Origin of the sequence: Cellulosimicrobium sp. Marseille-Q4280 (assembly GCF_943181405.1) — a bacterium.
Lineage (GTDB): Bacteria > Actinomycetota > Actinomycetes > Actinomycetales > Cellulomonadaceae > Cellulosimicrobium.
On the sequence record NZ_CALPBY010000001.1, the window covers coordinates 516145 to 573042 of the forward strand.

A 56898-nucleotide genomic window follows, 5' to 3' on the forward strand; every position below is an offset into this window, starting at 1 on the left:
CCGTCTCACTCGTGCGCGCGAGAGGGCTCGGGGAGGAACTCCGCGACGAGCGGCCCGAGCTGGTGGTGCTCGACGAGGAACCCGTCGTGGCCGAAGTCGCTGTGCAAGGTCCGGAGCGGCTCCGCACCGGGGATCCCCGCGGCGATCCGTGCGCAGTCGGCAGGGAGGAAGAGGCGGTCCGAGTCGACGGCGACGACGAGGGCCCGCGCGGTGATCGAGCCGAGCGCGGCCTCGACACCGCCGCGGTCCCGCCCCAGGTCGTGCGTGAGCATCGCCTGGGTGAGCACGAGGTAGGAGTTGGCGTCGAAGCGGCGGGCGAGCTTGTCGCCGTGGTGGTCGAGGTAGGACTGCACGGCGTAGCGCCCGTCGGTGAACGGGTCCTCGCCGCCCTGCGGGATCCGGCCGAACCGGGTGTCGATCTCCAGGGCCGAGCGGTACGTGGCGTGCGCGATCTGCCGCGCGATCCCGAGGCCGACGTGCGGGCCGTCGCCGTCGGCCGCGTCGTAGTAGTCGCCGTCGCGGAACCGCGGGTCGGCTCGGATCGCGCCGATCTGCGGGTGCGCCCACGCGATCTGGTCGCCGGTGGTCTGGGCGCCCGTCGCGATCGCCGCGAGCGACTCGACGCCGATGCCGGCCTCCGGGCCGAGGATCGCCCACTCGAGCACGCGGTGACCACCCATGGAGGCTCCGACGACGAGCGCCCACGACGTCACGCCGAGCGTGCGCGCGAGCTCGATCTCGACGGCGACCTGGTCGCGTGTCGTCACGCGCGGGAAGCGTCCGCCCCACGGCGCGCCGTCCGGTGCGGTCGACGCCGGTCCCGTGGTCCCCTGGCACCCGCCGAGCACGTTCGGGGCGACGACGAACCACCGGTCCGTGTCGATGGGCGCGCCCGGACCGATCAGGTCCTCCCACCAGCCCGCGGTGCGGTGGCCTGCGCCGGCCGGGCCGCTGACGTGCGAGTCGCCCGTGAGGGCGTGCAGGACGAGGACCGCGTTCGAGCCGTCCGGGGCGAGCGTCCCCCACGTCTCGTACGCGACGCGCACGTCGGGAAGACGCGCCCCGGACTCGAGGTCGAAGGTGCCGACGTCCGCGAAGCGGCGACGACCGACGTCGTCGCCGTCCCGCCAGGCGCTGCTCGCCGGGACCGCCGTCGTGGCACGAGGGCGCGACGAGGGGACCGCGCTGCGCGGGGGCGCGGGGCGGGTCGGGCGGGTCGGGGGGAGCTCGTCGGTCACGGGATTCACCGTCGGCCACTGTACGGCCGGGGCGCCGGTGGCGCCCCGGCTGTCCGGATACGTCATCGTGGGCTCGTCCTCCCCGTCACGCGTCCCGCGCGGACTTGGCGGCGGTGAAGCCGAGCTCGAGGTCCGCGAGGATGTCGTCGACGTGCTCGATCCCGACGGCGAGGCGCACGAGGCCGGGGGTCACGCCGGACAGCGCCTGCTCCTCGGGCGTGAGCTGGCTGTGCGTCGTCGACGCCGGGTGGATGACGAGCGAGCGGACGTCGCCGATGTTCGCGACGTTCGAGTGGAGCTGCAGGGCGGAGACGAAGGCCTGGCCGGCCTCCGCGCCGCCGTCGAGCTCGAACGCGAGCACCGCGCCGGCGCCGCGCGGCAGGTACTTCTGGGCGTTCGCGTGCCAGGGGCTCGACGGCAGTCCGGCGTAGTGCACCGTGCGGACGTCGTCGCGGGCCTCGAGCCACTCGGCGACCCTCTGGGCGTTCTGGACGTGGCGCTCGACGCGGAGCGAGAGCGTCTCGATCCCCTGCGCGATGAGGAAGGCGTTGAACGGCGAGATGGCCGACCCGAGGTCACGCAGGAGCTGCACGCGCGCCTTGAGGACGTAGGCCAGGTTGGCGCCGAGGATGCCGTTCACGCCCAGGTCGCGCGCGTAGACGAGCCCGTTGTAGGAGGGGTCCGGCGTGTTGAACCCGGGGAACCTCTCGGGGTCCTGCGCGAAGTCGAAGGTCCCGCCGTCGACGACGACGCCGCCGATCGCCGCGCCGTGGCCGCCGAGGTACTTCGTCGCGGAGTGCACGACGACGTCGGCCCCGTGCGCGAGCGGGCGCAGCAGGTAGGGCGTGGCGACGGTGTTGTCGACGACCAGCGGGACGCCGACCTCGTGGGCGACCGCGGCCACCGCCTCGATGTCGAGGACGTCGGCCTGCGGGTTGGGGATCGTCTCGCCGAAGAAGAGCTTGGTGTTCGGCCGGACGGCGTCGCGCCACGCCTGCGGGTCGTGCGGGTCGGTGACGAACGTCGTCTCGACGCCGAGCTTGGCGAGCGAGTAGCGGAGCAGGTTGTACGTGCCGCCGTACAGGCTCGGGGAGGCGACGACGTGGTCGCCCGCCTCGGCGACGTTGAGGATCGCGAACGTCGTCGCGGCCTGGCCGGACGCGAGCAGCAGGGCCCCGACGCCGCCCTCGAGCGACGCGATCCGGTTCTCGACGACCTCCTGCGTCGGGTTGCCGATGCGGGTGTAGATGGGGCCGAGGTCCCGGAGCGCGAACCGGTCGGCGGCGACGGACGCGTCGGGGAAGACGAAGGACGTGGTCTGGTAGATGGGCAGTGCGCGCGCCCCGGTGGTGGGGTCGGCGGACTGGCCGGCGTGGACCTGGCGGGTCTCGAAGGACCAGGCGGGTGTCTGCTCGGTGCTCATGGTCTCGCTCCTGCGGGTGTCGGTGGCAGTGCCGGTCGGGTGCCGGTCGGGTGCCGGTCGGGTGCCGGTCGGGTGCCGGTCGGGTGCCGGTCGGGTGCCGGTCGGGTGCCGGTCTCGGCGGGCGCGGGTGCGCCGGGGACGGCCGCAGGTGTGGGTGCTCGACACGGCCGCGGCGGGAGGGGCAGCGCACGGGGACGTGGTGCCCGGTCGTCGCGGGTACCGCCGTCGTCGGCGGCACCGGCCACAGGGCAGGCGAACGTGCGCTGAGGTCAGCAACACATTCGACGGGTCATGGACCGACAGTAGGCACGCGAGACGTGAGCCGGAAGGGCTGTCTCGTGATGCGAGACCACATGCTGAGAACGTCGGTCGGTCTCGGATCGCGCGTCTGCGGACCGCCGGGCAGACTGCAACGGGCGGCGCGTCGTCTGTCAACGCGACGCGCCGCGCAGGGCGGAGCGGGTTCCAGGGCTCGCGCCGCAGGAGGACGTCGCACGACGGGAGGGAGGGGCATGAGCGGATCGACGCGCGGTCGTGCGGTCGCGACGAGCGCCGCCGCGCCCCTCGCCCTCGCCCTCGGCCTGGGTGTCGGGTTCGCGCCCGCTGCGACGTCGGACCCCGCTTCCCCCTCGACGTCGGACCCCACGCCCGCCTCTGACGAGGACGTGCGCTCCGCGCGCGAGGACGTCGATCGCGCGAGCGGCGACGTCGCGGCGATTGAGGCCGATCTCACCGCGCTGCGGGACCGCCGGTCGAGCGCCCAGGCCGGTGTGCAGAGCGCCGCGGAGGACTACGCGGCCGCGCAGGCCGTGCTCACGGAGGCGGACGCGGAGCTGCGCACCGCGCGCGAGGACCTGGTCGTCGCCGAGGCGGCCGAGGACGAGGCGCGCGCCGCGCTCGGCGCGCTGTTCCGCGCGTCGCGCCAGGGCTCGAGCGACCTCGACGCGCTGCGCGCGGTGGTCGAGGCCGACGGCGTGGCGGAGGTCGTCGAGCGGGAGCAGGCCGGGCGGGTCGTCGGGCGCACGGCCAGCCGCGCGGTCGACGAGCACGCGACGGCCCGCGCCGTGGCCGACACCGCCCGTGCGCGCGCGGACGCCGCCCTGGTGCACCAGGAGGAGGTCTCCGGGCGGGCCCGCGCGGCGCTCGCGACGGCCGAGCGGGCGGCGGCCGAGCTCGACGCCGCGGTCGCCGACGCGGCAGCGCGCCGCGAGGGCCTCGTCGCCGAGCTGGCGCGGGCCCGCGAGACGAGCGTCGAGGTCGAGCGGCAGCGGCAGGACGCGCTCGACGCCGAGCAGGCCCGGGCCGACGAGGAGCGGGCGCGCGAGCGCGTGGGCGCGGGTGAGCCCGCGCCGTCGGGCACGGCCGGCGCGGCGGCGAGCCCGCCGGCCCCTGCCGCCCAGCCGCCCGCCCCGACCGCACCCCGGCACCGCCACCCGCCCCGGCACCGCCACCCGCCGCGGCACCGGCACCCGCGCCGGCCCCCGCACCGCAACCGACCCCTGCACCCCGGCCCGAGCCGCCACCTCCGGCGGCCCCGCCCGGCACGTCGGTCGGGAGCGCGGCGCAGGGCCAGGCCGCCGTGGCGTGGGCGCGGACGAAGATCGGTTCGCCGTACGTGTTCGGCGGGACGGGTCCGGGCTACGACTGCTCGGGCCTGACGTCCCGGGCGTGGTCCGCGGCGGGCGTGGAGATCACGCGCACGTCACGGTCGCAGTACCAGCGCGTCGCGAAGATCCCGTACGCGCAGCTGCGCCCGGGCGACCTGATCTTCTACGCGAACGACACGTCGGACCCGTCGACGATCCGGCACGTCGCGGTCTACGCGGGCGGCGGCAGGATGGTCGAGGCGCCGCAGCCCGGGGTGGACGTGCGCGAGGTGCCGATGCGCTGGACCGACGCGATGCCGTACGCCGGCCGGCCCTGATCGACGCCCGTCCGCGGCGCGTCAGGCCCGGCTCCCGTCAGCGCCGGCCCCGGTCAGGCCGGGCTGCCGTGGGGACTGCCCGGAGGCGACGGGGACGACGTGCCCCGCGAGCCGCTCGAGCTGGTCCCACACCGCCGCGAGCGCGTCGGGCGCGGGTGAAGCGGTCAGCGCTGGGGGGCGTACCGGCACCGGGAGGCCCCGTGGTCCGTCCGCAGGGGCGTAGACCTGCCCGCCGCGGGCGTGCGGGTCTGTGAGCGCGCGGACCGCCGACCACGCAGCGGTGTCCTTGCCCTGCGCCCAGGGCGTGAACGGGTTGCGCTGCACGGGGATCGTCTCGTCGCGGATGCCCGCCCGCTGCGGCGTTCGGGCGTCCACGCCGACGCCTGGCCGCGCGACGATGGACTCCACCGGCACCCCGGCCGCGTCCAGCCGCCGTGCCAGCTCGAGCGCGAAGACCTCGGTGACCGCCTTCGCCCGGGTATAGGCGACGACGCCGACCCGGGAGGTCCGCAGCACGTCCGTCACGGGCCGCCGGAGCCGGTCGACGAACCCCGACGACGTGTGGACGATCCTCGCCGCCCCGTGCAGCGCCCCGGTGCGGGCCATCGCCGGGAGCGCGTGCGCGACGAGGGCGACGTTCGCCACGACGTGCGTCCCGACCAGGGTCGGCAGCCCGTCGGCCGTGCGGTCCGTGGCGCGGAGAGCCATCGACCCCCCGTTGAGCAGCAGCCCGTCGAGCCGGTCGTACGCGGCCAGTGCGGCTCCCGCGGCGCGGACCGAGGCCGACGACGCCAGGTCGACCACGAGCCGGTCCGGCGACGCGCCGGGGACGTGCTCGCGGATGCTCGACGCCGCGACCGTCAGCCGGTCGGGCGAACGCCCGGCGAGCACGACGTGGGCACCGGCCGCGGCGAGCTGCTCTGCGGCGAAGTAGCCGATGCCCGACGTGGCTCCTGTCACGACCACCGTCCGCCCGCTCTGGTCGGGAAGGTTCTCCGGGTCCCATGCCATGGCACGCTCCTCTCATGCGGATGAAGTATCCGGATCACCGTAGCGCATTTGGATGAGCTATCCGCTTCCGGGATATGCTCGTGCCATGAGCTCCCGCCGCGCCGACGCCGTCCGCAGCCGTGAGCGCATCCTCCGTGCCGCCGCCCGGGCGGACCCGAAGAACCTGCGGCTCAACGAGATCGCCCGCGAGGCGGGCGTCGGCGTCGGCACGGTCTACCGCCACTTCGCCACGGCTCACGCTCTCGTGGAGGACCTCACCCTCGACGCCCTGACGGCCCTGGGGGACCTCGCCCGGGCGGCGTCGGCGGACCCCGACCCGTGGCACGGCTTCGAGGCAGCGCTCCGCGGTGTGGTGGACCTGCACGTCGAGGCCGGAGGGCTGCAGGCCGTGCTGCTCGCCCCGGAGGACGCGAGCCCGGAGGTCGCCACGCTCAAGGCCGAGGTCCTCGGTGCGCTCGGCGACGTGCTCGCGCGCGCCCAGCGGGCGGGTGCGGTCCGGGACGACGTGACCGTGGCGCAGGTCGAACGGCTCGTGTGCGGCGTCGAGCACGCCCTCCGCCTCGGCTCGCCGGACGACGACCGGGATGTCGTGGTCGGTGTCCTGGTCGACGGGCTGCGGGCGCGGGGGACGGACTCCCGGTGACGCACGACGGCGCCCCTCACCACGCGGGTGAGAGGCGCCGTCGGGCGGCGGTGCGGATCAGTGACCGGGCGTGTGGTACCCGGTGTCGATCGCACGCTGCAGCGAACGCTCGATCTCGGCCTCGGCCTCCGTGCGGCCCACCCAGTGGGCGCCCTCGACCGACTTGCCGGGCTCGAGGTCCTTGTAGACCTCGAAGAAGTGCTGGATCTCGAGGCGGTGGAAGTCGGACACGTCGTCGATGTCCTGGCGCCACGCCGCGCGCTGGTCGCCCGTCGGGACGCACAGGACCTTGTCGTCGCCGCCGGCCTCGTCGCGCATGCGGAACATGCCGAGCGCGCGGCAGCGGATCAGGCAGCCGGGGAACGTGGGCTCCTCGAGCAGCACGAGGGCGTCCAGCGGGTCGCCGTCCTCACCGAGGGTGCCCTCGATGAAGCCGTAGTCGTCGGGGTAGCGCGTCGACGTGAAGAGCATCCGGTCGAGACGGATCCGGCCGGTCGCGTGGTCGACCTCGTACTTGTTGCGCTGGCCCTTGGGGATCTCGATCGTGACGTCGAACTCCACTGCTGTCCTCCAGTCGTACCGGCACCGCGGTTCTCGGGCGGTGGCTGGTCGGGTTGATCGACGGACGACGCCGTCGTGCGGCTCCTAGTGTGACACGGGCACCCCCGTCGGACGGGCCCAGCGGTGCGGGTGAACGCTGCCCGGTGAGTGATAATGCGCACGTGCTCGCGCCCGGTCCCGTCCTCGCCGACGCCCGGCACGTCCGCACCGAGGGCCACGAACGGGGGAGTCGCATGGGTTGGGGAACGCGCGCGGGGGTGACCCTCGGCGTCGTCCTGACGCTCACGGGGGGCTACCTCGTGGCGGACGCCGCGGACGTCGTCCCGGGCCTGCTCACGACGGACCCGCTCCCGCCCGAGGCGGCACCGTTCCCCGACGCGCCCGGCGCGGTGGCCGCGCCTCCGCTCGTCGCCGGGCTGCCCGTGCTCGACGACGCGGCGCCGGTCCCGGCCACGGGGACCGTCCAGGAGCTCACCGACGCGCTCGTGGCGGACCAGCGCCTCGGCCCCCGCGTGGGCGCGCTCGTGCTCGACGCGACGACGGGCGAGGTGCTCGGAGAGTCGGGCGCCGGGACGGGCCACGTGCCGGCGTCGACGATCAAGGTGCTCACGGCGGCGGCCGCGCTCACGTCCCCCGGCCCGCACACGACGCTCACCACGCGCGCGGTCCTGGAGGGGCAGGACACGGTCGTGCTCGTCGGCGGCGGCGACATGATGCTCGCCGCCGGGGCCGGCGACCCCACGGCGGTCAACGGCCGCGCCGGGCTCGCGGACCTCGCCGCGCAGGTCTCCGAGGAGCTGCGCCTCACGGGCCGCACGACCGTGACGCTCCACCTCGACGACACCTACTTCACCGGCCCCGCGGTCAACCCTGCCGTGTTCCCCGGCAACGTCCCGGCAGGGTACATCGCGCCGGTCGCGGCGCTCGCCGTCGACATCGCGCGGCTCGAGGACGAGGAGTACGCGCGCCGGTCCGAGGACCCGGCTCTCGCCGCGGCCCAGGCGTTCGCGACGGCGCTCGGCGAGCAGGGCATCACGGTGTCGGGGGACCCGGTCCGTGCGCCCGCGCCCGACGACGGTCGCGTCGTCGGCGAGGTCGAGTCCGCACCTCTCGGCGACGTCGTCGACTACCTCCTGCAGCACTCCGACAACACGATCACCGAGGTCGTGGGGCGCGTCGTCGCGATGGACGCGGGTCTGCCCGGCTCGGCGGAGGGGGCGACGCAGGCCGTGCGCGCCGCGGTGGAACGGCTCGGCGTCGACCTCTCAGGCGCCGTGATCGCCGACTGCTCGGGGCTCGGGGACGGGTCGTCGCTGACCCCGCGCCAGCTCGCCGACGTCGTGCGCCTGCTCGCCGACGCGGGGCACCCGCAGCTGCGCACCGCGGCCGTCGGGCTGCCCGTCGCGGGGCTCTCGGGCACGCTCGACGACCGCTTCCTCGACAACGCGGGCCGCGGCGTCGTGCGCGCGAAGACGGGCAGCCTGCCCGACGTCACGTCGCTCGCGGGGACTGTCGTCACCGCCGACGACCGCCAGCTCGTCTTCGCGCTCATGACCGACGCCGTGCCCGACGGCGGCACGTACGGCGCGCGCATCATCCTCGACGACTTCGTCGGCTCGCTCGCGGAGTGCGGCTGCACCGGCTGACCCGCCCTGCCGGCTCAGCGGGCGCCTGGCGCTCCGTCGTCGGCCAACCAGTCCTCGACCTCGAGGCCGGGCACCCGGGAGAGCTCGCCGACGGTGCTCGTCACCATGACGAGCCCGAGCGACCGCGCGTGGCCGGCGAGGAGCGTGTCGTAGGGTCCGCCCTCGGCCTGCCGGAGCCGTGGGCGGGGCGCGTCAGGGATACCGTGGAGCGGTGACGCTCGTCGAGAAGCCGGACAGCCCGCCCGTCGGGCCGTCCATCGTGGACTGGTCCGCCGCCGCGCAGGTCGCCGGGCGCCTCGCGCGCCCCGGCCCGCAGGCGACGCGCGACGAGCTCGCGGACCTCGTCGACGGGCTGCGTGACGCCGCGGCGCGCGCCGTGCCGCACGTGCTCGACGTGACGCGCATGACCCCTGCGGGGGTCGCGCGACCGGCCGAGCTCGGTTCGGTGTTCGTCGTGGACCGGGCGCGCTGGGCGCAGGCCAACACCGAGATCATGGCGTCGCTCACCGCGGGGGTCGCGGACGCGCTGCTCTCCGACGGCTCCGACCGCCCGCCGCGCGTGCCGCAGGCGACGGCACTCGTCGGTGCCGCGCAGGTCGGGTCCGTGCTCGCCGTCCTCGCGAGCCGTGTGCTCGGGCAGTTCGACCCGTACAGCGCCGCGTCCGGCGGACCGGGCCGCCTCGTGCTCGTCGCGCCCAATGTGCTGCAGGTCGAGCGCGCGCTCGACCTCGTCCCGGCCGACTTCCGGCTCTGGGTGTGCCTGCACGAGCAGACGCACGCGCTGCAGTTCGCCACGGCGCCCTGGCTCGCGACGCACCTCCGCGACCGGGCCGGTCGCCTGCTCACCGACCTGTCCGCGTCGTCGCGCCGGCTCGCCGAGGCGCGGCTGCGGGAGAAGCTGCGGACCGTGGGCCGCGCGGTGCTCGACGCCGTGCGCGGTGAGGGCGGCACGCTCGTCGACGGCTTCCTCACGGACGACGAGCGTCGGCAGCTCGAGGACGTGTCGGCGGTCATGGCGCTGCTCGAGGGGCACGCCGACGTCGCGATGGACGCAGTCGGGCCGCGCACCGTCCGCACGGTGCGCAGCATCCGCCGGAAGTTCGAGGCGCGGCGCGACGGCTCGGGCGCGTCGGGTGCCGACGTCGTGCTGCGCCGCGTGCTCGGCATGGACGCCAAGATCGCGCAGTACCGCGACGGCGCCGCGTTCGTGCGCGCGGTCGAGAAGCTCGTGGGCCGCGACGGCTTCAACGCCGTGTGGGCAGCGCCCGAGAACCTGCCGACCGCTCGCGAGATCGCCGACGCGCGCGCCTGGGTGCGCCGCGTCCACGGCTGAGACCGTGGGCGGTCCGGCGCCCGTCGTCGCGGACGCGCGCCGCGCGGTGCGGACGGCGCTCGCGGACCTGGGTGACGGCGACCTCGTGCTCGTCGCGTGCTCGGGCGGCGCGGACTCGACGGCGCTCGCGGCGGCGGCGGCGTTCGTCGCGCCGCGCCTCGGCCTGCGGGCGGGTGCGGTCGTCGTCGACCACGGGCTCCAGGTGGGCAGCGCCGAGGTCGCGGCGGCCGCGGCGGCGCGCTGCCGCGACCTCGGGCTCGACCCGGTCGAGGTGCGCCGCGTCGTCGTGCCCGCGTCCGGCGCCGGTCCGGAGGCCGACGCCCGCGCCGCTCGGTACTCGGCGCTCGACGCCGCGGCCACCGCGCTCGGCGCCGCGGCGGTCCTGCTCGGCCACACGCTCGACGACCAGGCCGAGACCGTCCTGCTCGGGCTCGCGCGCGGCGCCGGCGCGCGGTCGCTCGCGGGCATGGCCCCACGTCGCGGGGTCCTGCGCCGCCCGTTCCTCGGGCTGCGCCGCACCGACACCGAGGCGGTGTGCCGGACGCTCGGCCTCGACTGGTGGGACGACCCGACCAACCACGTGTCAGGGCCACAGGTCACCGGGGCGGCCTCTCGTCCTGACACGGGGACGACGGCGCGCGCCGCGTCAGGGCCACAGGTCACCGGGGTGTCTCCTCGCCCTGACACGAGCGCGCCGCTGCGCTCGCGCGTGCGGGCCGCCGTCGTCCCGGCGCTCGTCGAGGTGCTCGGACCGGGCGCGGTCCCCGGGCTCGCGCGCACCGCCGACCTGCTGCGCGACGACGCCGACCTCCTCGACGCGCTCGCCGCCGGTCTCCTCGACCGTGCGCTGGTCGTGCCCGACGCCGGCCCCGCGGTCGCGCCCGTGGAGCTGGACCTTGCGGTGCTCGCCGCGGCGCACCCCGCGCTGCGCCGACGGGCCCTGCGGTCCGCCGCGCTGCGCGCGGGCTGTCCGGCGAGCGACCTGTTCGCGGTGCACGTCGACGCGCTCGACGCGCTCGTCGTCGGCTGGCGCGGGCAGGGTCCCGTGCACCTGCCGGGCGACCTCCGGGGCAGCCGGTCGTGTGGCAGGCTTGCTCTGGGTCCTCCGGGGCCACCCCTCCGCACGGACCCGGCACCCACCACCGCCCCCACCCCTGCACCCCAGACCTAGGAGCGTCACCCGTGGAAGCATCGGACGTCGCAGGCGACCTCGAGAACGTGCTGCTCACCGAGGAGCAGCTCGCCCAGAGGCTCGACGAGATCGCCGCGCAGATCGACCGGGACTACGCGGGCAAGGACCTGCTTCTCGTCGGCGTGCTGAAGGGAGCGGTCATGGTGATGGCCGACCTCGCGCGCCGCCTGAGCCACCCCGTCGAGATGGACTGGATGGCGGTGTCGTCGTACGGCTCCGGGACCAAGTCCTCCGGCGTGGTGCGCATCCTCAAGGACCTCGACGCCGACCTGACGGGCCGCAACGTGCTCATCGTCGAGGACATCATCGACTCGGGGCTCACGCTGTCCTGGCTCCTGTCCAACCTGCGCTCGCGCGGCCCGGAGTCGGTCGAGATCGCGGCGATGCTGCGCAAGCCCGACGCCGCGAAGACCGACGTCGACGTGCGCTACATCGGGTTCGACATCCCCAACGAGTTCGTCGTCGGGTACGGCCTGGACTACGCCGAGAAGTACCGCAACCTGCCGTTCGTCGGCACGCTCGCCCCGCACGTCTACTCGAGCTGAGCCGCGCCCGCGCCCGACGCCGCGCGGTCGCCCTCGTGGACGGCCGTGCGGTGCGCCCGTCCACGCCCTGGGCGAACAGGGCCGCGAAGCACAGCGGACGCCAAGGTCCAGCGTGTAGTTTCGAGCCCGAACACTTGCGCGAGCGGAGGGATCCGGGGCGCGCGCCCCGTCGCCGATGAACATCAAGAAGATTCTCAGTGGGCCGATCGTCTGGATCGTGCTCGGCCTCGTCATCCTCTGGATCGCGTTCACGACGCTGTCGCGACCGACGGTGCAGCGCATCGACACGTCCGCGGGCCTCGAGCTCCTGACCGGCGACACCGTCGACCAGGCGCTCATCGTGGACGGCGACCAGCGGGTGCGCCTGACGTTGTCCGAGAACTACGTGACCGACGAGGGCACGGACGACGAGCACGACTACGGCACGAACGTCGAGTTCTTCTACGTCGCGCCGCAGGGCGAGGCCGTCGTGGACGCCGTCGTGGCCGCCGAGCCCGCGGACGGGTACAACTCCGAGGTCGCCCAGCCGTCGTTCTGGTCGTCGCTGCTCGGGCTGCTCATCCCGTTCCTCATCATCGGCGTGCTGTTCTGGTTCCTGCTCTCGCGCATGCAGGGCGGCGGGTCGCGCGTCATGGGCTTCGGCAAGTCGCGCGCCAAGCTCGTCTCGAAGGACACCCCGCAGGTCACGTTCTCGGACGTCGCGGGCGCCGACGAGGCCGTCGAGGAGCTCCACGAGATCAAGGAGTTCCTCGCCGAGCCCGACAAGTTCCAGGCCGTCGGCGCGAAGATCCCCAAGGGCGTCCTGCTCTACGGGCCTCCCGGGACGGGCAAGACGCTGCTCGCGCGCGCCGTCGCGGGCGAGGCCGGCGTGCCGTTCTACACGATCTCCGGCTCGGACTTCGTCGAGATGTTCGTCGGCGTCGGCGCGAGCCGCGTGCGCGACCTGTTCACCCAGGCCAAGGAGAACTCGCCGGCGATCATCTTCGTCGACGAGATCGACGCCGTCGGCCGGCACCGCGGTGCGGGCATGGGCGGCGGCCACGACGAGCGCGAGCAGACGCTCAACCAGCTCCTCGTCGAGATGGACGGGTTCGACGTCAAGACGAACGTCATCCTCATCGCGGCGACGAACCGCCCCGACATCCTCGACCCTGCGCTCCTGCGCCCGGGCCGCTTCGACCGGCAGATCGCCGTCGAGGCGCCCGACCTCAAGGGCCGCGAGGCGATCCTGCGCGTGCACGCCCAGGGCAAGCCGATCGTCCCCGAGATCGACCTCGCCGCCGTCGCGCGCCGCACCCCCGGTTTCACGGGCGCCGACCTCGCGAACGTGCTCAACGAGGCCGCGCTGCTCACCGCGCGCAGCGGCGCCCAGCTCATCGACGACCGCGCGCTCGACGAGGCGATCGACCGCGTCGTCGCCGGCCCGCAGAAGCGCACGCGCGTGATGAACGTCAAGGAGCAGAAGATCACCGCGTACCACGAGGGCGGCCACGCCCTCGTCGCCGCGGCGATGCGCTACACGGACCCCGTCACGAAGGTGACGATCCTGCCGCGCGGTCGCGCCCTCGGGTACACGATGGTCATGCCGACCGAGGACAAGTACTCGACGACGCGCAACGAGCTGCTCGACCAGCTCGCGTACGCGATGGGCGGTCGTGTCGCCGAGGAGCTCGTGTTCCACGACCCGACGACGGGCGCCTCGAACGACATCGAGAAGGCCACCGCGATCGCGAAGAAGATGGTCACCGAGTACGGCATGAGCGAGCGCGTCGGGGCGATCAAGCTCGGCACGGGCTCGGGCGAGCCGTTCATGGGCCGCGACATGGGGCACACGCGCGACTACTCGGAGTCGGTCGCGGGCACGGTCGACCACGAGGTGCGCAAGCTCGTCGAGGCCGCGCACGACGAGGCGTGGGAGGTGCTCACGCAGTACCGCGACGTGCTCGACGCGCTCGTGCTCGAGCTCCTCGAGAAGGAGACGCTCAACCAGGCAGAGCTCGCCCGTGTCTTCGAGCCGGTGACCAAGCGCGACCCCCGCGACGTGTGGCTGTCGAGCGAGCAGCGCTCCGTCTCGCAGCGCGGACCCGTCCTCACCGACGCCGAGCGGGCCGCGCAGAACGGCCACCCGGTGATCCCGCAGGACGAGGCCGCGGCGGCGAACGACGAGCTCCCGCCCGAGCGCATCGGCGAGGTCCCGGCGGACTCGCCGCTCGACCGTGCCCTCGGTCGTGCCGAACCTGGTGACGGCGTGTCCGACGTCGCCGGGCCGGGACAGGCCTGATGACGGCGGACGGCGCCCCGAGCGGCATCACGCGCTCGCGGTCGGCCGAGGACCTGCCCGCTCCCGCGGACGTGCCCCCGTACGACGCCGAACGGGCCGAGGCCGCCGTGCGCGAGCTGCTGCTCGCCGTCGGCGAGGACCCGGAGCGCGAAGGGCTGCGCGAGACGCCGGCCCGGGTCGCCCGGGCCTACCGCGAGATCTTCGCGGGGCTGCGCCAGGAGCCGGGGGACGTCCTCACCACGACGTTCGACCTCGGCCACGAGGAGATGGTGCTCGTCAAGGACATCGAGGTGTACTCGACGTGCGAGCACCACCTCGTGCCGTTCCACGGCGTCGCGCACGTCGGGTACATCCCGAACGTCGACGGACGGATCACCGGCCTGTCGAAGCTCGCGCGGCTCGTCGAGGTGTACGCGCGGCGGCCCCAGGTCCAGGAGCGCCTCACGTCGCAGGTCGCCGACGCGCTCGTCGAGCACCTGCAGCCGCGCGGCGCCATCGTCGTCGTGGAGTGCGAGCACCTGTGCATGTCCATGCGCGGGGTCCGCAAGCCGGGGTCGCGCACCGTCACGTCCGCGGTGCGGGGGCAGATGCGGGACGCCGCGACCCGCGCCGAGGCGATGAGCCTCATCCTGGGCCGCTGACCCGTATGACTCCCGACCGCGCGCCGCGCACGTCGCGCTCGCGCCCGGTCGCCGGCCTCGAGGAGCTCGCCGGGCTGGACCGGACGCTCGTCATGGGCGTCGTCAACGTCACGCCCGACTCGTTCTCCGACGGCGGCGAGTGGTACGAGCCCGACGCCGCCGTCGCGCACGGTCGCGAGCTCCTCGACGAGGGAGCCGACATCCTCGACGTCGGGGGCGAGTCGACCCGCCCGGGGGCGAGCCGCGTCCCCGTGGAGGAGGAGCTGGCGCGCGTTCTGCCGGTCGTGGCCGCGCTCGCGGCGGACGGTGCGGTCGTGTCGGTCGACACCACGCGCGCCGTGGTCGCCGAGCAGGCCGTCGCGGCGGGAGCCCGGATCGTCAACGACGTCTCGGGCGGTCTCGCCGACCCGGACATGGCGGGCGTCGTCGCGCGCACCGGGGCCGCCTACGTGTGCATGCACTGGCGCGGCCACGCCGACGTCATGGACGACCTCGAGGACTACGACGACGTCGTCACGGACGTGCGCTCGGAGCTCGCCGCGCGGCTCGAGGTGCTGCACGCGGCGGGGGTGCGACGAGAGCAGGTGGTCCTCGACCCGGGCCTCGGGTTCTCGAAGTCGGGGGCGTCGAACTGGCCGCTCCTCGCCCGACTGGGCGAGCTCGAGGACCTCGGCCTGCCGGTGCTCGTCGGGGCGTCGCGCAAGCGGTTCCTCGGTCATCTCCTCGCAGGCCCGGACGGGCAGGCGGTCCCACCCCTCTCGCGCGACGACGCGACCGCCGCGGTCACGACGCTCGCCGCCGCGGCCGGGGCGTGGTGCGTCCGTGTCCACGCCGTCCGCGCGTCGGCCGACGCGGTCCGCGTCGTCGCGGCCTGGGACCGGGCGCGCGCCGCCGGTCCCGGTGCTGCGGTGGACGGGGACTCGACGGAGCGGCCCGCGACCTAGCAGGATGGGCGACGGCGGCACGACACCGCCGCGAGACAGCGATCGACAGCAACGGCACGAACGATCGGCACGACCGATCGCACGAGACAGCGGAGCACGACCGTCCCCGGACGCCTCGTGCTCCCACGTCAGGACGGGAGCACGACGTGACCACAGCGTTCGCAGGAGCGGTCCTCGACGCGGACGGCCGGCCGTTCGACCGGATCCGCCTCACCGGGCTCAGCGCGACCGGCCACCACGGCGTGCTCGAGCACGAGAAGGCCGAGGGGCAGCTCTTCCGCGCCGACGTCGTGCTGCACCTCGACACGCGCGAGGCCGCGCGCGGGGACGACCTCGCGGACACGGTGAGCTACGCCGGGGTCGCGGAGGACGTCGTCGCCGTCCTCGAGGGGTCGCCGGCCGACCTCGTCGAGACCGTGGCCGAGCGCATCGCCGCGACGATCCTCACGCATCCCGACGTCGTGGCGGTCGACGTGGCCGTGCACAAGCCGCAGGCGCCGATCACCGTGCCGTTCGAGGACGTCGAGGTCGTCATCCGCCGTGACCGCGTCGTCGTCCCGGTCGTGGCGCCCCTCGCCCGCCGGCAGGACGCGCGCGAGCAGCAGCCCGTCGCCCCGATCCCCGTCGGCTCCGTGGCGCCGGCCCTGATTCACGGCGTGGAGACCGTGCGCGACCCGGAGCCCGAGCCCGTGCTCGCCGAGGCCCCGGCCGTCATGCCGCCGAGCATCCCGCCCACGGGCGCGGTCGAGCGACCGACCGAGCCGGAGTCCTTCACCCCCGTGCCCGACGTCGAGTCCCCGACCGGGTCCTCGGTCACCGGTTCGCCCGAGGCCGGGTCCTCGGACGACGGACCGGCTGCGGCGGCGCCCACCACCGCTCCGACGGCCGCGGCGGTCGACGCGCTCGGCCACCCTGCCGGGGCCGTGCCGGCACCGAGCGCGAGCCCCGAGGCCGTCGAGGACCTGCCCCGGCCGGTGACCGACGACCCTCAGGTCGGCTCCGGTCCCCAGGACGAGGTCGGCGACGCCGCGCACCGGCCCACCGACGACGACGCCGAGCACCCGGCGACCGACGCTGCGTACGAGCCGGCCGCCGACGCCACGCGCGAGGCGCCCCCCGGCCCGGCGCAGGAGGCCGCCCTGCTCCACGAGGCGGCGTCGGCGCAGGAGCCGGTCCCGGCTCAGGACCGGGCCGGTCAGGACGTCCCGCCGGTCCCGCTGCCGGTCGGCGACACCGCGCCGGTGGAGACCCCGTCCGGGAACTCGGTGTCCGTCGTGGACGAGGTCGCCGACGGTGCGGCCGCCGGGTCCCCGACCGCCGGAGCGCCGGTCGACGAGGAGGTGCGCGAGCGTGACCGGATGGACGACGTCCCTGCGGACTTCGTCGAGGTCGTCCTCGCGCTCGGTGCGAACCTCGGCGACGCGCAGCAGACCCTGCGCGACGCGATCACCGACCTCGACCGCATCTCGGGCCTCGAGCTGACGGAGGTGTCGCCGCTCGCGCGCACCGCGGCCGTGGGCCCGGAGCAGCCCGACTTCCTCAACGCCGTGGTGCTCGCGCGCACGCGGCTGTCCGCCCGGGACCTCCTGCAGGCGTGCCAGGCGGTCGAGCGGTCGCACGGGCGCGTCCGGCACGAGCGCTGGGGGCCGCGCACCCTCGACGTCGACCTCATCGTCTACGGGTCCCTGACGGCGGTCGCCGACGACCTCGAGCTCCCGCACCCGCGTGCGCACGAGCGCGCGTTCGTGCTGGAGCCGTGGTCGCAGATCGACCCCGGCGCGGTGCTGCCGGGCCTGGGCGGTGGCCCCGTGGCCGCGCTCGCCGCGACGGCACCGGACCGTGCAGGGATCCGCTGGCTCGCGCTCGACTGGCTCACGGAGGGCGCGCCGAACCCGACGGGCGCCGTGCCGATCGCGAGCCCGGCTCCCGCGACGCCCGACGGCGGGGCGCCGGCTCCGGTCGCACCTCCGGCTCAGGCTGCACCTCCGGTCCCGGTCGTGCCGCCCGCGCCGACGCCAGCGCCCGCGGTCGTCGCACCCGCACCCGCACCCGCGCAGACGGCCCCGGCCGAACCGCCCGTGCCGCCCGCGCCTGCCGCACCGCCGGCCCCGGGCGCACCGCCGGCCCCGGGTGCGCAGGCCGGCCTGTCGGCTCCGGTCGCCCCCGCTGCAGGACCGGAGACCGTGCGCGACACCGAGCAACCGTCGCCGTTCCCCTTCGACCCGCCGTCGCCTCCCCGGCAGACGTCGCACCCGGCGTCGCACGCGACGTCCTCCCCGCAGGGTCAGCCCGTCACGCAGACCTCGCCGTTCCCGCCGATCACGGCACCGGCACCGGCACCGGCACAGGCACCGGCCGAGCCGCTCGTCGCGGTGCCGGTGTTCAGCCCGGTGCACCCCGACGAGCCGGAGCACCGCCACACGGGGGAGCCGTCGTGGCCCGGGGAGCCGTCGTGGTCGGCCGGGGCGGCCGAGCCGGAGCGCGGTGAGGGGATCATCCGCGGGGTGCCGTTCGCCCCGGTGAGCTCGCCGTTCGGGGCCCGCGGCGACGCGCCGACCGGCGCACCGGTCGCCGCCCCGGGGCCGCTCGCGGACCCCGCGCTGCACCAGGTGGTCCGTCCTGTCACGCCCCTGCCGCCCGTCCCGGCAGAGCCCGCGCAGCCGGTCCCGCCGGGGACCGAGCACTGGTCACCGTTCCCGCCGGTGTCCACCCCGCCGTCCGACCCCCAGCGCTGATGCGCCGCTCGTCCGTCCGGACGCTGCTGCTCGTCGCGGTCGTGACCGCGGTGGTGGGCTGGCTCGTCGTGCGGTTCGTCGAGGGCCGCGGCACCTACCTCCCGGCGGTCCCGTGGGTGGTCGACGTCGCGATCGTCGCGCTCGCGGCGGGAGTCTTCTGGGCGGGCTGGGCGGTGCGCGCGTACCAGAAGGGCCGCCGCCCGGGCCTCGACCCGATCCGCGCGGCGCGGACCTTCGTGCTGGCGAAGGCGGCGGCGCTCACGGGCGCGCTGCTCGCGGGCTGGTACGGCGCGCAGGTGCTCGCCGCGCTGCCCGACCTCGCGATCGAGGCCCGACGTGACCGCGCGGTCGCGGCCGGGATCGCGGTCGCGTGCGCCCTCGTCCTGGCCGCGGCGGGGCTGCTCGCGGAGCGGTTCTGCCAGCTCCCGCCCCCGGGGGACGACGACGAGCCGGGCGCCGAGCGCCGCAGGACGGCCGAGGCCGACGGCGAGGCCGGCGCCTCGGCCTGACCTCGACCCGGTGGCGTCCGCCGGATGGGAGAATCGAGACATGACCGACTCCGACCGAGCCCTGACGCGCGACGCCGCGGGTCCGTTCGACCCGCCCGGGATCGTGTGGTCGGGCGTGTCCCCACGGCTGATCACGGCGCGCCTCCTCTCGACGGCGATCACGCTCGCCGTCCTCGCGGTCCCGGTGGTCGTCCTCGCGATCCTGTTCCCGCACTGGTGGCAGTGGCTCGTCCTCGGCGTGCTCGCGCTGATCGGTCTCTGGACGGTGCTGCTGGTGCCGCGCCAGGTCCGTGCGATCGGGTACGCCGAGCGCGACGACGACCTGCTCATCCGCAAGGGCATCATGTTCCGCTCGCTCGTCGTCGTGCCGTACGGACGCATGCAGTACGTCGACGTGCAGGCCGGTCCGCTGGCCCGCAGGCTGCGCATCGCGCAGATCCAGCTCCACACGGCGTCCGCGTCGACGGACGCGATGATCGACGGTCTCGAGCCCGCCGAGGCGGACCGCCTGCGCGACCGCCTCGCGTCGCGCGGCGAGGCTCGTCTGGCGGGCCTGTGAGCGGCGAGGTCCCCGGCCCGGGTGCGCCGGCCACGCCGGACGCGTCGCAGCACGAAGCCTCGACGACGGCGCTCGACTGGCAGCGCGTGCACCCCGTCACGCCGCTCGTGCGCGGCTGGACGGTCATCGCGGTGCTGCTCGTCGTCGTGGGCCAGCAGACGCTCAACGGCCTGCCCGAGGGGCAGAACCTGCTCGAGGGCGACCGCTGGTGGCAGGTCCTGCTCGGCGTGCTGGCCATCGGCCTCGTGGGGCTCGGCTACTCGGCGCTCGCGTGGCGCATGACGAGCTACGCGGTCGACGACGAGTCCGTGCACCTGCGCACCGGGGTCCTCTTCCGCCAGCAGCGGCGCGCGCGCCTCGACCGCCTGCAGGCGGTCGACGTCGTCCAGCCGCTCCTCGCCCGGTTCTTCGGGCTCGCCGAGCTCAAGCTCGAGGTGGCGGGCGGCGGCGACTCGGGCGTCAAGCTCGGCTTCCTCAAGCAGGACGACGCGGACCGGCTGCGCGTCGAGCTGCTCGCCCGCGCCGCGGGCCTGCGCGTCGGGGCGGCGCCGTCGAGCCCGGCCGCCCCGCACGTGCCGGTCGGCCCCGCGGGCCAGCAGGGTCCCGGCACCACCGACGCGTCGGCGCAGGACGGGACGGCCACTCTCCCCGCGCCCCTGCAGGAGGCGCCCGAGCAGCCCGTCACCGCGCTCCAGCCGGGCCGTCTCGTCGCGTCGCTCCTGCGCTCGGGCGCGACCCTCGGCCTCGTCCTGGGCATCCTCGGCATCGTGGGCGTCGTCATCGGCACGCGGGAGATCGGCATCCTGTTCAGCGCGCTGCCGGCCGTCCTGGGCTTCGGCGGCTACCTGTTCCAGCGCTTCACGGGCGAGTTCGGCTTCCGTTCTGCGATCTCGCCCGACGGCATCCGCCTGCGCCACGGCCTCCTCGAGACACGCTCGCAGACCATCCCGCCCGGCCGCGTCCAGGCGGTGCGGCTGCTCCAGGGTCCGTTCTGGCGAGGTCCGGACTGGTGGCGTGTCGACGTGAACGTCGCCGGGTACGGGCCGAGCGCCGACGGGTCCCAGACGAAGAGCGTCCTGCTGCCGGTCGGGTCGCGCGACGAGGCGCTCGCCGCGCTGTGGCTGGTCCTGCCGGACCTCGGCACGGCCGACCCGCGCGCGCTCCTCGACGAAGGCCTGTCGGGCCGTGACGCGGGCGAGCACTTCGTGGCGATGCCGCGCAGGGCACGGCTCCTGGACCTCGTCTCGTGGCGGCGCAGCGGGTTCGCGGTGACCGACCGCGCGCTCGTGCTGCGCAGCGGGCGCGTGTTCCGCAGCCTCGTCGTCGTGCCGCACGAGCGCACGCAGTCCCTCGGGCTCGAGCAGGGTCCCCTGCAGCGCCGGTTCGACGTCGCGACGTTCGCCGTGCACTCGACCCCCGGCCCGGTCGTCCCGAAGGTCTACCACCTCGACTCCGCCGACGCCGCCCGCCTCCTCGACACGCAGGCGGCCCGTGCGCACGAGGCCCGCGCCCACCAGGGCCCCGAGCTCTGGATGCGGCGCGACGAGGTCCCGCTCGAGGCTCCGGCCGACCCCGTGCCCGGCTCCGTGCCCGACGGGCAGGACGTCGGGAGCGACGCGTGAGCGCGCCCGACGCCCGCCGCCCCGGACGGCTCGGCGTCGGCGTCGTGGGCGCGGGCCGCGTCGGCGCGGTCCTCGGCAGCGCGCTGCGCGCGACGGGGCACGCGGTCGTGGGCGCGAGCGGCATCTCCGAGGCGTCGCGCGACCGCATCGACGCGCTCCTGCCGGGCGTGCCCGTGCTCGAGGTGCCGCAGGTCGTGGAGCGCGCCGAGCTCGTGCTCCTCGCGGTGCCCGACGACGCGCTGCCCGGTCTCGTCCGCGGCCTCGCCGACGTGGGGGCGTGGCAGCCGGGGCAGATCGTCGTGCACACGTCGGGGCGCTACGGCGCCGCGGTCCTCGACCCGGCGCGGGCGGCGGGCGCGATCCCGCTCGCGATCCACCCCGCGATGACGTTCACCGGGACCTCGCTCGACCTGTCGCGCCTCGAGGGTTCGACGTTCGCCGTGACCGGTCTGACGCCGGTCCTGCCGATCGGGCAGGCGCTCGTCGTCGAGATCGGCGGCGAGCCGGTCGTGGTCGCCGAGGAGTCCCGCGGCCTCTACCACGCGGCGCTCGCGCACGGCGCGAACCACCTGGTCGTGCTCGTCGCGCAGGCGGCGCAGGCCCTCGAGGCGGCGGGGGTCGAGCAGCCGGGACGCGTGCTCGCGCCGCTCCTGTCGGCCGCGCTCGACGGCGCGACCCGGGCCGCGGACCGCGGCGCGGAGTCGGGCACCGGGGGAGCGGCGGGCGCGATCTCGGCGCTCACCGGGCCCGTGTCGCGCGGCGACGTCGGGACGGTCGTCGAGCACCTCGCGGCCCTGCGCGCGCTCGCGGCGACGAGCGACGCGGCCGACGTGCCGCCGTCGTACGTCGCCCTGAGCCGCGGGGCGGCGGTCCGGGCCCGCGCGAGCGGGCGCATCGACGGCTCCGCCGAGCAGGCACTGCTCGACGCGCTCGCGGCCGTCCCGGACGAGGCGCCGGACCTCGCGCACGACGACGACCAGGACGGCCCTCAGGAAGGACGACGATGACCCCGGACCGCCGTGCGGACCCGATCGACGACGGCTCGGGCACGGCCGACCACGGCACGGGACCGGCGGCGCCGCGCGTCGTCACGACGCGAGCCGACCTGCGCGCCGCTCTCGCCCGCGGCCGGCGCCGAGCGGTCGTCATGACGATGGGCGCGCTGCACGCGGGCCACCTCGAGCTCGTGCGGCGCGCGCGCGAGGCCGTGGGCGCGGAGGGCGAGGTCGTCGTCACGGACTTCGTGAACCCCCTGCAGTTCGGCCCGGGCGAGGACTACGAGCGCTACCCGCGCGACGTCGCGGGCGACGTCGCGCTCCTCGCGTCGGCCGGACCCGACGCCCGCGTGGACCTCGTGTTCGCCCCGGACGTCGAGGAGATGTACCCGGGCTTCGGGCAGGGCGGGGACGCGCCGATCGTGCGCGTGACGTCGGGCCGCATCGGGACCGTGCTCGAGGGCGCGTCCCGGCCGGGGCACTTCGACGGGGTCCTCACGGTCGTGCTCAAGCTCCTGCACCTCGTGCGGCCGGACGTGGCCGTGTTCGGCGCGAAGGACGCCCAGCAGCTCCTCGCCGTACGGCGCCTCGTGACCGACCTCGACCTCGGCGTGGCGATCCTCGGCGTGCCGACGGTCCGCGAGAGCGACGGGCTCGCGCGCTCGTCCCGGAACGCGTACCTCACGCCCGAGGAGCGCGAGCACGCGCTCGCGCTGAGCCGTGCGCTGCGCGCGGGGGCGGACGCGGCGGACGGGGGCGCGGACGCCGTCGCAGTCCTCGCTGCGGCGCGGGGAATCCTCGACGGGACCCCTGGCGTTGACGCGGACTACCTGGTGCTCGTCGACCCGGCTACCGTGGAGGACCTGGCGCCCGGCGCCGTCGGCCCGGGACTCCTCCTCGTGGCCGCGCGCGTGGGCACCACCCGACTCATCGACAACACGGCCGTCGAGATCCGTGCAGCCGCCGGTGCCCGAGACCCGGGCTCCCCGACGGCCGACGACCGTGCCCAGCACCCTGGAGGAACCGCGTGACCGCGCCGACCCCGCGCCCCGCCGAGCGACGCCCGGCATCGCTGCAGCGACCCATGATGATCGGCAAGATCCACCGCGCGACGGTGACCCAGGCCGACCTGCACTACGTCGGGTCGATCACCGTCGACGCCGACCTGCTCGACGCGGCCGACCTGTACCCGGGCCAGCAGGTCGACGTCGTCGACGTGACGAACGGCGCGCGGCTGACCACGTACGTCATCCCGGGCGAGCGCGGCGCGGGCCAGATCTGCATCAACGGCGCCGCGGCGCACCTCGTGGACCCGGGCGACGTCGTCATCCTCATCGCGTACGGGACGCTGTCCGACGAGGACGCGCGCACCTACCTCCCGCACGTCGTGTTCGTCGACGAGCGCAACCGCATCGTCGAGCTCTCGGACGAGCCGGGGCTCGTCCCGGACGTCCCGGCGGCGCGGGGCCTGGAGCCGAGCGGGCTGGCCTTCGCGGCCGTCCGGGCGGGTCACGACACCGGTCACGACACCGCCCCGGGCGCGGTGCGCGACGGCGTGCCCACCGGCCTGCCCGACGGCGCGGCGCACCGCGGGTGAGCGCGCTCGCCCGCTCCCTCGCCGCCCCGGAGCCCGGCTGGACGACGACGGCCGACGCCATCGTCGTCGGCTCCGGCATCGCGGGACTCACCGCGGCGCTCGAGCTGCGCACGCGCGTGCCCCGGGTCCTGCTCGTCACGAAGGGCGAGCTGTCGTCGGGCTCGACGGTCTGGGCGCAGGGCGGCATCGCCGCGGCGCTCCACCCGGAGGACTCGCCGGAGGCGCACCTCGCGGACACGCTCGTCGCGGGCGGCGGGCTGTGCGACCCGGTCGCGGTCGAGGTGCTCGTCACGGAGGGTCCGGCCCGCGTGCGCGAGCTCGTGGCGCTCGGTGCGCGGTTCGACCGGGCCGCCAACGGCGACATCGCCCTCACGCGCGAGGGCGGGCACCACGCCGACCGGATCGCCCACGCGGGCGGCGACGCGACCGGTGCCGAGATCTCGCGCGCGCTCGTCGCGCAGCTCGACGCCGTGCGCTCGGACCCGGGCATCGAGGTCATCGAGAACGCGCTCGTGCTCGACGTCCTCACGACCGCGCCCGGCTCCGACGGCGACCCGGCCGGACGGCCCCGGGCGTGCGGCGTGACCCTCCACGTGAAGGGTGAGGGCACGCGGGACGGCGTCGGCGCGGCACTGGCCCGGGCCGTGGTGCTCGCGACAGGGGGAGTGGGCCAGGTCTTCCGGTCCTCGACGAACCCGCCCCAGGCGACGGGCGACGGGATCGCGGCGGCCCTGCGCGCGGGCGCCGCGCTCGGGGACCTCGAGTTCGTCCAGTTCCACCCGACCGTGCTGTGGCTCGGGCTGGGCGCCAAGGGCCAGCTCCCGCTCATCTCGGAGGCCGTGCGGGGCGAGGGGGCGATCCTCCTCGACACCGACGGGCACCGCTTCATGCCCGCGCAGCACGCCATGGCCGAGCTCGCGCCGCGCGACGTCGTCGCGCACGCGATCGTCCGACAGATGGCCGCTACCGGGTCCGACCACGTGCTGCTCGACGCACGGCACCTCGGCGCCGACTTCCTGCGCTCGCGCTTCCCGACGATCACCGGGCGGCTCCTCGACAACGGCATCGACTGGACCGAGGAGCCTGTGCCCGTGGCCCCCGCCCAGCACTACCACTCGGGCGGGGTGATCACGGACCTGCACGGGCGGTCGTCCCTGGACGGCCTGTACGCGATCGGCGAGGTCGCCTGCACCGGCGTCCACGGCGCCAACCGGCTCGCGTCCAACTCGCTGCTCGAAGGGCTCGTGTTCGCCCACCGCGCGGCGCGCGAGATCACGGGTCGCGTCGCCGCGGGCGACCTCGTCCTCGGGTCGCCGTCTCCGCGCCCCGGGCCGTCCGCGCTCGTCGCCGCGGCCGCCCGGTCGCGGATCCAGTCGGTCGCGTCCGCCGGGCCAGGCGTCATCCGCGACGCCGAGGGGCTCGCCGCTGCCGAGCGCCGCCTCGCCGCGATCCGCACGGACGCGCACGAGGCGAGCGACGTCGTCGCGCAGCCGCAGGCCGCCGAGTGGGAGACGACGAACATCCACCAGGTCGCGACGGCCCTCACCGCGGCGGCGACGCTGCGCACCGAGAGCCGCGGCGGCCACTTCCGGACCGACTTCCCGGCGCCCGACCCGGCGTGGGAGCGCCGCGTCGTCGTCTCGCTCGACGACGACGGCACGCTGCTCGTCCGCTGACCGGCTCCCTGCCGAGCACGTCCTGAGGGACGTTCTGCGCGCGATGACGACCGCGAGGTCGTTCTCGACCGCGGGCGAGGTCGTGCTCGGTCGTCGCGCGGGCAGCTACGCCGGGGGCCCGTGAGCACCCCCGCCGAGCCCGTTCCCGCCCGCCCGTCCGAGGGCGAACCGCAGCCCGGCGTCCCGTCGCGCGTCGAGCCGGGTCTGGACCCCACGTGGGTCGCCGAGATCGTGGCGCGCGCGCTCGACGAGGACCTCGGGGCGGCGCCCGGCCGCGACGTGACCACCCAGGCGACCGTCCCGCCGTCGGCCACGGGCACTGCGCACCTCGTCGCGCGCGCGGACGGCGTGGTCGCCGGTCTCGTCGTGGTCGAGGAGGTGACGCGCCAGGTGGCCGCGCGGCTCGGGCTGCCGCCCGTCGCCGTGACGTTCTCCGCCCGCGACGGCGACGCCGTCGGTCGTGGCCACGTGCTCGCCGCGCTGACCGGCCCGGTCCAGGTGCTGCTCGTCGCGGAACGCACGCTGCTCAACCTCGCGTCGCGCGCGTCGGGCGTCGCGACGGCGACGCGCGCGTGGGCGCGCGAGCTCGACGGCACGGGGGCGCAGGTCCTCGACACGCGCAAGACGACGCCGGGCCTGCGTGCGCTCGAGAAGTACGCCGTGCGCGCCGGCGGCGGGACCAACAAGCGCATGGGCCTGTACGACGTCGCAATGGTCAAGGACAACCACGTCGTCGCCGCAGGCTCCGTGAGCGCGGCGATCGGGTCGATCCGCAGGGCGTTCCCCGACGTGCTGGTCCAGGTGGAGGCCGACACGACCGCGCAGGCGCTCGAGGCGCTCGACGCGGGCGCCGACTTCCTCCTGCTCGACAACATGCCGACGTCCGTCCTCGCCGAGACCGTCGCGGCCGTCCGTGCGCGCGAGGGCCGGGACGGCGTGCCCGCGAAGGTCGAGCTCGAGGCGACGGGAAACCTCACGCTCGACCGCGCGCGCGAGGTGGCCGGCACGGGCGTCGACTACCTCTCGGTCGGCGCACTCACGCACTCCGCCCCGATCCTCGACCTCGCGCTCGACCTGCTGCCGTCCGTCGAGTCCGTCTCGTCCGTCCCGTCACGGTCGTGACCCGGACCCTGTCATCGAGGGGGCGTCGGTAGAATCGTCCGCGTGACTCCCCCCGCCGGAAACCCTGATCCCTCCACGCCCGACGAGGACGACGTCCCCGAGCAGATCCAGGTCCGCCGCGAGAAGCGCGAGCGCATCCTCGCGCGCGGCGACGAGCCGTACCCGGTGGGCGTGCCGCGCACGCACACGATCGCCGAGGTCCGCGCGGGCTGGGCGCACCTCGAGACGGGCGAGGAGACGCAGGACGAGGTCGGGGTCGCGGGCCGCGTCGTCTTCCTGCGCAACACCGGAAAGCTGTGCTTCGTCACGCTGCAGGACGGCGAGGGCAACCGCCTGCAGGTCATGCTCAGCCAGGCCGTGGTCGGCGAGGAGTCGCTCGCCACGTTCAAGGCCGACGTCGACCTCGGCGACCACCTGTTCGCGCACGGGCGCGTCATCAGCTCCCGGCGCGGTGAGCTGAGCGTCTTCGCCGATTCCTGGAAGGTCGCCGCGAAGGCGCTGCGCCCCCTTCCGGTGCTGCACAAGGACCTGTCGGAGGAATCACGCGTCCGACAGCGTTACGTGGATCTCATCGCACGTCCCGCGGCGCGGGACACGGTACGTCTGCGCGCCGCCGTCGTGCGCTCGATCCGCGAGAACTTCTGGGAGCGCGGGTTCGTCGAGGTCGAGACGCCCATGCTGCAGACGCGCCCGGAAGGTGCCGCGGCGCGCCAGTTCGAGACGCACATGAATGCGTTCGACATCGACCTTTTCCTGCGCATCGCGCCCGAGCTGTTCCTCAAGCGCGCAGCGGTCGGCGGAGTCGAGAAGGTCTTCGAGATCAACCGGAACTTCCGCAACGAGGGCGTGGACTCCACGCACTCCCCGGAATTCGCGATGCTCGAGGCGTACGAGGCCTACGGCGACTACGACACCATGGCGGCGCTCACGAAGAATCTCGTGCAGCGCGCGGCGCAGGACGCTCTCGGCACCACGCTCCTGACCCTGGCGGACGGTACCGAGTACGACGTCGGCGGCGAATGGACGCAGCTGAAGATGTACGACTCGTTGTCGGACGCGCTGGGGGAGCAGATCACCCCGGAGACGTCGGTCGAGCAGCTGTTGTCGTTCGCGACGAGGTTCGAGCTCTCGTTCGACCCGAAGAACGTCAACCACGGGAAGCTCGTCGAGGGCCTGTGGGAGCACCTCGTGGGCGACCACCTCGTCGCCCCGACGTTCGTCCGCGACTTCCCGGTCGAGACCTCGCCTCTCACACGGGACCACCGCACGGTGCGCGGTCAGGTCGAGAAGTGGGACCTGTACGTGCGCGGCGTCGAGCTCGCGACGGCCTACTCCGAGCTCGTCGACCCCGTGGTGCAGCGCCAGCGCTTCGAGGCGCAGGCCTTGCTCGCCGCGGCGGGCGACGACGAGGCGATGCGCATCGACGAGGACTTCCTCACCGCGATGGAGTACGCGATGCCACCCTCGGGCGGCATGGGCCTGGGCATCGACCGCCTGCTCATGGCGCTCACGGGACTGGGTATCCGCGAGACGATCCTCTTCCCGCTCGTCAAGCCGGCCCAGTGACGGGATTAGGATCGAGATCATGAACGACGTGCTGCCCGTGCTCGGCGCCCTCGTCCCCTCGGTCGGCGTGGGGCTGCTGTTCTGGTTCGCCATGCGGTACATCGTGCGCGCGGACCGCAACGAACGAGCGGCTCTCGCGCGGCTCGACGCCGAAGAGGAAATGCGTTCGCGGGTGGCCGTGGATTCCGGTCGCGACGCGGCATGACGTTCGGGCCATGCACGGATTCATCGCACCGGACGACGTTATCCCCTGGACGCGCGGCAAAGACAATTGACGTGCTTGTCGTGCTGGGGCATGCTGGACAGGTCATCTCCTTCCTGTGAAGCGTGAGGAATCAACAGTGGCCCAGAAAGTCCAGGTAATTCTCGTGGACGACATCGACGGAGGGGCGGCGGACGAGACGGTGACCTTCGCGCTCGACGGCGTCTCCTACGAGATCGATCTCAGCACGAAGAATGCGCAGCAGCTGCGCGACGCGTTCGCCTCGTGGGTCGGCAACGCCCGCAAGGTCTCGTCGCGCACCTCCGCACGCCCGGCGGCGCGCCGTGGCCGCAGCACGGGTTCCGCCCGCGCGACCGAGATCCGCGAGTGGGCCCGGGCGAACGGACACAAGGTCAACGACCGCGGCCGCATCTCCCAGGAGATCCAGGCCGCCTACGACGCGGCGCACTGACGCTCGACCCGCACGGGGCGCACCACCTCTCGGTCCTCGACCGGGCGGCGGGCGCCCCGTCGTCGTGTCGGGAGCGGACGGGAGAGAAACTACGCTCGGGCTATGACCTTCTCGACGCGCACCCTGTGGATCGGCACCTACCCGCACCCCGGGTCGGACGTGCCGGAGGGTGTCTGGCAGGTCGAGGTCGACGTCGAGCAGGGCGCGTTCGTCGGTGGACGTCTCGTCGCCACGACGCCGTCGCCGTCGTTCCTCGCGCTGACGGCCCCCGTCCCGCCCGGGGGCGGCACGGCCCGCACGCTCTACGCCGTCGGGGAGACCCCGGAGGGCACTCTCTCGGCGTTCGACGTCTCCGCGGACGGCACGCTCCGGCCGCTGGGCCCGGGGATCCCCACCGGCGGCGACTCGCCCTGCCACGTCCTCGCCCGGCCCGGCGAGGTGCTCGTCGCCAACTACGGCGACGGCGTCCTCACGGTCGCGGCCACCGAGAGCGACGGCGCTCTCACGGGCTCGACGCGTCGGTACGGTCACGCGGGGACCGGACCCGACGCGGAGCGTCAGGAGGGACCGCACGCGCACTTCGTCGCGGACGACGGCGAGGGGGGCGTGCTCGTGGTCGACCTCGGGACGGACGAGCTGCGTCGGCACGACCCCGCAGCCGCCGAGGGCGCGCCGCCCGCGGTCGTCGCGACGTTCCCGCCCGGGACCGGGCCCCGACACCTGGCGACCCTTCCGGGCGGTCATCTCGTCGTCGTGGGGGAGCTCGACCCGGCCCTCTTCATCCTCGCGCCCGCGGGCGACGGCCGCTACGACGTCGTCGCACGGTACCCGGTGACCTTCGCCACCGCGCCGGACGGCGGACGGAGCTTCCCGTCGCACGTCGAGGTCACGCCGGACGGCGCGCGCGTCGTGGTGGGCGTGCGGGGTGCCGACGTGCTCGCCGTGCACGCGGTCGAGCACGGGCCGGACGGCGCGCCCCCGCGACTGCGCCACCTGGCTGACAGCCCGGTCGGCGGGACGTGGCCGCGCCACCTCGCGGTCCTGCTGCCGGTGAGCGGCGAGGAACCGACCCACGACCTCGTCGTCGTCGCGAACCAGCAGGACGACCCGCTGGCGGCCGGCGACGGGCCGTCGTCGAACCTCGCGCTCCTGCGCGTGCGCCGCAGCGACGGGCTCGGCGAGGTGCTCGACGTCCTCGCGCTCCCCGCCCCCGCCTGCGTCGTGGAGGCGTGACGCGGTGACCACCGGCCGCCCCGACGGCGACGCCCTGCGCGTCGCGATGCTGTCCGTCCACACCTCGCCCCTGGACCAGCCGGGAACGGGCGACGCGGGCGGGATGAACGTCTACGTCACCGAGCTCGCGCGCGCGCTCGCGCGGCACGGTGCGCAGGTCGAGATCTTCACGCGCGCGACGTCGTCCGCCCAGCCGCCCGTCGTCGAGGTCGCGGAGGGCGTGACCGTGCGGCACGTCGCCGCCGGCCCGTTCGAGGGACTGGACAAGAACGACCTGCCCGGGCAGCTCTGCGCGTTCACCGCGGGGGTCCTGCGCGCGGAGGCGCGGCACCACGTCGGCTGGTACGACGTCGTGCACACCCACTACTGGCTGTCGGGCCAGGTCGGGTGGCTGGCCGCCGACCGCTGGGACGTGCCGCTCGTGCACACGATGCACACGCTCGCGCGCGTGAAGAACGCCGCGCTCGCGCCCGGGGACGCGCCCGAGCCGCTCGGGCGGATCATCGGGGAGGAGCAGGTCGTCGCGGAGGCCGACGCGCTCGTCGCGAGCACCGACGCCGAGGGCGACGACCTCGTGCGCGACTACGCGGCAGACCCGGCGCGCGTCCACGTCGTGCCCCCGGGCGTCGACCTCGACCTCTTCTCCCCGGGCGTGCGCGACGGCGCCGGGCCGGCGGAGCGCGCGGAGCGGCGCCGCGCGCTGCGCGACGAGCTCGGTCTGCCCACCGAGGGCCGGCTCGTGCTGTTCGCCGGCCGCGTCCAGCCGCTCAAGGCGCCCGACGTCCTCGTCCGTGCGCTCGGCGTGCTCGCCGACCACGACGAGCCCGTGCCGACGCTCGTCGTCCTGGGCGGACCGAGCGGGCGCCCGACGGCTGTCCGGGAGCTCGAGGCGCTCGCCTACCAGCTGGGCGTCAGCGACCAGGTCGTCGTGCGGCCGCCCGTGGCGCGCGCGCTGCTCGTCGACTACTACCGGGCCGCCGACCTCGTGGCGGTGCCCTCGCACAACGAGACGTTCGGGCTCGTCGCCGCCGAGGCGCAGGCGAGCGGGACGCCCGTGGTCGCGGCTGCCGTCGGCGGCCTGACGACCGTCGTGGTCGACGGCGAGTCCGGCGTCCTCGTCCCGGACCACAACCCGTGGACCTGGGCCCGTGCGCTCGCGGACCTGCTCGCGGACGACGACCGTCGCGCCGCGCTCGCCGTCGGTGCGCGGCGCGTCAGCGAGCGGTTCGGCTGGGACGCCGCTGCACGCCGCATGCTCGACGTCTACGCCCAGGCGACGAAGGTCCGCGCGGCGCGCTGACCCCGGCGCGCGGCGGTCGCTGCGGGCCGTGCCCGGCGGTGTCAGGCGTCGGTCGTGCGCTCCAGCACGAGGACCGGGATCTCCCGCGTCGTCTTCTCCTGGTAGTCCGCGTACGGCGGGTACGCGGCGACGGCGCGCTGCCACCACAGCGCCTTCTCCTCGCCGTGCACCTCGCGCGCGACGTAGTCGTGGCGCTCGGCGCCGTCCTGCAGCTCGACCTGCGGGTGCGCGAGGACGTTGTGGTACCAGACGGGGTGCTCGGGGGCGCCGCCGAGCGAGGCGATGACCGCGTACTCGCCGTCGTGCTCGACACGCATGAGCGGGGTCTTGCGGACCTTCCCGGAGCGTCGCCCGAGGGTCGTCAGCACGACGACGGGCAGACCGTTCAGCGTCGTGGCCTTCGTCCCCCCGGACGTCTCGTACGTCTCGGCCTGCTTGCGGGCCCAACCGCTGGTGCTGGGTGCGTAGTCTCCGTGGATCGGCATGCCCGTCCCAACGTGCGTGCCGGGGGCGACATTCCCCGCGGACGTCCTCGCCGTGCGAGGACGTCCGTCCTGCGGCGGGCGGCATCGGTCACCGGCCGGTCACCAGCCCGTGGACCGGACGTGCCCCGCCCCGGAGGCGTGCGGCAGGATGGAGCCATGACCTACACCCTCGTGCTGCTCCGCCACGGCGAGAGCGACTGGAACGCCAAGAACCTCTTCACCGGCTGGGTGGACGTGGCCCTCTCCGAGAAGGGGATCGAGGAGGCGAAGCGTGGCGGCGAGCTCCTCGCGGAGTCGCAGATCTCTCCCGACGTCGTGCACACCTCGCTCCTGCGCCGCGCCATCACGACGGCGAACCTCGCGCTGGACGCCGCCGACCGCCACTGGATCCCGGTCAAGCGGTCGTGGCGCCTCAACGAGCGCCACTACGGCGCGCTGCAGGGCAAGGACAAGAAGCAGACCCTCGAGGAGTACGGCGAGGAGCAGTTCATGCTCTGGCGCCGCTCGTACGACACGCCGCCGCCGGAGATCGAGCTCGGCTCGGAGTTCTCGCAGGACGCGGACCCCCGCTACGCCGACGCGCCGGTCGTGCGCACCGAGTGCCTCAAGGACGTGCTCGAGCGCGCCCTGCCGTACTGGGAGGGCGAGGTCGTCCCCGACCTGAAGGCCGGCAAGACTGTCCTCGTCGCCGCGCACGGCAACTCGCTGCGCGCGCTCGTCAAGCACCTCGACGGGATCTCCGACGAGGACATCGCCGGGCTCAACATCCCGACGGGCATCCCGCTGCTGTACGAGCTCGACGAGGACCTGAAGCCCGTCACGCGCGGTGGCCGCTACCTCGACCCCGAGGCCGCCGCGACGGCCGCCGCGGCCGTGGCGAACCAGGGCCGCTGAGCGTCATCAGGGCGTGACGGCACGAAGGAGGCGCGGATCGACGATCCGCGCCTCCTTCGTGCCGCCGTGCCCTCTCGGCACCGGGCGGGGGATCAGGCCGTCGCGCGCGCCTGGCCCGACGGGATGCCGCGGTCGTCGGCGAAGTCGCCCGTCACCAGGTAGGTGACGCGCTTCGCGATGGAGACGCCGTGGTCGCCGAACCGCTCGTAGTAGCGGCCGACGAGCGTCACGTCGACGGTCTCCTGCGTCGTGCCGTCCCAGGAGTGGTCCAGCAGGGCCGTGAACGTGTCCTGGTGAAGGCGGTCCAGCAGGTCGTCGTCGCGCTCGATGTTCGCGGCGACCGTGAGGTCCCGTGTGGTGAGGAGCGTCGTCGTGCGGCGAGCGACACGCACCGCGGCGTCGTTCATCTGCTCGAACGTCCTGTGCAGCGTCGGCGCGATGGCACGCGAGGGGTATCGGCCGCGGGCGACCTGCGCGACGTGACGGGCGAGGTCGCCCATGCGCTCGAGCGTCGCGCTCATGCGCAGCGCGCTGACCACCACGCGCAGGTCGGTGGCGACCGGCTGCTGCTTCGCGAGCAGGAGGACGCAGCGCTCGTCGAGCTCCCGCTCGATGGCGTCGATGGTGTGGTCGGCCGCGATGACCTGCTGCGCGAGCTGCAGGTCCGCCGTGAGCAGCGCCTGTCCGGCGCGGTTCATCGCCGCCTCGACCAGCCGGCTCATCTCGGCCAGGTCGTCACCGACCTGCTTCAGCTCGGCCTCGAAGATCTCCCGCATCGCTTCCCTCTCGTCGTGACCGGACGGCACCGGACAGCACCGGTCGGCGCGCCCGGGACGCGCCGGCGCAGTGCTCCTCGTGGTCCTCGCAGGTTCCTGGCAGCCGGATGCGTCGTCGGCTCCGGTCACCTTTCCATCCGAGATGGTCCGCGCGATGAACGCCAGGACGCCGCAAGGTGAACTCTTGCCGTCCCGGTCCGGGGAGGGCCGCCCGCAGTCCGGGACGCGTCGCGGCCGACCGTACGCTGGACGTGTGGAAGCCGAGAGCCTCATCGAGGGCGCGACCGTGCTGCTGGCCGGGATCGTCGGCGTCGTCGTCGGCGTCATCGCCGCGGTCGCGTTCCGCCTGAGCGAGCGCGAGCAGCGCAGGGGCGCACCCGAACCGGCGCGCGAGCTGGACGAGGGTCTCGTCCGCGTGCTCGCGGTGCTGCGGTCGGCGGCCGTCGTGCTCGACGGCGAGGGCGACGTCGTGCGCGCGAGCCCGCCCGCGTACGCGCTGGGGGTCGTCCGCGGCGACGCGATCGCGCACGCCGCGATCCGCGACCTCATCGACGACGTGCGGCGCGACGGCGTGATCCGCGACGAGGAGCTCGAGCTGCCGCGCGGGCCGGTCGGCCGCGGCACCGTGCTGCTCCAGGTGCGCGTCGCGCAGGTCGGGCCCGACCACGTGCTCGTGCTCGCCGAGGACCGGACCGAGGCGCGCCGCGTGGAGGCGATCCGGCGCGACTTCGTGGTGAACGTGTCCCACGAGCTCAAGACGCCGGTCGGCGCGCTGGCGCTCCTCGCGGAGACGGTGCAGGACGCCGCCGACGACCCGGTCGCGGTGCGACGTTTCGCGGCGCGCATGCAGTCGGAGGCGACCCGGCTGTCCGCGCTCGTGCAGGAGATCATCGAGCTCTCCCGGCTCCAGGTGGCCGGAGCGCTGCAGCAGGTCACGGTCGTCCCCGTACGGGGGGTGGTCGAGGAGGCCGTGGACCGCGCGCGCACGACCGCGCAGGGCAAGGGCATCACGCTGACGACCGGCGGCGACCTCGACGCCGCGGTGTACGGGGACCACAACCTGCTCGTCACCGCGGTGCGCAACCTGCTCGACAACGCGGTCGCGTACTCGGGGGAGAACACGCGCGTCGGGGTCGGGGTCGCGCGGGCCGGCGACCTGGTCGAGATCGTCGTCGTCGACCAGGGCATCGGTATCGCGGCCGACGAGCAGGCCCGTGTGTTCGAGCGGTTCTACCGGGTCGACCCCGCGCGCTCGCGCGACACGGGCGGCACGGGGCTCGGCCTGAGCATCGTCAAGCACGTGGCCGCCGACCACGGCGGCGAGGTGACCATGTGGTCGGAGCCCGGCCGGGGCTCGACCTTCACGATCCGCATCCCCGCCGCGGTGCAGCTCCCCGCCGGCGCGGCCCACGACGGGCTCTCCGGGATCCCCCGGGGCGTCGGCGCTAGGAACGGTGCCGACGCCGGTGACACGAACGACACGACGAACGACGACGTACGGAACAAGGAGGTAGGCGCGTGACGCGCATCCTGGTGGTGGAGGACGAGGAGTCGTACCGCGACCCGCTGGCGTACCAGCTGCGGCGCGAGGGCTTCGACGTGGTCGAGGCGGCCACGGGCACCGAGGCGTTGGAGCAGTACGACGCGGGCGGGGCCGACATCGTGCTCCTCGACCTCATGCTCCCGGGCCTGAGCGGTACGGAGGTCTGCCGAGAGCTGCGCCAGCGCGGTGACGTCCCCGTCATCATGCTGACCGCGAAGGACTCCGAGATCGACAAGGTCGTCGGGCTCGAGCTCGGGGCGGACGACTACGTGACGAAGCCGTACTCGTTCCGCGAGCTGCTCGCCCGCGTCCGCGCGGTGCTGCGCCGCAAGGGCGGGGAGAACGGGCACGAGGTGGTCGACGACGGGACGCTCGAGGTCGGTCCGGTGCGCATGGACGTCGAGCGGCACACGGTGACCGTCGCGGGCGAGGTCGTGCCCTTCCCGCTCAAGGAGTTCGAGCTGCTCGAGCTCCTGCTGCGCAACGCGGGACGTGTCCTCACGCGCGGCCAGCTCATCGACCGTGTCTGGGGCACGGACTACGTGGGCGACACGAAGACGCTCGACGTCCACGTGAAGCGGATCCGCTCGAAGATCGAGCCGGAGCCGGCGTCGCCCAGGTTCCTCCTCACGGTCCGCGGCCTCGGGTACAAGATCGCCGACGGTGTGACCGTCCAGCCCTAGCAGCACGTCCCGGGACGGCCGAGAAAGGGGCGTCCCGGGACGATGCGCACCCTGCCCGGAAACGTCTGTGCACTGTTCACCTCGCGTTCATCGGGACTCGGTGAACGCGTCACCCGCTCCTCCTACCGTCCTGAGCGTCACCGGTACTCGCCGGTGCCTCGCACAGCTTCGAACAGGATGGATCGACTCGTGAAGCTCAGCCGAATCTCCCGCGCGGGTACCGCGGTCATGGTGGGCGCTCTCGCCCTCACGCTGGCTGCCTGCAGCTCCGACGGCTCGGACGGCTCCGACACCGAGCCGGGCGGCACCGAGAGCTCTGCCGGGGGCGACCTCGAGAGCCTCAGCGGCACGCTCGCCGGTGCGGGCGCCTCCTCCCAGGAGAACGCCGTCGCGGGCTGGATCGCCGGCTTCGGCGACATGGCTCCCGGCGTGACCGTCACCTACGACGCCGTCGGCTCCGGCGGCGGCCGCGAGCAGTTCATCGCCGGCGCGACGCAGTTCGCCGGCTCGGACGCAGCGCTCGACGAGGAGGAGCTGGCCGCGGCGCAGGAGCGCTGCTACGGCGGCGACGTCCTCGAGCTCCCGCTCTACATCAGCCCCATCGCGGTCGTCTACAACCTGCCGGACGTCGACGCCGACAACGTCAACATGTCCGCCGAGACGCTCGCCAAGGTCTTCAACGGCGACATCACCTCGTGGGACGACCCGGCGATCGCCGCCGAGAACGAGGGCGTCGAGCTGCCCGCGATCGACATCATCCCGGTGCACCGCTCCGACGAGTCGGGCACGACGGAGAACTTCACCGAGTACCTCGCGGCGGCGTCGAACGGCGCCTGGCCGCACGAGGCCAGCGGTGACTGGCCGGTCGAGGGCGGCCAGTCCGGCGCCCAGACGCAGGGTCTCATCGACACCGTGACCGGCGCCGAGGGCGCGATCGGCTACGCGGACGCGTCGCGTGCCGGCGACCTCGGCACCGTCGCGGTCAAGGTCGGCGAGGAGTACGTCCCGTATTCGCCCGAGGCCGCTGCCGCCGTCGTCGACGCCTCGCCGCGCGCCGAGGGCGCGTCGGAGACGCAGCTCGTCGTCGAGATCGACCGCGCCACGACGGAGGCCGGCGCGTACCCGCTCGTGCTGATCTCGTACTCGATCGCGTGCGGCACCTACGAGGAGCAGGCCGACGTCGACAACGTCAAGGGCTACCTCGGCTACGTCGCCAGCGAGGAGGGCCAGGCCCGCGCGGCGGAGCCCGACGTCGCCGGCGCGGCCCCGATCTCGGACGACCTGCGTGCCGAGGTCGAGGCAGCGCTCGACAGCATCACGGTCCAGGGCTGACCACCCCCGGGCGGGCGGAGGGCGACTCGTCCTCCCGCCCGCCCGAGGCGTCCCCGCATCTCGTCCCCACCACACGACGGAGCACCAGTGAGCGTCACCAGCCCACCCCGGCGGAGCGCCGAGGCCGCGTCCCCGCAGCGCGGGAAGCCGACGGCCGGCGTCGGCGGCAAGATCTTCTCCGGCCTGGCGCACGGCGCCGGCATCGTCATCCTCGTCACGCTCGCCGCCGTCGCGGCCTTCCTCGTCGTCGAGGCGTGGCCGGCCCTCACGGCGAGCCCCGAGGAGCTCGCCGAGATCTCCTGGTTCTCCGGGGGGTCGTTGCTCGCGTACATCGGCCCGCTCGTCTTCGGGACCGTCCTCGCGTCGGTCCTGGCGCTCCTGCTGGCGGTGCCCGTCTCCGTCGGCATCGCGCTCTTCATCTCGCACTACGCGCCGCGGCGCCTCGCGCAGAGCCTCGGCTATCTCGTCGACCTGCTCGCCGCCGTCCCGTCGGTCGTCTTCGGCCTGTGGGGCGCGCTGTGGCTCGCGCCGATCCTCGACCCGTTCTTCCGCTGGCTCTCCTCCGCGCTCGGGTTCATCCCGCTGTTCGAGGGCTACCAGGCCCCGGCGCGCAACATCATGACCGCGGCCGTCGTGCTCGCCGTGATGCTGCTGCCGATCGTCACCGCCGTCTCGCGCGAGGTCTTCCTCCAGACGCCGACGCTGCACGAGGAGGCCTCGCTGGCCCTCGGCGCGACGCGCTGGGAGATGGTCCGCCAGGCCGTCATCCCGTTCGGCCGCTCGGGCGTGATCAGCGCCGCGATGCTCGGCCTCGGTCGTGCGCTCGGCGAGACCATGGCCGTGCTCATGGTCATCTCGCCCGGGATGCTCTACTCCTTCTTCCTGCTCAAGCCGGGCCAGCACCAGACGATCGCGGCCAACATCGCGGCGCAGTTCCCCGAGGCGTCGGGGCTCTCCGTGAGCGTCCTCATCGCCACGGGGCTCGCGCTCTTCGTCATCACCTTCGCCGTCAACTTCGCCGCGCGCGCCATCGTCGCCCGCCGCAAGGACTTCTCGGGAGCCAACTGATGACCGTCGACACCCCCGTCCAGCAGACGGCGCTGGAGCTGACGGCGAGCGGCACGCGCCTCCCGCGCTGGACGCCCTGGGCCTTCGTCGGCGGGTCGCTCGTCGTCGCGTTCCTCGTGCTCCTCCTCGTCGCGTCGCCGACGCTCGGCGGCGTCGTCGGCCTGGGCGCCGTCCTGTACGCCGTCGGGCTGACGATCACGTCCCGCGTGGTCGAGGGCGGCCGCTACGCCGCCGACCGCCTCGCGACGACGCTCGTGACCTTCGCGTTCCTCCTCGCGATGATCCCGCTCGTCTCGCTCGTGTGGACCGTCGTCTCGAAGGGCGCGGCGCTCTTCAGCGGGGAGTTCCTCACCACCGACATGATGGGCGTCTACGGCGCGATGACGAGCGGAGGGGTCTACCACGCGATCGTCGGGACGCTGCTCGTCACCCTCGCGTGCTCCGTCATCGCGGTGCCGCTCGGCATCCTCACGGCGATCTACCTCGTCGAGTACGGCCGCGGCGCGCTCGCCCGCGGCATCACGTTCCTCGTCGACGTGATGACCGGCATCCCGTCGATCGTCGCGGGCCTCTTCGCGTTCGCGCTCTTCACGCTGCTCTTCGGCCCGGCCTACCGCGCGGGCATCATGGGCGCCGTCGCGCTCGCGGTGCTCATGACCCCGGTGGTCATCCGCTCGGTGGAGGAGATGCTGCGCCTCGTCCCGAACGAGCTGCGCGAGGCGTCCCTCGCCCTGGGCGTGCCGAAGTGGCTGACGATCGTCAAGGTCGTCCTCCCGACCGCGATGGCGGGCATCGTCACGGGCGTCATGCTCGCCGTCGCGCGCGTCATCGGCGAGACCGCCCCGCTGCTGCTGACCATCGGGCTCGTCAACTCGGTCAACTGGGACCTCTTCGACGGACGCATGGCGACCCTGCCGGTGTTCGCCTACCGCCAGTGGGCACAGGGCGGGACGGGCGTCGACCGCGCCTGGGCCGCGGCGCTCACCCTCATCATCATCGTGATGCTCCTCAACCTCGTGGCCCGCCTCGTCGGCCGCTGGTTCTCGCCCAAGAAGGGCCGATGAGCACCCCGAGCGCCGCGCGTGGCGGCGGAGCACACACGACCCCTCGGCCGGCGGCGCACCGCGCCGGGACCTCGGAAGGACCGCACGACATGAGCAACCGCATCGACGTCAAGGACCTCAACATCTACTACGGCGACTTCCTCGCCGTGCAGGACGTCAGCATGGCGATCGAGCCCAAGTCGGTGACGGCCTTCATCGGCCCGTCCGGCTGCGGGAAGTCGACGTTCCTGCGCACCCTCAACCGGATGCACGAGGTGATCCCCGGTGCGCGCGTCGAGGGCACCGTCGCGATGGAGGGCGTCGACCTGTACGGCAACGGCGTCGACCCCGTCGCGGTGCGTCGGCAGGTGGGCATGGTGTTCCAGCGTCCCAACCCGTTCCCGACGATGTCGATCAAGGAGAACGTGCTCGCGGGCGTCAAGCTCAACAACAAGCGCATCTCGCGGTCGGACGCCAACGACCTCGTCGAGGCGTCCCTGCGCGGCGCGAACCTGTGGAACGAGGTCAAGGACCGCCTCGACCGTCCGGGGTCCGGCCTGTCCGGCGGGCAGCAGCAGCGCCTGTGCATCGCCCGTGCGATCGCGGTGAAGCCGCAGGTGCTGCTGATGGACGAGCCGTGCTCGGCGCTCGACCCGATCTCGACGCTCGCGATCGAGGACCTCATCGCGGAGCTGAAGGACGAGTACACGATCGTCATCGTCACGCACAACATGCAGCAGGCGGCGCGCGTGAGCGACCGCACCGCGTTCTTCAACATCGCGGGCACCGGCAAGCCGGGTCGGCTCATCGAGATGGACGACACCGCGACGATGTTCTCGTCGCCGTCCCAGCAGGCCACGGAGGACTACATCTCCGGCCGCTTCGGCTGAGCCCCGAGCCCGGCTCCCGGGCCCGTGCACGACGGCGCCGCTCCCCACCGAGGGGAGCGGCGCCGTCGTGCTGCTCGGCGTGGCGCGGCGAGCCCGCGCCGGGCCGGCTCAGGGGATCAGGTGCGCGTACTCCTCGAGCGTCCCGTCGAGGACCGGCAGGGAGAGGGTCTCCTCCTCGCCCGTGCTCACGGAGACGGTCACGGGCAGGACGCCGCCCGGAGCGGCGTCGACGCTGCCGAGCTGGGCGTCGAAGCCGTCCTCGGTGCCGAGGTACACGGTCGACCCGGCCTCGACGGGCACGGTCAGGCCGGCGCCGCCCTCGGGGGCGAGCTCGAACTCGACGTCCTCGCTGGTGTCGTTCGCGAAGGCACCGATGACCGCGCCCGGCTCGCCCTCGCCCGCGGTGACGACCATGAGGTTGAGCCCGCGCAGGTCGTCCGTGAGGTTCACCCGGAGGCCGTCGGACGGCGAGTATGGCCGGTTCGTCTCGATGGGGGAGCACGCGGCGGTGGCGGCGACGGTCGCGACGACGACGGGGACGGCCCAGGCCCGCAAGGTCCGGCGTGCTCGGGTGGTCGTGGTGCGGGTCACGTGCTCTCCAGGGGCGCGAGGGGGCTGAGGGGTTCCGGGCCAAGCCTAGTGCGTCCTCGTCCGCGGGCGCTGCGCGCCGTTCCGGACGCGTTCGCGACCCGTTCGTGACGGGCACGCAGAGGCGTCTGACCTGCACGAACACCGGTGCGCGGGGGCGCGGAAAGGTGCCCGGGGCTCGGATATCCACAGAGGCCCGTGGTAAGATGGACCTCCGCGAAAGGGGACATCTGCAGATGACGTTCACAGTAGGCGAGACCGTTGTCTACCCGCACCACGGCGCCGCACTGATCGAAGAGATCAAGACGCGTACGATCCGCGGCGAGGACAAGATCTACCTCAAGCTCAAGGTCGCCCAGGGTGACCTGACCATCGAAGTCCCAGCCGAGAACGTCGACCTCGTCGGCGTGCGTGACGTCGTCGGCCAGGAAGGTCTCGACCGTGTGTTCGAGGTGCTTCGTGCACCCTACACGGAGGAGCCGACCAACTGGTCCCGCCGGTACAAGGCGAACCTCGAGAAGCTCGCGTCGGGCGACGTCATCAAGGTGGCCGAGGTCGTGCGTGACCTGTCCCGCCGGGACGCCGACCGGGGCCTGTCGGCCGGTGAGAAGCGGATGCTCTCCAAGGCGCGGCAGATCCTCGTCTCGGAGCTCGCGCTGGCCGAGCACACCGAGGAGGACAAGGCAGAGGCGATCCTCGACGAGGTCCTCGCGTCCTGATCCACCGGGCGGCTCGCACGAGGGCCCGGCGCTCGACACCACGGGAGGGTGGCCGTCCACGGACGGCCACCCTCCCGTCGTCGTCCCACCGGGCGCGACGGACGACCGGGCGGGACGGTCGGGCAGGTGCAGCACGGGATACCGTGTGGCCGTGCCGACTCTCGCCGTCCTCACCGCCGCAGGCTCCGGGACGCGCCTCGGGATGGACGTCCCGAAGGCGCTCGTCGAGCTCGACGGGCTGCCCCTCGTCGTGCACGCCGCGCGGCGTCTGTGCTCCTCGGGCGTCGTGGACGCGATCGTCGTGACGGCGCCCCCCGACCTCGTCGACCACGTCGGCGCGATGCTGCGCGACGACCCCGGCGTCGACCGTCCGGTGCGCGCCGTGGCCGGCTCGGGCACACGCCAGGCCTCCGTCGCCGCCGGGCTGCGAGCCGGCCTCGCCGGCGCGGACGCGGCGCCCGGTTCCGGTCCGGTCGACGTCGTGCTCGTGCACGACGCCGCCCGGCCCCTCGCGCCGCCCTCTCTCGTGCGGCGCGTGGTCGAGGCGGTGCGCGCCGGGCACGCCGCCGTCGTGCCCGGGCTGCCCGTGACCGACACCGTCAAGCGCGTCGACCCGACGGACCCCGACGACCCCGTCGGCGCCGAGCGGGTCACCGGCACCGTCGACCGGTCGGTGCTGCGTGCGGTCCAGACGCCGCAGGGTTTCGACCGGGCGCTGCTCGAGCGCGCGCACGCGGTCGCCGAGCACCGCGCGGGCGACGAGGCGGTGGCGGCGACCGACGACGCCGGCCTCGTCGAGGACCTCGGTCACGACGTGCACGTCGTCCCGGGCGACCCCGCCGCGGTGAAGATCACCACGCGGCACGACCTGCGCGTCGCGGAGCTCACCCTTCAGGAGTCACGATGACGACGGACCCGTCGGAGACCACCGTCCCGTCCACGCCGCGGGGAGCGCCCACGGCGTTCCCGCGCACGGGCGTCGGGGTCGACGTCCACGCGTACGCGGCCGAGGGCGACGAGCGCCCCCTGTGGCTCGGCGGCCTGCACTGGCCGGGGGAGAGAGGGCTGGCGGGCCACTCCGACGCCGACGTCGCCGCGCACGCCGCGGCGGACGCCCTGTTCTCCGCGAGCGGGCTCGGAGACCTGGGGTCGAACTTCGGCACGTCCGCGCCGGAGTGGGCCGGGGCGAGCGGTGCGAGCCTGCTCACCGAGGCCGCGCGCCGCGTCCGGGCGGCAGGGTTCGAGATCGGGAACGTCGCGGTCCAGGTGATCGGCAACCGGCCGCGCGTCGGCTCCCGCCGGCGCGAGGCGGAGGCCGCGCTCAGCGCGGCGGCGGGCGCCCCCGTGACGCTCACGGCCACGACCACCGACGGCCTCGGTCTCACGGGGCGCGGCGAGGGCGTCGCGGCCGTCGCGACGGCGCTCGTCGTGGCGGTCAGCCCGCCGGCGTGACCTGCACGCTCGTCAGGACGGAGCGCGCCTGCTCCGCCCCGGTGGCGTCCTCCACGGCGTGGGACGCGGTGAGGTACACCGTCCACGGCTCGCCGTCGGCGGCGGTCGACCCGACGAGGAGGACCTCCTGGGCGACCGGCGTCCCGCCGACGTCGACCGTGCCCGAGACGCGATAGGCGGGGGTCTCCCCGAGGGTCGTCGCGCCCTGGCCCTCCGCGTCGGGGACCCAGCCGTCGATCGCGGCGACGCGCTCCGCGGTGGCGGCGCCGGCGTCGTCCAGCGGGCCGCCCGCCGCCTCGCCCGTGACGACGACGTCGGCCTGGAACGCCGGGTCGCCGAACCCGTCGGGGGAGCGGACCGCGAACGCGCCGTCCTGAGTCAGGCGCTCCCAGCCCGCGGGGGCCGTCACCGAGACGGGGACGTCGGGCACCGCGTACGTCGCCGGGCTCGCGGTCGCGTCGGGCTCGCCGGAGGCCCCGCAGCCTGCCAGGACGAGTGCGGACGCCACGAGGGACATGGCGAGAAGGGGGCGGTGAGCAGCAGGTCGCACGGGGCTCCGTCTCGTCAGGCGCGGTGGCCGGGATGTCCCCGACGCGCCATTCTCGCGCGTGGTGGGCCCCGCGTGCCAGGCCGATCACGGACCCGTACGATCGGTGGGAAGCCTCACGATGTGTTTCACTTTCCCAGAGCACGACACATGGGATGAACCGCACATGAACCGTATGTCCGTCGAAGAACGCCGGGCCCAGCTCGTGGACGCAGCGATGACCATCGCGGTCCGCGAGGGGGTTGAAGCGGTGACCATCCGCGGGGTCGCCGCCGAGGCAGGCGTCTCCCTGGGCGTCGTCCACTACTGCTTCGAGGACAAGGACGAGCTCCTCCAGGCGATGGGCAACAGCCTCGCCCTCGTCGCGTCCGAGCCGGTCCGCGCGTCGCTCGACGCGAGCACCGACGTCGTCGTCCTCGCGCACGCCGCGGCGGACGCGCTGTGGGAGGGGCTGACACCCCGTCGGCACATGCGCCTGCTGACGTTCGAGTTCGCGACCGCCGGGGTGCGAAGCCGCGCGCTGCGGTCCGTCGCGCACGCGCACCTCGAGCAGACGTGGAACATGACCCAGGGGATCCTCGAGGAGGTCGCCCGGCGCGCCGGGGTGAGCTACCGGCTCGACGTGCGCTTCCTGTCGCGGCTCGTCGCGGGCTACATCGACGGCATCGAGATCGCGTGGCTGGTCGAGCAGGACGACGACGTCGCGATCGCGAGCTTCCACGCGCTCGCCGACTACGTCCTCACGCAGGTCGAGCGGCCCGAGGACGACGGGGTCCGGGCGAGCGCCTGACGAGTTCCGGCCTTCCGGCCGTACGAGCTCCCGGGCGGCTCGCGGCGACCTGCCGCCCGACCTACCGGCCGACCTACCGCCCCGGAGGCGGGCCGAGGACCGTGTCGGTGTACGGGTTCGTGAACACCCCACCGGGGTCGACGGCGTCCCGGACGGCGAGGAAGTCGTCGAACCGCGGGTAGAGCTCGCGGAAGCGCGCGGCGTCGAGGCCGTGGAGCTTGCCCCAGTGCGGTCGGCCGTCGACCTCGGCGACGATCCTCTCGACCGCGTCGAAGTACCGCTCGTGGGACAGCCGGGCGTACTGGTGGACGGCGACGTACGCCGTCGGGCGGCCGTGCGCCGTGGACAGCCAGACGTCGTCGGGTGCCGCGAAGCGCACCTCGACCGGGAACGGGACGTGCTCGCCCGACCGCTCCAGCCAGTCGTCGATCGCCGTCAGGACGTCGACGAGGCGCTCGCGCGGCACCGCGTACTCCATCTCGCGGAACCTGACCCGGCGGGACGTGACGAACACCTGGTACGACGGCGCCACGTACGTGCGCGGCGCGAGCGCGCGGGCCGCGACCTCGTTGAGGTGCGGCGTCACCCGCGGCACGGCCTTCGCGACCCGGTTGACGAGCTCGAACGCGCCGTTGGAGAGCAGCTCCTCGTCGATCCACGTGCGGGCGCGGGCGACGGCGCCCGGGCCGGTGCGCAGGCGCTCGAGCTCCCTCGCCTCCTCGTCGGGCGCGAGGCGGTTGTTGCGCTTGGTGAGCGCGCGCCGCGTGTGCGGGAACCAGTAGAACTCGACGTGGTCGTTCCCGCCGACCAGCCCGTCGTGGTCGTCGTCCGGCGCCGCGAGCCCGTCGAGCACCCGGGCGAGCGGCCACGGCTCCTCCTGCGCCCGCAGGAGGAACGCGGGGACCACCTCGAGCGTCACCGCGGACAGCACGCCGGTCGCGCCCAGCCCGAGCCGGCTCGCCTCGAAGAGGTCGGGATCCTGTGTCGACGTCGCCTCGCGGACCGTCCCGTCCGCGCCCACGACGCGCACGCCGCGCACCTGGGTCGGGAGCCCGCCGAGGCGCCCGCCCGTCCCGTGCGTGCCCGTCGAGATCGCGCCGGCGATCGACTGCCGGTCGATGTCCCCGAGGTTGCGCATCGCGAGCCCTGCGGCGGCGAGGGCTGCGTTGAGCCGGTGCAGGCGGATGCCCGCGCCGACCGTGACGTGCACCGCGTCGCCCTCGCGGGAGATGCGCTCGACGAGGCTCAGCCGGTCGAGGTCGAGCAGCAGCCCGTCCGTGACCGCCGCGGGTGTGAAGGAGTGACCCGCCCCGACGGCGCGCACGCGCAGACCCTCGTCCGCGGCGCCGGCCACGCGCGCGGCCAGGTCGGCCTCGTCCCGCGGGGTGGTCCGACGACGCGGGGTCGCGGTGGCCGTACCGGCCCAGTTCGTCCAGGGGAGGGCGTCGTCGCTGCTCACAGCACGTACTGTCTCACGCGCGACCCGTGCCGCGGCGAGGTCCCGGTGGCGTACGTTTCTCCCATGGGCGAGGCCACGACGACGGCGCGAGCGGTGGGGGGCCGCGACGCCGGGACCGACGAGCAGCACACCACGGGACCCGGGACAGGGACGTCGCCGTCCTTGCTGGCGCGCCTCACCCGGGCGACCGAGCGCCTGGACGGGCCGCTCGCCGTCGTGGACCTCGACCGGTTCGACGCGAACGCCGACGAGCTGATCGGGCGCGCCGGCGGCACGCCCGTCCGCCTCGCGTCGAAGTCGGTGCGCGTGCGTGCGCTCGCCGACCGCGCGCTCGGGCGCGGGTTCCGTGGCGTCATGGCGTTCTCGGTGCGTGAGGCGCTGTGGCTGGTCGGGCAGGGGACGCGCGACGTGCTCGTGGCCTACCCCAGCGTCGACCGCGGCGCGCTCGCCGCCCTGGCCAGGGACGAGGCGGCGCGCCGCGAGATCACGTTGATGGTCGACGACGCCGCGCACGTCGCGCTCGTCCGCCAGGCGCTGGCCGGGGTCGGCGTCGGGCCGGACGCGGCGCCGGTGCAGGTCGCCCTCGACGTCGACGCGTCCCTGCGCGTGGGTGTCGGACCCTTCGTCGCTCACCTCGGCACGCGGCGCTCGCCCGTGCGCACCCCCGACGACGCCGCCGCCCTCGCCGCGCGCGTCGTGGCGGAGCCGGGCCTGCGGCTGCGCGGCGTCATGTTCTACGAGGCGCAGGTCGCCGGGCTCCCCGACGGCAGCCCCGCGGTCCGCCTCGTCAAGCGCGCGTCGGTCGCCGACCTCGCCACCCGCCGTGGCGAGGTCGTGGAGGCGGTGCGGGGCGTCGTCGGGCACGACGTGGAGCTCGTGAACTCGGGGGGGACCGGTTCGCTCGAGACCTCGTCCGCCGACCCGGTCGTGACGGAGGTGACCGCCGGCTCGGGCCTCTACGTCCCCGGGCTGTTCGACGGGTACCGCGCGTTCCGGCCGCGAGCCGCGGCGTTCTTCGGGCTCGACGTGGTCCGTGTCCCCGCGCCGGGCTGGGCCACGGCGTTCGGCGGCGGGTACGTCGCGTCCGGGCCCGCGGCGCGCAGCCGGCTCCCGCTCGTCGTGACGTCCGGGTGGTCGCTCACCGGGCGTGAGGGGGCCGGCGAGGTCCAGACGCCCCTGCACCGGACGAACCGGCGGGCGGCCGACCTCGAGGTCGGCGACCGGGTGTGGTTCCGTCACGCCAAGGCGGGCGAGGTCATGGAGCGCTTCGACGTCGTGCACCTCGTGCGCGGCGAGGAGGTCGTGGACGTCGTGCCGACGTACCGCGGCGAGGGGCGCACCTTCGGCTGACCGCGACGCCGTTCGGACCGGGCAGCGCCGCCCCGGTACCCTTGCGGACGTGACCCTTCGCCTGTTCGACACCGCCACGCGGGACGTGCGCGACTTCGTGCCCCAGACCCCGGGCGAGGTCGGCATCTACCTGTGTGGCGCGACCGTCCAGGCCGCACCCCACATCGGTCACATGCGCTCCGCCGTCGCCTTCGACCTCCTCGTGCGCTGGCTGCGCCGCGCGGGCTCGCGCGTCACCCTCATCCGGAACGTCACGGACATCGACGACAAGATCCTCGCGAAGTCCGCCGCGGCCGGCGAGCCGTGGTGGGCGTGGGCCGCGACGTACGAGCGTGCGTTCACGGCCGCGTACGACGCGCTCGGCGTGCTGCCGCCCACCTACGAGCCGCGCGCGACCGGGCACGTCCCCGACATGGTAGAGCTCATGGAGCGGCTCGTCGGGCGCGGCCACGCGTACACCACCGGGCCGGGCGACGTCTGGTTCGACGTGCGGTCCTGGCGCGAGTACGGCTCGCTCACCAACCAGCGCCTCGAGGACCTCAACCCCGTGCCCGACGACGTCCCCGCCGACGCGCACGAGGCCGCCGCGAAGCACGACCCGCGCGACTTCGCGCTCTGGAAGGCGCCCAAGGACGACGAGCCGGCCACGGCGTCCTGGGAGACACCGTTCGGCCGCGGGCGGCCGGGCTGGCACCTCGAGTGCTCGGCGATGGCCCGTCGCTACCTCGGCGACACGTTCGACATCCACGGCGGCGGCCTGGACCTGCGCTTCCCGCACCACGAGAACGAGCAGGCGCAGTCGCACGCCGCCGGGTACGGTTTCGCGCGCCACTGGCTGCACAGCGCGTGGGTCACGCAGGGCGGCACGAAGATGAGCAAGTCGCTCGGGAACGGGCTGCTGGTGCGAGAGGTCCTCGAGACCACCAGCCCCGCGGTGCTCCGCTACGCGCTCGCGTCCGTCCAGTACCGCTCGATGCTCGAGTGGACGCCCGCGACCGTCACCGAGGCACAGACCACGTGGGAGCGCCTCGCCGGGTTCGTCGAGCGCGCCACGGAGCGCGTCGGGGACGTCGGCGACGTGCGCGACGCCGAGCTCCCCACGGCCTTCACCACGGCGATGGACGACGACCTCAACGTGCCCGCGGCGCTCGCCGTCGTGCACGAGCACCTGCGCGCGGGGAACTCGGCGCTCGCCGACCGCAGCAGCGCGGCAGACGCCGTCGCGCGCCACCACCTCGTCGCGCTGCGCGCGATGCTGGAGGTGCTCGGCCTCGACCCGGGCGACCCGCAGTGGGCCGACGCCGGCGACTCGCGCTACGCGGCCGCGCTCGACGCGGTCGTGGGCGCCGAGATCTCGGCCCGCGCCGAGGCGCGCGCCGCACGGGACTTCGCGACCGCCGACGCGATCCGGGACCGCCTCGCGGCGGCCGGGATCGTCGTCGAGGACTCCGCCGACGGCGCGCGCTGGAGCCTCGGCTGACCGAGCATGGACCGAGGGGCTCGCGCGAGACCCCCGGCCACCGCCGCCGCCCGCGACCCGCGCGGCGGCGCACCACGACCTGAACGACCGACGACACGACGGGCAGACCCATGGCAGGCAACTCACAACGACGCGGCGCGATGCGCAAGGCCGGGAGCAAGAAGGGCGCGACCGTCGGCTCCGGTGGTCAGCGCCGCAAGGCGCTCGAGGGCCGTGGCCCCACGCCCAAGGCCGAGGACCGCGTCTACCACCCGGCGCACCAGCGCAAGGTGGCCGCCGAGAAGAAGGCGGCGGGCCAGCGACCGGGCGGTGCGCGCAGCGGACGCGGCGGCTCCCCGAAGGGTCGTGGCGGCGTCCAGGAGATCGTCACCGGCCGCAACTCCGTGCTCGAGGCGCTGCGCGCCGGCATCCCCGTCGAGGCGGTCTACCTCTTCTCCCGTCTCGACGCCGACGACCGCACCCGCGAGATCCTCGACATCGTCTCCGGACGCGGCTACGAGCTGCTCGAGGTGGGCAAGCCCGAGCTCGACCGCCTCACCGACGGCGCCGTGCACCAGGGCGTCGCGCTCAAGGTCCCGCCGTACGACTACCGGGACGTCGACGACCTGCTCGACGCCGCGGCCGCGTCCGACCGGGCGCCGCTCATCGTGGCGCTCGACGGCGTGACCGACCCCCGCAACCTGGGTGCGGTCCTGCGTTCCGCCGGCGCGTTCGGCGCGCACGGCGTCCTCGTGCCCGAGCGTCGGGCGGCCGGCGTCACCGCGTCCGCGTGGAAGGTGTCCGCGGGCGCCGCCGCACGCGTGCCCGTCGCGCGGGCCACGAACCTCGTCCGCGCGCTCGGCGAGCTCAAGAAGGCGGGCTGCTTCGTCGTCGGGCTCGACGCAGGCGGCACGACGTCGATCGGCGAGCTCCAGCTCGCGACCGAGCCGCTCGTCGTCGTCGCCGGGTCCGAGGGCAAGGGGCTGTCGCGCCTCGTGCGCGAGGCGTGCGACGTCGTCGCGTCCATCCCCATCGACTCCGACACCGAGTCGCTCAACGCCGCCGTCGCGACCGGCATCTCGCTGTACGAGGTCGCGCGCCTGCGCGCGGCGGCGCAGGACTGACCCGACCGGCCGCCGTCGTCACTGCGACGGCGGCCTGCCGGCGGTCAGCCGTAGTACTCCGGGTCCTTCTCGCCCGGTGCGAGGCCGAGGATCGACTTCTCGTCCGGACGGTGCTGCAGCACGTTCTCGACGTACGAGCGCGTGGCCTCCGCCATCGGCACGTCGCGGCCCGCGCGCTCCGAGATGAACCACCGGTGGTCGAGGATCTCGTGGAAGAGCTGCGCCGGCTCGAGCTTGCGACGCAGGTTGCGCGGGACGGCCTGGATCGTCGGCTCGAACACGCCGCTGAGCCAGTCGTGCGCGACGAACTCCTCGTCGTCGTTCTGCCGGTCGGTGGCGGCGCGGAACGAGTCGAGGTCGTTGAGGAGGCGCCGGGCCTGGTTCTCCTGCACGTCGAGACCGGTGAGCCGGATCAGCCGCCGCGAGTGGTGGCCCGCGTCGACGACCTTCGGCTGGATCTGGACGGTCGTGCCGTCGATGTCGGTCGTGATGGCGAGCTCGCCGACGTCGAAGCCGAGGTCGTTGAGGTGCTCGATGCGCGCCGCGACCCGCCACCGCTCGTCGGCGCCGAACGACTCCGACGTCGTGAGGGCCTCCCACAGCTCCTCGTACCGCGCGACCAGGGCGTCGCCGATCGCGACCACGTCCACGTCCTCGTCGAGCAGCTCGCCCGCCGCGAGGTCCATGAGCTCGCCGATGATGTTCGTGCGTGCGAGGTCGACGTCGTACGAGCGCTGGCCCGGCGAGAGCTCGCGGTGCAGGTCACCGGTCTCCGCGTCCACGAGGAATGCCGCGAACGTGTCGGCGTCCCGGCGGAACAGCGTGTTCGACAGCGACACGTCGCCCCAGTAGAAGCCCACGAGGTGCAGCCGCACGAGAAGGACGGCGAGCGCGTCGATGAGACGCGTCGCGGTGTCCGGTCGCAGCGACTGGCTGAACAGCGCGCGGTACGGCAGCGAGAACTGCAGGTGCTCCGTGACGAGCACGGCCTCCAGCCGCTCGCCGTTCGGGTCCTTGCGGCCCGTGATGACGCCCACGGGCACGACGCTCGGCACCTCCAGCCGACGCAGCTGTCGCAGCAGCTCGTACTCCCGGTACGCGACCGTCTCACCGATCTCCTTGATCGCGATCACCCGGCCCGAGAGGCGGACGAACCGCACGATGTGCCGGGAGATGCCGCGGGGGAGCGCCGCGAGCGTCTCAGCCGGCCAGTCCTCGAGCGGGACGTCCCAGGGCAGGTCGAGGAGAGCCGGGTCGGGGGCAGACGCGGTGATCTGCAGGTTGTGCACCGTCACGGGTCCATTGTCCATGGTCGTGGGTCGTGGGTCGTGGGTCGTGGGTCGTGGGTCGTGGGTCGTGGGTCGTGGGTCGTGGTGGTCGGGTCCGCCGACGCCTGCGCGGGGGCGGGGCGGGTCTACCATCCGCCGCTCGTTCCTCGCGGCTCCCGCCAGACCCGCCACGACCCGCCCCACCCCCGCTCCGGCGTCGGCTCGTCCTGACGCCGAACCCTGGGTTGTGGGGCAGAGATGGGCTCCGGTGGCGCGTAAGCCCGGGTTCGGCGGGCTTCGGGGTGGACGACGAAGGGCGGGCCCGACGCGGAGGTCGGACCCGCCCCGTCGGCGGTGCGGAGGTCAGCTGAGGCGCTGGCCCGAGGCAGCCGAGAAGACGTGCGAGTTGCCCGGGCGGATCGCCACGTAGATGCGCTCGCCCTTGGTGGGGACGTTGCGCGGGTCGACGCGGACGATGACCTGGTTGTCGCCGGCACCCGAGTGGACCTCGGCCTGCGCGGCCAGCTCGCCCTTGAGGGTGCCGTAGACGAACGCGTCGGAGCCGAGCTCCTCGACGATGTTCACCTCGACGGGGAACGCGCTCTCGTTGGCCTGCGACACGACGTCGAGGGCCTCGGGACGGAAGCCGATCGTCACCTTGCCGTTGTCGGCCTCGGTGAGCTTCGCGGCCACGTCGCGCTCGAGCGGCAGGCGGGCCGGGCCGACCTCGGCGACGCCACCGTTGACGGTGAACGTACCGATGTTCATGGCCGGCGAGCCGATGAAGCCCGCGACGAACACGTTCTGCGGGGTGTCGTACATCTCGCGCGGGGTGCCGACCTGCTGGAGCAGACCGTCCTTGAGGACCGCGATGCGGTCACCCATCGTGAGGGCCTCGGTCTGGTCGTGCGTGACGTAGACCGTGGTGACGCCGAGACGACGCTGGAGCGACGCGATCTGCGTACGGGTCTGGACGCGGAGCTTGGCGTCGAGGTTCGACAGCGGCTCGTCCATGAGGAACACCTGGGGCTGGCGCACGATGGCGCGGCCCATGGCGACGCGCTGGCGCTGACCGCCGGAGAGCGCCTTCGGCTTGCGGTCCAGGTACTCGGTGAGGTCGAGGATCTTCGCGGCCTCCTCGACGCGCTGGCGGATCTCCGCCTTCGGCGTGCCGGCGATCTTCAGCGCGAAGCCCATGTTGTCCGCGACGGACATGTGCGGGTACAGCGCGTAGTTCTGGAACACCATCGCGATGTCGCGGTCCTTCGGCTGGACGTCCGTGACGTCGCGGTCGCCGATGTAGATGTTGCCCGCGTTGACGTCCTCGAGGCCCGCGAGCATGCGGAGCGAGGTCGACTTGCCGCAGCCCGAGGGGCCGACGAGGACGAGGAACTCGCCGTCCTCGATGTGCAGGTTCAGCTGGTCCACCGCGGGGCGCTCGGTCCCGGGGTAGAGCCGCGTTGCGTGGTCGTAGGTGACCGTAGCCATGATGGGTACATCCCTCCACCGGCAGGTACGTGCCGGACGATCCGTTGTGCAGTGACGTGCCACTTCGACGTAGCTGTTCGCGATGGCGGACGAGCGTGTCTTCGACGACACAAATGAAGTCGGACCCCCACGTAGACAGGGACCCGACGTCATCGTGGAGCCGATACTACCCCCGGCTGCTGAGTGCTAGGTCACACCCCGGTGCCGCCGAGGTCACGATCCGGTCCCGACCTCACCGGCCAGGGCGCGCGCGAGGAGGTCGAGCGCGGCGGCCAGCGTGTCGGCGTCGGGCACGCGCACCGCCGCAGCGGTCTCGCCGGGACCGACCTTGATGCCCAGGTCGTCGCCGTCGAGGATCGCCAGGGCCGTCTCGTCGGTCGTGTCGTCGCCCGCGTACAGGACGCGCGTGCGGCCGGTCGTCCCGGCGTCCTGCCCGACGTCGTCGCGCAGCCGGTCCACCGCCTCGCCCTTCGACACGGTGAGGACGGCGATCTCGACGACGTCCTTGCCGTGCATCGCGTGCAGCCCGAGGTGCTCGGCCACCGCGTCGGCCGCGGCCTCGGCCGCGAGGGTGTCCTCGGCGGAGGCGAGCCGCGTGTGCAGGACGGCGGCGCTCGGCTTGTCCTGCACCCAGGCGCCCTCGCGCCCGGCGACCGCGGCGGCCAGGCCGGTCCGCAGCTCGGCGAGCGCGCGCTCCTGGTCGTCGGTGAGCACGAGCGGCACGGCGTCCACCCCGTGCTCGGTCACGTGCCCGGTCTCGGCGCCGTGGCTCCCGACGAGGAACGTCCCGACCGGAGGTTCCCCGCGCTCGGCGAGATCGGTGAGGTTGCGCCCCGACACGAGGGCGAGCCGCGTCGTCGTCCCCTGCAGCGCCGCCGCGAGGCGGTCCACGGCGGCGCGGGCCGCGGGCGTCATGCGCGCGGCCAGGGGGTCGTCGACGAGGGGCGCGAGCGTCCCGTCGAAGTCGAGGGCGACGAGGCGCGCGCGGGGCGGCCGGTCGCCGTCGGCCGCGAATGCGAGGACGGCCTCGGCGACGTCGGGCGGCAGCGTGACGGGGGCCGGTGCACCCTCGCTCATGCCCGGCGCTCCACGGCGTCGCCCTGCTGACCCCGGTCGGCGGGCTCGGTGGACCCCGAGGAGCGGCGCGGCACCCGCGACGGCATGGCGGTCAGCACGCCGAGGAACGACTCCGACCACTTGGCGACGTCGTCCGTGAGGACACGGCGGCGCAGCCGGCGCATGCGCTTGCGCTGCTCGCGGTGGTCCATGTGCGCGGCCGCGACGATGATGTCCTTCATCCCGTCGATGTCGTGCGGGTTGACGAGCAGCGCGCCCGACGCGAGTTCGTCCGCGGCGCCCGTGAACTCCGACAGGACGAGGACGCCGCGGTCGTCGGAGCGGGCCGCGACGTACTCCTTGGCGACGAGGTTCATGCCGTCGCGCAGCGACGTGACGAGCATGACGTCCGCCGCGAGGTAGAGGGCGGCCATCTCCTCGGGCGGGTACGAGTGGTGCAGGTAGTGGATGGCCGCGTGCCCGATCTCGGCGTACTCGCCGTTGATGCGGCCCACGGCGCCCTCGACGTGCTCGCGCAGCTCCTGGTAGGCGTCCACGTTCTCGCGGCTCGGGCTCGCGACCTGCACGAGCGTCGCGTGCTCGACGTCGAGCCGGCCGTCCTGCAGCAGCTCGCCGTACGCCTTGATGCGGTGCCGGATGCCCTTCGTGTAGTCGAGGCGGTCGACGCCGAGGATCATGACGTCGGGGTCGCCGAGGTCCGCGCGGACCTCGCGGGCCCGCTGCTGCACCTCGGGCGTGCGCGCGAGCTCGTCGAACCGCCGCGAGTCGATGGAGATGGGGAACGCGGCGGCGCGCACGTGCCGGTCGCGCCCCTCGGCGGTGGGGACCGTGATCATCGGGCCGCGCGTGGTGTACGCGCGCAGCCTGCGGACCGCGCGGATGAAGTTCGCGGCGTCGCCCGCCCGCTGGAAGCCGACCAGGTCCGCGCCGAGGAGCCCGTCGAGGACCTGGCGCCGCCACGGGAGCTGCTGGAAGAGCTCGAGCGGGGGGAAGGGGATGTGGTTGAAGAACCCGATCCGCACGTCGGGCCGCTGCTCGCGGACCATCTGCGGCACGAGCTGGAGCTGGTAGTCGTGCACCCACACGACGGCGCCCGGCGCCGCCTGCGCGACGGCGGCGTCGGCGAAGCGCTGGTTGACGCGCCGGTACGCCTCCCACCAGGTGCGGTGGTAGGTGGGCGGCGAGATGACGTCGTGGTAGAGCGGCCAGAGCGTGTCGTTGGAGAAGCCCTCGTAGTAGCGCTCGATCTCGTCGGCGCTCAGGGTCACGGGGACGAGGCGCATGTCGTCCGCGTCGAACGGCTCGTGCGCGAGGTCCGGGGCGCCGGACCAGCCGACCCACGCGCCGTCGGACGCCTGCATGACCGCCTCGAGAGCCGTGACCAGGCCGCCCGGCGAGCGGCTCCACGAGACGTCACCCCCGGCGTCCACCGTGAAGTCCACGGGCAGCCGGTTGGCCACGACGACGAGATCGAACCCCTCTTTGCCTGACAACGGAATTCTCCTTGTGCTTCGATGGAACGCGGATGACGCGTCCCAGGGTAGACGGACGGTCGCGCACGGCGCGGGTCGACACCGAGCGTCCCGGGCCGCCGGACGTCGCGTCTGCGGCTACCTTGTCACCATGGAGGAGTCCACGCAGCGCGTCGCACCGACGGCGGGCGGACGCGGGCCGGCCCCCGGCAGCGAGGTCGGCGGCTACCTCGTCGGCGCGCGCCTCGGCTCGGGCGCCATGGGGACGGTGCACAGCGCGCACGACGGCGGCGGCAACCTCGTCGCGATCAAGTTCCTCCACGCGCACGTCGACGTCGACGCGGCGGCGCAGGGCCGCGAGCGGTTGCGGCGCGAGGCGCTGGCCCTGCAGCGGCTGCGACACCCCGCCGTCGCGCAGATCCTCGACGTCGAGCTCGACGGCCCGGACGCGTTCATCGTCACCGAGCTCGTCGACGGACCGACGCTCGAGGACGAGGTCGCGGACGGCGGCCCGCTCGACGCCTGGGACCTGTACGAGCTCGCGGACCAGCTCGCCGCGGCGCTCGAGGCCGTCCACGCGGCGGGCGTCATCCACCGCGACCTCAAGCCGAGCAACGTCCTCGTGGCGTCGCGCGGTCCCGTGCTCATCGACTTCGGCATCGCGCAGGGTCTCGAGGACGCGCGGGTGACGTCGACCGGACTGGTCATGGGCACGCCCGGCTACCTCGCGCCCGAGCTGCTCGAGGGCGCGGCGCCGAGCGCGGACACCGACTGGTGGGGCTGGGCCGCGCTGCTCGCCTACGCGGCCACGGGCCGGGCCCCGTTCGGCGTGCGGCCGACCGACGTCGTGCTCGCCCGGGCCCGCAGCGGACGACCCGACCTCGCCGGCCTCGGGCCCGTCACCGCACAGGCGCTCGCGGGCGCGCTGCACGCCGACCCCTCCCGGCGTCTCGGCCCGACCGAGGTCGTCGCGGCGCTGCGCCGGGCCGCCGACACGGGCGACGCCCCCACCCAGCTCGTCGGGCCGCCGACCGGCCCGACGCAGGTCGTGGCACCCGCCGCCGCCGTCGCGGGTGCCGCTGCGGGTGCCGCGTGGGCTGCTGCGCCCGCGGTCGTGCCGCCACCCCTGCCCGCGTCCCAGACGCAGGTGAACGACGGCCGTACCGTCGCCGTGCCCGCGGGTGGCCCGGCCGACCCCGACCTGCTCGACGACCTCGGGGCGCCCCCCTCCGACGAGGCCGGCGAGCCGCTGTACGTGCGGCCCGTGCCGGCGTCCCGGCGCACGGCGCTCATGCTCCTCGCGGTGCCCCTCGTCCTCCTGGGGGCGATGTTCCCCGGGCTCGCGTTCGGCGCCCTCACGCTGTTCGTCGTCCTCGCGCGCGTCGTCGGCGTCACCACGGAGTCCCTGCACACGCGCCGTGAGCGGCGTGGCGTCCAGCGCAGCGACACGGCGCGCTCCGTCGCCGCGTCGCCCTGGTACGTCCTCCGCGCGATCCTCGGCGCGCTCCCGTCGCTGCTCGTCGCGGCGTGCGCGGGAGTGCTGGTCGTCGTGGCGGGGTGGTGGCTCCTCGAGGCGGACCGCTGGGTCGTCGTCGAGGGCCCCGACGGCGGCAACCCGCCCGTCGTGACGACCGTCCTGCTCGTGGTCGCGATGCTCGCGGCGGTCGTGCTCGCGTGGGTCGGCCCGCTCACGTACCTCACGCGCTACGGGACGCGCACCGCGCTCGCCCGGGTCGCCCCCGGGCGCACCGGGACTCTCGTCCTCCTCGGCCTCGGGATCGCCCTCACCGTCGTGTGCGTGGTGCTGCTCGCGTCGGACCGCCCCGTCGAGTGGTGGCCGTTCCCGGGCCCGCCGGACCTGCGCTGAACCCCGGGGCGGGTGACCGGCGTCCGGTCGGCACCCAGGCCCGTCCCAGGCGGCGTGTGTAGTCTGGGCGCCGTGCTCCGGACGACGGTCACGCGCGGCCTCCCGCGCGGCGCGACGCGGGCGTCCGTCATGCCCGCGACCGGGCCGTTCCTCGGCCCCGTCGTCCTGCTCCTCACCGTCGCCGCAGCCCTGCTGACGACCCTCGCGGACCGCGGGTTCGCCGTCGTGCACCAGTGCGTGACCGTCCCCGGCGTCTGGGGGATCGCGGGGATGCACCTCGCGCTCGTCCACGAGACGCCCGACTGCCCGTCCGGGACGGCGCTCGGCGGTGACGGCGCCACGATGGTGACCGTGCTGGGCGTGCTCGCCGTGCCCGTCCTGCTGGGCCACGCGGTCGCCGCGCTCGTGGCCTGGGGCGTCTCGGCGCGCGTGCGCCGTGCGCACGCGCGGGCCCGCGAGCTGTCCGCCGGGACACGGCGTGTCCTGGCCGCACTCCTCGCCCGTGTCCTCGGCGCCTCGCAGGGACGGAGGGTCGTCGGGCCGCGTGCCCAGCG

53 protein-coding genes (1 of these 53 only partly in view) are annotated in these 56898 nt (G+C 74.4%); 40 read left to right on the forward strand and 13 right to left on the reverse strand.

The genetic code is table 11. From position 1 onward, the window contains the following. Nucleotides 1-5: 5 nt before the first annotated feature. Both metX and NFS20_RS02295 read right to left on the reverse strand, forming a co-directional pair. On the reverse strand, nucleotides 6-1304 hold the full coding sequence (gene metX, locus NFS20_RS02290; RefSeq protein WP_251150117.1) for a homoserine O-acetyltransferase MetX: 1299 nt from the start codon (nucleotides 1302-1304) through the stop codon (nucleotides 6-8). 19 nt (nucleotides 1305-1323) lie between these two features. Then, a complete protein-coding gene (locus NFS20_RS02295; RefSeq protein ID WP_251150118.1) occupies nucleotides 1324-2661 on the reverse strand; it encodes a bifunctional o-acetylhomoserine/o-acetylserine sulfhydrylase in 1338 nt (445 codons plus the stop codon). A 512-nt stretch (nucleotides 2662-3173) separates the two neighbouring features. Here NFS20_RS02295 and NFS20_RS02300 point away from each other — a divergent pair. Both NFS20_RS02300 and NFS20_RS02305 read left to right on the forward strand, forming a co-directional pair. Beyond that, complete coding sequence (locus NFS20_RS02300) at nucleotides 3174-4319, forward strand: hypothetical protein (protein WP_251150119.1); 1146 nt, start codon at nucleotides 3174-3176, stop codon at nucleotides 4317-4319. Further along, complete coding sequence (locus NFS20_RS02305) at nucleotides 4277-4585, forward strand: C40 family peptidase (RefSeq protein ID WP_251150120.1); 309 nt, start codon at nucleotides 4277-4279, stop codon at nucleotides 4583-4585. The genes NFS20_RS02300 and NFS20_RS02305 overlap by 43 nt, the downstream gene beginning before the upstream one ends. 21 nt (nucleotides 4586-4606) lie before the next feature. On the opposite strand, the gene NFS20_RS02310 is transcribed toward NFS20_RS02305, so the two are convergent. Next, complete coding sequence (locus NFS20_RS02310; RefSeq protein WP_251150121.1) at nucleotides 4607-5596, reverse strand: SDR family NAD(P)-dependent oxidoreductase; 990 nt, start codon at nucleotides 5594-5596, stop codon at nucleotides 4607-4609. Nucleotides 5597-5681: 85 nt separating this feature from the next. Between NFS20_RS02310 and NFS20_RS02315 the strand changes: the two genes are divergently transcribed. Then, nucleotides 5682-6239: a TetR/AcrR family transcriptional regulator gene (locus NFS20_RS02315; protein ID WP_251150122.1), complete on the forward strand. Its 558-nt coding sequence runs from the start codon at nucleotides 5682-5684 to the stop codon at nucleotides 6237-6239. A gap of 57 nt (nucleotides 6240-6296) precedes the next feature. On the opposite strand, the gene NFS20_RS02320 is transcribed toward NFS20_RS02315, so the two are convergent. After that, the gene (locus NFS20_RS02320; protein WP_251150123.1) at nucleotides 6297-6800 is read right to left on the reverse strand and encodes an inorganic diphosphatase; all 504 of its coding nucleotides are present in this window, start codon (nucleotides 6798-6800) and stop codon (nucleotides 6297-6299) included. A gap of 233 nt (nucleotides 6801-7033) precedes the next feature. On the opposite strand from NFS20_RS02320, the gene dacB reads away from it, so the two are divergent. The 21 genes from dacB to mshA all read left to right on the forward strand — a co-directional run bounded on the left by dacB (nucleotide 7034) and on the right by mshA (nucleotide 30970). Then, on the forward strand, nucleotides 7034-8446 hold the full coding sequence (dacB, locus tag NFS20_RS02325) for a D-alanyl-D-alanine carboxypeptidase/D-alanyl-D-alanine endopeptidase (protein WP_251150124.1): 1413 nt from the start codon (nucleotides 7034-7036) through the stop codon (nucleotides 8444-8446). 211 nt (nucleotides 8447-8657) lie between these two features. Then, nucleotides 8658-9779 (forward strand): Rv3626c family coenzyme F420 biosynthesis-associated protein, encoded by a 1122-nt coding sequence (locus NFS20_RS02330; protein WP_251150125.1) that lies wholly within the window; start codon nucleotides 8658-8660, stop codon nucleotides 9777-9779. A 4-nt stretch (nucleotides 9780-9783) separates the two neighbouring features. After that, nucleotides 9784-10950 carry a tRNA lysidine(34) synthetase TilS gene (tilS, locus tag NFS20_RS02335; protein WP_251150126.1) on the forward strand — a complete coding sequence of 389 codons (1167 nt, stop codon included), beginning with the start codon at nucleotides 9784-9786 and terminating at the stop codon, nucleotides 10948-10950. A gap of 11 nt (nucleotides 10951-10961) precedes the next feature. Further along, the gene (gene hpt, locus NFS20_RS02340; RefSeq protein ID WP_251150127.1) at nucleotides 10962-11516 is read left to right on the forward strand and encodes a hypoxanthine phosphoribosyltransferase; all 555 of its coding nucleotides are present in this window, start codon (nucleotides 10962-10964) and stop codon (nucleotides 11514-11516) included. 175 nt (nucleotides 11517-11691) lie between these two features. Further along, nucleotides 11692-13797 (forward strand): ATP-dependent zinc metalloprotease FtsH, encoded by a 2106-nt coding sequence (ftsH, locus tag NFS20_RS02345; RefSeq protein ID WP_251150128.1) that lies wholly within the window; start codon nucleotides 11692-11694, stop codon nucleotides 13795-13797. Then, nucleotides 13797-14438, forward strand: a complete 642-nt coding sequence (gene folE, locus NFS20_RS02350; protein ID WP_251150129.1) for a GTP cyclohydrolase I FolE — start codon at nucleotides 13797-13799, stop codon at nucleotides 14436-14438. The genes ftsH and folE overlap by 1 nt, the downstream gene beginning before the upstream one ends. A 5-nt stretch (nucleotides 14439-14443) precedes the next feature. After that, on the forward strand, nucleotides 14444-15382 hold the full coding sequence (gene folP / locus NFS20_RS02355) for a dihydropteroate synthase (protein WP_251150130.1): 939 nt from the start codon (nucleotides 14444-14446) through the stop codon (nucleotides 15380-15382). A gap of 146 nt (nucleotides 15383-15528) precedes the next feature. Continuing rightward, a complete protein-coding gene (folK, locus tag NFS20_RS02360; protein ID WP_251150131.1) occupies nucleotides 15529-18117 on the forward strand; it encodes a 2-amino-4-hydroxy-6-hydroxymethyldihydropteridine diphosphokinase in 2589 nt (862 codons plus the stop codon). After that, nucleotides 18117-18626, forward strand: a complete 510-nt coding sequence (locus NFS20_RS02365; protein ID WP_251150132.1) for a DUF3180 domain-containing protein — start codon at nucleotides 18117-18119, stop codon at nucleotides 18624-18626. The genes folK and NFS20_RS02365 overlap by 1 nt, the downstream gene beginning before the upstream one ends. 40 nt (nucleotides 18627-18666) lie before the next feature. Continuing rightward, nucleotides 18667-19185, forward strand: a complete 519-nt coding sequence (locus tag NFS20_RS02370; protein ID WP_251150133.1) for a PH domain-containing protein — start codon at nucleotides 18667-18669, stop codon at nucleotides 19183-19185. Then, a complete protein-coding gene (locus NFS20_RS02375) occupies nucleotides 19182-20807 on the forward strand; it encodes a PH domain-containing protein (RefSeq protein WP_251150134.1) in 1626 nt (541 codons plus the stop codon). The genes NFS20_RS02370 and NFS20_RS02375 overlap by 4 nt, the downstream gene beginning before the upstream one ends. Then, nucleotides 20804-21814, forward strand: a complete 1011-nt coding sequence (locus NFS20_RS02380; RefSeq protein WP_251150135.1) for a Rossmann-like and DUF2520 domain-containing protein — start codon at nucleotides 20804-20806, stop codon at nucleotides 21812-21814. Before NFS20_RS02375 ends, NFS20_RS02380 begins: the two co-directional genes overlap by 4 nt. Then, nucleotides 21811-22833 carry a pantoate--beta-alanine ligase gene (gene panC / locus NFS20_RS02385; protein WP_251150136.1) on the forward strand — a complete coding sequence of 341 codons (1023 nt, stop codon included), beginning with the start codon at nucleotides 21811-21813 and terminating at the stop codon, nucleotides 22831-22833. Before NFS20_RS02380 ends, panC begins: the two co-directional genes overlap by 4 nt. A 53-nt stretch (nucleotides 22834-22886) precedes the next feature. Next, on the forward strand, nucleotides 22887-23399 hold the full coding sequence (gene panD, locus NFS20_RS02390) for an aspartate 1-decarboxylase (protein ID WP_251150577.1): 513 nt from the start codon (nucleotides 22887-22889) through the stop codon (nucleotides 23397-23399). Further along, on the forward strand, nucleotides 23396-25075 hold the full coding sequence (locus tag NFS20_RS02395; protein ID WP_251150137.1) for an L-aspartate oxidase: 1680 nt from the start codon (nucleotides 23396-23398) through the stop codon (nucleotides 25073-25075). Before panD ends, NFS20_RS02395 begins: the two co-directional genes overlap by 4 nt. A 204-nt stretch (nucleotides 25076-25279) precedes the next feature. Further along, complete coding sequence (gene nadC / locus NFS20_RS02400; protein ID WP_251150578.1) at nucleotides 25280-26197, forward strand: carboxylating nicotinate-nucleotide diphosphorylase; 918 nt, start codon at nucleotides 25280-25282, stop codon at nucleotides 26195-26197. Between the two features lie 42 nt (nucleotides 26198-26239). After that, nucleotides 26240-27763 (forward strand): lysine--tRNA ligase, encoded by a 1524-nt coding sequence (lysS, locus tag NFS20_RS02405; RefSeq protein ID WP_251150138.1) that lies wholly within the window; start codon nucleotides 26240-26242, stop codon nucleotides 27761-27763. A 19-nt stretch (nucleotides 27764-27782) separates the two neighbouring features. After that, nucleotides 27783-27968: a hypothetical protein gene (locus NFS20_RS02410; protein ID WP_251150139.1), complete on the forward strand. Its 186-nt coding sequence runs from the start codon at nucleotides 27783-27785 to the stop codon at nucleotides 27966-27968. A gap of 136 nt (nucleotides 27969-28104) precedes the next feature. After that, on the forward strand, nucleotides 28105-28437 hold the full coding sequence (locus NFS20_RS02415) for a histone-like nucleoid-structuring protein Lsr2 (protein WP_251150140.1): 333 nt from the start codon (nucleotides 28105-28107) through the stop codon (nucleotides 28435-28437). Nucleotides 28438-28539: 102 nt separating this feature from the next. Next, nucleotides 28540-29670, forward strand: coding sequence for a lactonase family protein (locus tag NFS20_RS02420; RefSeq protein ID WP_251150141.1), 1131 nt, complete (start codon nucleotides 28540-28542; stop codon nucleotides 29668-29670). 46 nt (nucleotides 29671-29716) lie between these two features. Next, nucleotides 29717-30970, forward strand: a complete 1254-nt coding sequence (gene mshA / locus NFS20_RS02425) for a D-inositol-3-phosphate glycosyltransferase (RefSeq protein ID WP_251150579.1) — start codon at nucleotides 29717-29719, stop codon at nucleotides 30968-30970. 41 nt (nucleotides 30971-31011) lie between these two features. Here mshA and NFS20_RS02430 read toward each other — a convergent pair whose 3' ends face one another. Then, nucleotides 31012-31455, reverse strand: coding sequence for a nitroreductase family deazaflavin-dependent oxidoreductase (locus NFS20_RS02430; RefSeq protein ID WP_251150142.1), 444 nt, complete (start codon nucleotides 31453-31455; stop codon nucleotides 31012-31014). A gap of 156 nt (nucleotides 31456-31611) precedes the next feature. On the opposite strand from NFS20_RS02430, the gene NFS20_RS02435 reads away from it, so the two are divergent. Further along, a complete protein-coding gene (locus tag NFS20_RS02435; RefSeq protein ID WP_251150143.1) occupies nucleotides 31612-32349 on the forward strand; it encodes a phosphoglyceromutase in 738 nt (245 codons plus the stop codon). A 92-nt stretch (nucleotides 32350-32441) separates the two neighbouring features. On the opposite strand, the gene phoU is transcribed toward NFS20_RS02435, so the two are convergent. Next, entirely contained in the window at nucleotides 32442-33125 is a 684-nt protein-coding gene (gene phoU, locus NFS20_RS02440) for a phosphate signaling complex protein PhoU (RefSeq protein ID WP_251150144.1), read from the reverse strand. Nucleotides 33126-33378: 253 nt separating this feature from the next. On the opposite strand from phoU, the gene NFS20_RS02445 reads away from it, so the two are divergent. The 6 genes from NFS20_RS02445 (at nucleotide 33379) to pstB (ending at nucleotide 39684) form a co-directional block, all read left to right on the forward strand. Beyond that, complete coding sequence (locus tag NFS20_RS02445; protein WP_251150145.1) at nucleotides 33379-34647, forward strand: sensor histidine kinase; 1269 nt, start codon at nucleotides 33379-33381, stop codon at nucleotides 34645-34647. Next, complete coding sequence (locus NFS20_RS02450) at nucleotides 34644-35351, forward strand: response regulator transcription factor (RefSeq protein ID WP_251150146.1); 708 nt, start codon at nucleotides 34644-34646, stop codon at nucleotides 35349-35351. The genes NFS20_RS02445 and NFS20_RS02450 overlap by 4 nt, the downstream gene beginning before the upstream one ends. 189 nt (nucleotides 35352-35540) lie before the next feature. After that, on the forward strand, nucleotides 35541-36683 hold the full coding sequence (locus NFS20_RS02455) for a phosphate ABC transporter substrate-binding protein PstS (RefSeq protein WP_251150147.1): 1143 nt from the start codon (nucleotides 35541-35543) through the stop codon (nucleotides 36681-36683). An 87-nt stretch (nucleotides 36684-36770) separates the two neighbouring features. Beyond that, nucleotides 36771-37751, forward strand: a complete 981-nt coding sequence (gene pstC, locus NFS20_RS02460) for a phosphate ABC transporter permease subunit PstC (RefSeq protein ID WP_251150148.1) — start codon at nucleotides 36771-36773, stop codon at nucleotides 37749-37751. After that, a complete protein-coding gene (gene pstA / locus NFS20_RS02465) occupies nucleotides 37751-38815 on the forward strand; it encodes a phosphate ABC transporter permease PstA (RefSeq protein ID WP_251150149.1) in 1065 nt (354 codons plus the stop codon). Before pstC ends, pstA begins: the two co-directional genes overlap by 1 nt. Nucleotides 38816-38904: 89 nt before the next feature. After that, nucleotides 38905-39684 carry a phosphate ABC transporter ATP-binding protein PstB gene (gene pstB / locus NFS20_RS02470; protein ID WP_251150150.1) on the forward strand — a complete coding sequence of 260 codons (780 nt, stop codon included), beginning with the start codon at nucleotides 38905-38907 and terminating at the stop codon, nucleotides 39682-39684. Between the two features lie 108 nt (nucleotides 39685-39792). Here pstB and NFS20_RS02475 read toward each other — a convergent pair whose 3' ends face one another. Beyond that, nucleotides 39793-40275 (reverse strand): hypothetical protein, encoded by a 483-nt coding sequence (locus NFS20_RS02475; protein ID WP_251150151.1) that lies wholly within the window; start codon nucleotides 40273-40275, stop codon nucleotides 39793-39795. Between the two features lie 233 nt (nucleotides 40276-40508). Here NFS20_RS02475 and NFS20_RS02480 point away from each other — a divergent pair, with 233 nt between their 5' ends. From NFS20_RS02480 to ispF, 3 genes are all read left to right on the forward strand, one after another. Beyond that, on the forward strand, nucleotides 40509-40991 hold the full coding sequence (locus tag NFS20_RS02480; RefSeq protein WP_031315710.1) for a CarD family transcriptional regulator: 483 nt from the start codon (nucleotides 40509-40511) through the stop codon (nucleotides 40989-40991). 151 nt (nucleotides 40992-41142) lie between these two features. After that, the gene (gene ispD, locus NFS20_RS02485; protein WP_251150152.1) at nucleotides 41143-41898 is read left to right on the forward strand and encodes a 2-C-methyl-D-erythritol 4-phosphate cytidylyltransferase; all 756 of its coding nucleotides are present in this window, start codon (nucleotides 41143-41145) and stop codon (nucleotides 41896-41898) included. Further along, nucleotides 41895-42443: a 2-C-methyl-D-erythritol 2,4-cyclodiphosphate synthase gene (gene ispF, locus NFS20_RS02490; protein ID WP_251150153.1), complete on the forward strand. Its 549-nt coding sequence runs from the start codon at nucleotides 41895-41897 to the stop codon at nucleotides 42441-42443. Before ispD ends, ispF begins: the two co-directional genes overlap by 4 nt. Here ispF and NFS20_RS02495 read toward each other — a convergent pair. Then, on the reverse strand, nucleotides 42427-42960 hold the full coding sequence (locus NFS20_RS02495) for a hypothetical protein (RefSeq protein WP_251150154.1): 534 nt from the start codon (nucleotides 42958-42960) through the stop codon (nucleotides 42427-42429). The two genes, ispF and NFS20_RS02495, sit on opposite strands and share 17 nt — an antisense overlap. A gap of 196 nt (nucleotides 42961-43156) precedes the next feature. Between NFS20_RS02495 and NFS20_RS02500 the strand changes: the two genes are divergently transcribed. Further along, a complete protein-coding gene (locus NFS20_RS02500; RefSeq protein ID WP_251150155.1) occupies nucleotides 43157-43780 on the forward strand; it encodes a TetR/AcrR family transcriptional regulator in 624 nt (207 codons plus the stop codon). A 73-nt stretch (nucleotides 43781-43853) separates the two neighbouring features. On the opposite strand, the gene NFS20_RS02505 is transcribed toward NFS20_RS02500, so the two are convergent. Continuing rightward, on the reverse strand, nucleotides 43854-45239 hold the full coding sequence (locus NFS20_RS02505) for a D-arabinono-1,4-lactone oxidase (protein WP_251150156.1): 1386 nt from the start codon (nucleotides 45237-45239) through the stop codon (nucleotides 43854-43856). 63 nt (nucleotides 45240-45302) lie between these two features. Here NFS20_RS02505 and NFS20_RS02510 point away from each other — a divergent pair, with 63 nt between their 5' ends. The 3 genes from NFS20_RS02510 to rlmB all read left to right on the forward strand — a co-directional run bounded on the left by NFS20_RS02510 (nucleotide 45303) and on the right by rlmB (nucleotide 49172). Next, on the forward strand, nucleotides 45303-46589 hold the full coding sequence (locus NFS20_RS02510) for an alanine racemase (RefSeq protein WP_251150157.1): 1287 nt from the start codon (nucleotides 45303-45305) through the stop codon (nucleotides 46587-46589). 49 nt (nucleotides 46590-46638) lie between these two features. Continuing rightward, nucleotides 46639-48069 carry a cysteine--tRNA ligase gene (cysS, locus tag NFS20_RS02515; RefSeq protein ID WP_251150158.1) on the forward strand — a complete coding sequence of 477 codons (1431 nt, stop codon included), beginning with the start codon at nucleotides 46639-46641 and terminating at the stop codon, nucleotides 48067-48069. 110 nt (nucleotides 48070-48179) lie between these two features. Continuing rightward, entirely contained in the window at nucleotides 48180-49172 is a 993-nt protein-coding gene (rlmB, locus tag NFS20_RS02520) for a 23S rRNA (guanosine(2251)-2'-O)-methyltransferase RlmB (RefSeq protein ID WP_251150159.1), read from the forward strand. A 44-nt stretch (nucleotides 49173-49216) separates the two neighbouring features. On the opposite strand, the gene NFS20_RS02525 is transcribed toward rlmB, so the two are convergent. The 4 genes from NFS20_RS02525 to otsA form a co-directional block, all read right to left on the reverse strand. Next, nucleotides 49217-50482: a DUF4032 domain-containing protein gene (locus NFS20_RS02525; protein WP_502800766.1), complete on the reverse strand. Its 1266-nt coding sequence runs from the start codon at nucleotides 50480-50482 to the stop codon at nucleotides 49217-49219. Nucleotides 50483-50803: 321 nt separating this feature from the next. Continuing rightward, nucleotides 50804-51928: an ABC transporter ATP-binding protein gene (locus NFS20_RS02530; protein WP_251150160.1), complete on the reverse strand. Its 1125-nt coding sequence runs from the start codon at nucleotides 51926-51928 to the stop codon at nucleotides 50804-50806. 213 nt (nucleotides 51929-52141) lie between these two features. Further along, nucleotides 52142-53005, reverse strand: coding sequence for a trehalose-phosphatase (gene otsB / locus NFS20_RS02535; protein ID WP_251150161.1), 864 nt, complete (start codon nucleotides 53003-53005; stop codon nucleotides 52142-52144). Beyond that, nucleotides 53002-54498, reverse strand: coding sequence for an alpha,alpha-trehalose-phosphate synthase (UDP-forming) (gene otsA, locus NFS20_RS02540; RefSeq protein WP_502800767.1), 1497 nt, complete (start codon nucleotides 54496-54498; stop codon nucleotides 53002-53004). Before otsA ends, otsB begins: the two co-directional genes overlap by 4 nt. Nucleotides 54499-54628: 130 nt before the next feature. Between otsA and NFS20_RS02545 the strand changes: the two genes are divergently transcribed. Both NFS20_RS02545 and NFS20_RS02550 read left to right on the forward strand, forming a co-directional pair. Continuing rightward, nucleotides 54629-56344, forward strand: a complete 1716-nt coding sequence (locus NFS20_RS02545; RefSeq protein ID WP_251150162.1) for a serine/threonine-protein kinase — start codon at nucleotides 54629-54631, stop codon at nucleotides 56342-56344. A 72-nt stretch (nucleotides 56345-56416) separates the two neighbouring features. Then, a protein-coding gene (locus NFS20_RS02550) for a hypothetical protein (RefSeq protein WP_251150163.1) crosses the window boundary here: on the forward strand, nucleotides 56417-56898 show its 5' portion. It continues 97 nt past the right edge of the window; the window shows 482 of its 579 coding nt (coding positions 1-482); its start codon is at nucleotides 56417-56419; the stop codon falls past the right edge of the window.

Bases quoted from the DNA above. Each gene is read 5' to 3' on its own strand.
- NFS20_RS02525 (WP_502800766.1), bottom strand. From the start codon at position 50,482: ATGGACAATGGACCCGTGACGGTGCACAACCTGCAGATCACCGCGTCT.
- phoU (WP_251150144.1), bottom strand. From the start codon at position 33,125: ATGCGGGAGATCTTCGAGGCCGAGCTGAAGCAGGTCGGTGACGACCTG.
- NFS20_RS02370 (WP_251150133.1), top strand. From the start codon at position 18,667: ATGACCGACTCCGACCGAGCCCTGACGCGCGACGCCGCGGGTCCGTTC.
- metX (WP_251150117.1), bottom strand. From the start codon at position 1,304: ATGACGTATCCGGACAGCCGGGGCGCCACCGGCGCCCCGGCCGTACAG.
- NFS20_RS02310 (WP_251150121.1), bottom strand. From the start codon at position 5,596: ATGGCATGGGACCCGGAGAACCTTCCCGACCAGAGCGGGCGGACGGTG.
- ispF (WP_251150153.1), top strand. From the start codon at position 41,895: ATGACGACGGACCCGTCGGAGACCACCGTCCCGTCCACGCCGCGGGGA.
- NFS20_RS02430 (WP_251150142.1), bottom strand. From the start codon at position 31,455: ATGCCGATCCACGGAGACTACGCACCCAGCACCAGCGGTTGGGCCCGC.
- panC (WP_251150136.1), top strand. From the start codon at position 21,811: ATGACCCCGGACCGCCGTGCGGACCCGATCGACGACGGCTCGGGCACG.
- panD (WP_251150577.1), top strand. From the start codon at position 22,887: ATGATGATCGGCAAGATCCACCGCGCGACGGTGACCCAGGCCGACCTG.
- NFS20_RS02410 (WP_251150139.1), top strand. From the start codon at position 27,783: ATGAACGACGTGCTGCCCGTGCTCGGCGCCCTCGTCCCCTCGGTCGGC.
- NFS20_RS02480 (WP_031315710.1), top strand. From the start codon at position 40,509: ATGACGTTCACAGTAGGCGAGACCGTTGTCTACCCGCACCACGGCGCC.
- pstA (WP_251150149.1), top strand. From the start codon at position 37,751: ATGACCGTCGACACCCCCGTCCAGCAGACGGCGCTGGAGCTGACGGCG.
- NFS20_RS02295 (WP_251150118.1), bottom strand. From the start codon at position 2,661: ATGAGCACCGAGCAGACACCCGCCTGGTCCTTCGAGACCCGCCAGGTC.
- NFS20_RS02495 (WP_251150154.1), bottom strand. From the start codon at position 42,960: ATGTCCCTCGTGGCGTCCGCACTCGTCCTGGCAGGCTGCGGGGCCTCC.
- NFS20_RS02435 (WP_251150143.1), top strand. From the start codon at position 31,612: ATGACCTACACCCTCGTGCTGCTCCGCCACGGCGAGAGCGACTGGAAC.
- pstB (WP_251150150.1), top strand. From the start codon at position 38,905: ATGAGCAACCGCATCGACGTCAAGGACCTCAACATCTACTACGGCGAC.
- ftsH (WP_251150128.1), top strand. From the start codon at position 11,692: ATGAACATCAAGAAGATTCTCAGTGGGCCGATCGTCTGGATCGTGCTC.
- NFS20_RS02500 (WP_251150155.1), top strand. From the start codon at position 43,157: ATGAACCGTATGTCCGTCGAAGAACGCCGGGCCCAGCTCGTGGACGCA.
- NFS20_RS02420 (WP_251150141.1), top strand. From the start codon at position 28,540: ATGACCTTCTCGACGCGCACCCTGTGGATCGGCACCTACCCGCACCCC.
- NFS20_RS02315 (WP_251150122.1), top strand. From the start codon at position 5,682: ATGAGCTCCCGCCGCGCCGACGCCGTCCGCAGCCGTGAGCGCATCCTC.
- dacB (WP_251150124.1), top strand. From the start codon at position 7,034: ATGGGTTGGGGAACGCGCGCGGGGGTGACCCTCGGCGTCGTCCTGACG.
- rlmB (WP_251150159.1), top strand. From the start codon at position 48,180: ATGGCAGGCAACTCACAACGACGCGGCGCGATGCGCAAGGCCGGGAGC.
- NFS20_RS02365 (WP_251150132.1), top strand. From the start codon at position 18,117: ATGCGCCGCTCGTCCGTCCGGACGCTGCTGCTCGTCGCGGTCGTGACC.
- otsB (WP_251150161.1), bottom strand. From the start codon at position 53,005: ATGAGCGAGGGTGCACCGGCCCCCGTCACGCTGCCGCCCGACGTCGCC.
- mshA (WP_251150579.1), top strand. From the start codon at position 29,717: ATGCTGTCCGTCCACACCTCGCCCCTGGACCAGCCGGGAACGGGCGAC.
- NFS20_RS02545 (WP_251150162.1), top strand. From the start codon at position 54,629: ATGGAGGAGTCCACGCAGCGCGTCGCACCGACGGCGGGCGGACGCGGG.
- folE (WP_251150129.1), top strand. From the start codon at position 13,797: ATGACGGCGGACGGCGCCCCGAGCGGCATCACGCGCTCGCGGTCGGCC.
- folP (WP_251150130.1), top strand. From the start codon at position 14,444: ATGACTCCCGACCGCGCGCCGCGCACGTCGCGCTCGCGCCCGGTCGCC.
- NFS20_RS02510 (WP_251150157.1), top strand. From the start codon at position 45,303: ATGGGCGAGGCCACGACGACGGCGCGAGCGGTGGGGGGCCGCGACGCC.
- NFS20_RS02530 (WP_251150160.1), bottom strand. From the start codon at position 51,928: ATGGCTACGGTCACCTACGACCACGCAACGCGGCTCTACCCCGGGACC.
- NFS20_RS02300 (WP_251150119.1), top strand. From the start codon at position 3,174: ATGAGCGGATCGACGCGCGGTCGTGCGGTCGCGACGAGCGCCGCCGCG.